Below are 57,671 nucleotides of genomic sequence, written 5' to 3'. Positions count from 1 at the left end.
TGCTAAGTGGTTATCCAATATAGTAGTGAGACGGCTTCCGAAACATTCCGAGCAAATATCTACAGAAAATCAAGGCGAGTGCCTCGGGACGTGACCCCGAGACGGTTCAAATGGAGCCAGCGGGTCTCATCTCTTGACCTACTAGCATAACTCACCAACTGCGTCGGCAGCTTCGTCTAGTGCACGGCGTTCGAACGTCGAAAGTTCCCACTCGATGATGTCCTCAACGCCGTCGGTCGAGAGGCGGACAGGGACAGAGAGTGACAGATTCTGATAGCCGTACTCGCCATCGAGGAGAACTGAACAACAGACAGGGTCTGATGGACCGTCTTCAAGGATGGACGCGACTAGCGAGGCGACACCGCGGCTAGTCACCCAGCGAGATGTTTCTTTGGGGCCTCGGAGGTGGATGACATCGTAGGGGACGTCTTTCACAGCTTCGGTGATCTGCTTACGTTCGTCGACAGAGAGCGAAATTTGTTCCCCGTCTACAGTCGCCCGGGAGAAGACTGGAACAAGGTGTTCGCCATGTTCGCCCATCGTCGGACAGGAAATCACGGCGGGTGGGACGTCGAGACACCGTGCGAGCTGGTCGGCAAGTCGCGCTGTTTCCGACAGCGAGTAACCGATGCAGTAGCGCCGATCCCAGTCTAACGCGCGAGCAAGCCGGTAGTTGATTGGGTCAAGTGGGTTCGTTACCGTCACGACCGGACGAGGTTCGACCTGTCCCAGCCACGAGGCAATCTGCTCTATCAGTTCACTGTTGCGCTTGAGGAAAGTACGTCGACCGCCACGTTTTGCACTATCGTCGGGGCGCGGGACACTTGCTGCCATGACGATGCAGCCGGCGTCTTCGAGGGCCCCAGCGCCTGGTTCGATAGTCCGCACTTGACCGCCGCCGCTTGGAAAGTCCTTCCCGGCGGGGTGTGCAGCATGTCCGAGTGCTGTGCGCATATCGATAGTGTGGCCCGCCGCAACGTCGCCGGCAACATCAACGAGTGTCACATCAACGTTTGGTTTGAGGAGCGAGAGCGTGTAGGCTGTCGTAGCACCGACGGTTCCAGCACCGCCAATGATGGCTACGTTCATGTGGCATGCTATCTCGCATCGATAGTAATATTGTCGACTAACCCCTGAATCATCGATAGTAATATTGTCGACTAACCCCTGAATCCGCCGGTGCATCAGATTTTATAATAAGCAAATTCGCCGATGACATCCTCCGTGCCCTGAAGGGCGAGGGTTTCTCCTCGAATCTCCGTAAATGTGGCCGTTCTCACTGTCGACATTGGCCGCTCGAATGCCGCCACCGAAACTGCTGCGTTACTAACCTTCTTGTCCTCGGTCTGCATGAGATGTAATGTGTCACCAACTATCACTCGCATCGAGAGCACAGAGTTCAGCTATCCAGTTGAGAATGTCGGTTACAGCGACGGTGGATTCAGCCTCGTTTACGAACCTGAGGGAGAAATCGAGCGGAAACTGTTCGGACTGCGGATTCGCACCGACGAGGGGATTACCGGCGAATACGTCGGCGGCAACTCGCCGGCGTTCGCCCAAATACACATGTTCGCGAACCATCTAATCGGAAAGAATCCACTCCACCGCGAACGCCACTGGAGCGAAGTGAAACGAGCGCTCCGGAAGTACGACCGAATGGGGATGGGTCCAATCGACATCGCGCTCTGGGACTTCGCCGGGAAGTACTATGACGCGCCCATCCACGAACTCCTCGGCACCTACCGCGAGCGGCTACCGACGTACGCCTCGACCTATCAGGGCGATGATAACGGCGGACTCGACTCCCCCGAGGCATACGCCGACTTTGCCGAGGAGTGTCTGGAAATGGGGTATCCGGGATTCAAGATCCACGACTGGGGCGGCGAGTGGCTGGACACGGAGAAGACGGTCGCAACCGTCCACGCGGTGGGCGAGCGCGTGGGCGACGAGATGGATCTCATGATAGACCCCGCCTGCGAGCTCGAGACATGGGGTGATGCACTGAAGGTGGGCAAGGCATGCGACGAACAGGAGTTCTTCTGGTACGAGGATCCGTTCCGCGACGCGGGTATCAGCCAGCACGCCCACCGAAAACTCGCCGAGAAACTCCACACGCCCATTCTGCAGACCGAACACATCCGGGGGTTAGAGTCACACACTGACTTCGTCGCGAACGACGCGACGGACTTCGTGCGGGCGGATCCAGAGTACGATGCCGGTATCACTGGCGCGATGAAGATAGCTCGGATTGCCGAGGGCTTCGGCCTTGACGTGGAGTTCCATGCGCCCGGACCAGCCCAGCGTCACTGTATGGCCGCCACCCGTAACGCCAACTACTACGAGATGGCACTCGTCGGGCCGAAGTGCAAGAATACGCAGCCCCCCGTCTATCTCGGCGATTACGTCGATCAGCTTGATGCTATCGATTCGGAGGGGACGATCCCCGTGCCGGACGGACCGGGTCTTGGTGTCGAGTATGACTGGGAGTACATCGAGGCGAACCGCCTCGGCGGCCGCGTCTATGAGTAGCTGACAATGCAGTAGAAGCACGGTACCCGTCACGTCGGTAGCGTTGGCGGGCTTATCCGGTCGAATACATCGATGCTCCGAATCGAACTGCTCAACGGGGATGCGGATTGGCTATCTGTCGTGTGATCAGTCGATGGCAAGCGCGTGGTCGACGCTCATCTCGATCTCCTCCTTTGTCTGCTCGTCGAGTTCGACAAGCGGCGGCCGAACCGCTGCGGTCTCCAGCCAGCCGCGTGATTCGAGTGCGGCCTTCGTCGCCGGCGCGAACCCGTGGGTCACACACTGCTGAAAGAGCGGTGCGATCCGCTTGGCACCGACCGCCCGAGCTCGCTCGACATCGCCCATGGCCACCGCATCGCGGGCTGCGACGAACACTTCCGGAATCACGTTCGAAAGCGCGTTGATACCTCCCTCAGCACCCATAAGCATTCCCGGGACGACGTGACTGTCAAAGCCTTGGTAGAGTTGGAAGTCATCGGGTGCACGGGTCGCCACATCGAGGAAATAGTTGAAGTCACCGCTCGAGTCCTTTAATCCGCGGACGTTATCGTGGCGACCGACGCTCTCGACGGTGGCGGGTGGTATCTCCTGACCGGTGCAGGCTGGAATGTTATAGAGGTAAACTGGGAGTGCCGCATCGTCAGCAACTGCTGAGAGGAACGCCTCGTTTCCCGCTGGATCATTCGCGCTGTGAAAGTACGGGAGAACGACAAGTGCGGCGTCGGCACCTATGTCCGCCGCAGTCTCGATGCGGCCGAGCGTCCCAGGTACGGTGGTAGCAGCGGTACCGGCCATCACTGGCATGCCGTCGGCGGCGGCGACGGTCGTTTCTAGCACGACCCGGTACTCCTCGCTAGTTAGGCTGGCGAACTCACCGGTGGTTCCCGCTGGAACAAAGCCATTCATGTCGGCATCGACCAGTCGCTCAACCAACTCCGTAAGCGCAGTCTCGTCGACACTATCGCCTGCAAAGGGAGTGACGAGGGGACATAGAACTCCCTCGAAGGACACCGTATTGGATGTTGACATGGATAGGTAAAGCCATGCCAGAGAGTTAATTCTTGCCAGTGGTTCGATTCTTGCCAGCATTCAGTCGAATCGACGTTGAGCGGGTTTTCTCCGTCGTCGGGAGATACAAGATGGATGCCCGAGAAGTGGGAGTATGGAAGTCGAGGTGAATCTCTTTGGACCATATCGCGAGGCTGTCGGCGAGAAAACCGTTCGCCGGAAGCTCCCGGAGGGGGCGACGATTGCGGATCTTTTTCGCGATCTCGGGACGGATTATCCGGATCTTTCAGGGCAGGTAATCGATGATGACTCGATCTCCGGATCCGTGACGGTGACGAAGAACGGGAAGCACGTCGCTCTATTCGACGGCGCCAGGACGGAACTGGCCGACGGCGATTTGATACGTGCGGCACCACCGGTTCACGGCGGCTGATGCAACGCGTGACGGGATAGCATCGCTACACAGCAGTTCAATCCGTTTGTGCGTATTCGTCGACGGTCTCGTCCGGGACGGTGCCGTCGGCGTTCCAATCCCGTAGCTCGTAATACTCGTCCAGTGCGTCCTCAATACCGGGCAGGTCGTAGGGAAGCGTATCGTCCTCGCGATTCTTCCCGCGTTTATTGTTGAAGTGGCGTTCTAGTTCCACCACGCGGCTGCCGACTGCGAGTAGGTCATCGTAGTCACAACCGAACAGTATCTCGTGTTGATCCTCATTGATCAGACCGGTACCACCGGCGAACGCACAAACGATGCCGCTGTCGCGGAAGGCGGCGTGATCCTCACGTCGTCGAACGATCTCGGGCTTGCCTTCCAGTCCCTCGGAATCGATCTTGCCCGAGTACTCGACGCGCAGCGTCGTCGAATACATATGATCACCGCCACGGTTGGCGACCGCATAGGAGAGGCCCTGTCCGTGTAGGACGCGGCCGTCATGGGCGGCGAACTCCATGTTTTTGACCGTGTAGTCGCGGACGCCCAACTCCTCAGCGAAGCGGGCAATTCCCTCGGCTAGGATGTCGCCAATTCCCTCGCGGTGTGCGATCTTCTCGACCGTCTCGTGGACTAACTCTGCGTTGCCGAACTCGTCCTCGGCGGCAAGGTAGGCGGCAACGGCGTTGCCCGCGCTGATGGTGTCGAGGCCGTAACGGTCACACAACTCGTTTGATTTCATCACGTCCACCACGTCGTCGATTAACATGTTCGAGCCGAACGAGAACACCGTCTCAAACTCCGGTCCCTCGGTCTCGATGCCGCGCTCTTCGTCGCGGGTTGGGAGTTTACACGCGAACGCACAGACCGAACAGGCTGCCTTTTTGTACTTCTTCTCCTCGACGGCGTCACCGCCAATTTGGTCGGCGTGTTCGAAGTGGTACTCTTCGAAGTACTTAGTGGGCAGTGAGAAGTTGTCATTGATGAACTCGGTGCCTTGCGTCGTCCCCTGTCGGCGCATCATATCGTCGGAAGTGGCGGCGTTGCGGTGAACCGTCGACTGGACGTCCTCGTCCATCTCGATTTCGGGCGGCGAGTCGCCCGCGAACGTGATGCACTTGACGTTCTTGGAGCCGAGCACCGCGCCCAGACCACCGCGGCCGAACGCGCGGCTATTGTAGGTCATCACGCAGGCGTAGCGGACGAGATTCTCGCCCGCAGGACCGATGGCGATGATGTTCTCCGCCTCCAGGTCGTGATGTTCACTCATATAGTCGGTGACGGCGGGAACCTCTGCACCCTCGAGTTCGGCTACCTCCTCGAACTCGATACCGTCGTCAGTAACGTGTATGGCGAGTAATTCGTCGCTTACGCCGGTTAACTCGACGACGCTGTAACCAGTATCGCAGAAGTTCCGCGAGAGGTAGCCGCCGGCGTTCGTCGAGACGAGGCCGTCGGTCAACGGTGAGAGGCCGGTCATGCTCATCCGTCCGGTAAAGCTCATACTCGACATCTGGAGCGGACCGGTCGCCAGATAAGCGCGATTCTCCGAACCGAACGGATCGGCATCGAACGGGATGCGGTCGTGAGCAAGCTTCGTTGCTACTCCACGCCCACCAATGAACGCCGCCAGTTCATCGTCGATGTTCGTTTCGGTCGTCTCCCTAGCGCCCACGTCGATCGTAAGGAGTGGGCCTTCAGCGTGTAACATACGATAGTCAATGCCTATCAATAACAATAAAGATACGGATTGGGTGCCGGTTCTACTCAAATGGCATCGAACGCGTTTTGGAGTGCAGCCGCAGCCTCTGTACGGGCCTCTTCCGCCCGGTGAAGTTCGGGGAATGAGACGAACCCGTGGAAGACGTCATCGTATTCTGAGTAGGAAATGGGAACGCCAGCATCAGCTAATCGATCAGCGTAGATATGCCCGTCGTCACGTAGTGGGTCGACGCCCGCGGTGATCACCGTCGCTGGAGACACCCCTGAAAGATCGCGTGCTGCCAGTGGGGAGGCGTAAGGATGTTGACCGTCTAGCGCTCGGTCGAGGTACTGATTCCAGTACCATCGCATTGCGGCACGCGAAAGCACAGGATCTTCGGCGTGTTCCCGGTAGGAATTAGTATCGAACGCGTGGTTGGTGACCGGGTAGAACAGCACCTGCTGGATAGGTGCTGGCCCATCACGATCGCGAGCCATCAGCGCGGTTACTGTGGCCAAATTGCCTCCTGCGCTATCGCCAGCCACAGCGATTCGATCAGGATCCCCGCCGAGGCTTTCTACGTGTTCAACCGCCCACTCGAATGCGCCGTGGGCGTCGACAGCCGCCGCTGGAAAGGAGTGTTCTGGCGCCCGCCGATAGTCGACGGAGAGTGTTAGACAACCGACCCGCCGTGTCAGATCTCGACAGAGTTCGTCGTGGGTATCGAGGTCGCCCCGAACCCAACCGCCACCATGGAAGTACACTACCACGGGATACGATCCGCCGCCACCTGGCTCGTAGACGCGAATCGGAAGATGACTCTCTGGACCGGCTATCTCCATCTCACGGACTCCGCCGGCGAGTTCCGGCGTTTCGGAGCGAATAAATCGGTCACGGATCATCGCCCGAACAGCCGTCGGCGAAAGTGCATCGACCGGTGGAGTACGATCAGCGGTGAGATCCCTTCGCAATGATTCGGCCTGCGGGTGTAGTGTCGGGGTCATCGGTACGTACGAACAGTCGAGGTCATATGAACACTTGGGAATCACACACGTCGTCCGCGAAAGAACTTTCCTCTCACACAAAAAACACAGTGGGTAATGGTACCTACTTTCGCAGGATACCGGCGAGAGAACGGACGCATCGGCGTCCGAAACCACGTTGCGGTGATCCCAACCTCAGTAGCGGCGAGTAGTATCGCCAGTCACATCGCTGAGCGAGCAGGCGCGTGGGCGCGTGCAACACCACATCAGATGGGGACGTCTCAACAGGGGCCAACCCAACGACAAACAGAGCGTGTCCTCGTCGGCATTGGACGCAACCCGAACGTCGGTACCGCTCTCGTCGTCGAACTCGGCATTGAGGACATCGACGCGGCTGACCTCGCCGATCGGATTGCTAGCACCGGCAAGGCCGTCGAGAAACTCACCATCCGCGAGACCGGTGGAACACAGCCGGCCCTAGAGGAGGGTGTGTCTCTCGTCCGTACTCTGAACGAAGAAGCAAAGACCGCACGGCAGGAAGAGGCAGACGCAAGTGAGCTTATCTTCGCCGCAGAGTGTGGCGGCAGTGACGCTACATCCGGCATCGCCGCCAACCCTGCCGTCGGCAATGCCTGCGACCGCCTCATCAAGGATGGAGGAACGGCCTCGTTCAGTGAGACACCTGAGTTCATCGGCGCAGAACATATCCTCGCGGAGCGCTGCACCGACGGTGAGGTACGTGAACGCCTACTCGAACGAGTCGATCAGCGTGAAGCCCAAGCTGGGATCATGGGCGTTGACCTCCGCGGTGCACAGCCCACACCTGGAAACCAGGAAGGCGGTCTAACGACTATCGAAGAAAAAAGCCTTGGCGCCATCGCAAAGGGTGGGACGACGCCCGTGTGTGGGTTGGTTGAGTTCGCCGACGAACTGCCCGTTGGCGTTGGTCTTGTCCTGATGGACACACCAGGGTACGACGTTGAGTCCGTCGTGGCTAAGGTGGCTGGCGGAGCCCAAGTCGTCGCTTTCACCACCGGTCGTGGCAGTACAACGGGGAACCCAATTGCTCCGATCATCAAGGTCACTGGGAATCCACAGACGTGGAAGAAGATGTCTAACAATATGGACGTGAACGCAAGCACCGTCATTAATGGTGAGCCCATAGAGAACGTTGGAAAGCGTATCTACGATGAACTGTTCGCCGTCGCTGACGGCAAGCGAACGGAGGCCGAAACACGTGGCCTTGAGGAGTTCGCCATCAACGAAATTCAACCGCAGGAACTCGCGGAGGTGAGAAAATGAAGGGCATCGTCCTCGATGATATCGCTCTGCTCATGACTGGATCCGACAACGTCGCAACGGTTCTCGACGACGTTAAGGCCGGTCGCACTATCGAGTACGAGGGTGATACCGTCACCCTGAACGAACATGTCACGTTTGGGCATAAGATTGCACTCACGGATATTGCCGAGGGTGAGACGGTTCAAAAGTACGGCGAGGTGATCGGTCGGACAACCCAAGACGTCATCGCCGGTGAACGAGTTCACACGCATAACTGCGAGAGTACACGCGGCCGCGGCGACCGTATAGCCAAGGAGAGGACGATATGACGACTGACGCCATCGCCGAAGAGACTGAACCGTGTGAGGAGACGTTCACTGGATACCGACGCTCGGATGGGCGACTCGGGGTGCGAAACCAGGTTCTCGTCCTTCCGTCGGTCATCTGCTCACACCTAATCGCCGAGGAGATCGCAGCTCGCGCCGACCGTGCAGTGGCCGCGCCACACGATCACGGTTGTGCGCAACTCGGTGCCGATAACGACCAGACTAAGGAGACGTTCCTTGGCGTCGGGTCAAATCCAAATATCGCCGGAACAGTCGTCGTCGGACTCGGCTGCGAACATGTTCAAAGCGACGCTGTCGCCGCCGCACTCTCCGACCGTGATCTCCCCGTTCGTGAAGTCGCCATTCAAGACGCCGGGGGGACTGAACCCTGCATCAAACAGGGCATCGAGGCCGTCTCAGATCTCGGTGAGCACATCGAGACTGCTACACGGAAACGATCCTCGCTTGGCGATTTGACGGTCGGCATCGTAAGCAGCGACCTCGGTGATTCCACCATGCGGGAGGCCGACCCACTTGTCGGTGAATTCGCTCGCACTGTCATCGAGGCGGGTGGTCGTGTTATCGTCGCTGGCAACGAGCGGTTTACTGCCCATCCCAAAGAGACGCGTGCAGCCGCCGACAGGGACACGACACTGGATGTCGAGGCATTCCTCAAACGGCATCAGAACCTTCCGGCGCGAGCCATGCGAGTCCATTCGAAGGCGAGAGAACGCGGTTTCAAAGACAGTACCCGCTTCTGTGGCGACCTTCCCATCCGCGAGGTCGTCTCGTACGGTGAGGTAGCCACCCACGACCAAGGTCTTGCCATCGTCGACGCACCCTCACGCTTCGAAGAAGCAGCGACTGGCCTCGCGGCAGCCGGCGCACAGATCGTCCTCCACATCACCGGTGAGGGCATTCCGACGGGTCACCCGATCGTACCGGTTCTAAAGGTGTCCGCCAACGAGGACACGCTCGCAGCACTTCCGGACGATATCGACATTGATGCATCGGCCGTCACCACCACGGACTTGACAGAACGTGTCCTCACCATTGCAAACGGTGAAAAGACCTGTACAGAGCGTCACGGCATCACCGAGTTTGCCATCACGCGGGTCGGCCCTTCAATGTAACTACTAGCCTGCCACTGTCGATATCTCCTTGCTCATCGAAAGGTTGAAATTCCCCTCCGAGCAGAATAATGGAAAACCTTTTGGTTATAACCGCGAACTGCCTTATTATATGGGTATAATACGATTTCTTGACCCCGCCGGGAGTGTCCGGCGCGGTAACTGGATGGACGACGCCGTCACGTTCGCTGACCGTACCTACGACTTAGAGGAGATCACCGTTCTCCCGCCGACTGATCCTTCAAAAATCGTCTGTGTCGGTCTCAATTATGAAGACCATGCCGAGGAATCGGGCATGGAAGTTCCTGAGCGTCCACTTCTCTTCTTGAAGCCGCCGAACACGCTCGCCGCCCACGGCGACACTATCTCCTTGCTTCCCGGCAAAGACGAAATCGAGTACGAGGCCGAGCTAGCTGTCGTCATCGGGGAGCAGTGTCGGAACGTCGACGCCGAGGACGCCTACGATGTCGTTGAGGGCTTCACTTGTGCGAACGATGTCTCGAATCGTGACGACCAGATGGTCGAGCAAAATTGGGTCCGCGGTAAGGCCTTCGATAATGCCTGTCCTCTCGGTCCGGTCATCGTTCCTGCGGAGGACGTCCCTGAGGATGCATCCATCCAGCTTCGGCATAACGGCGATGTCGTTCAAGATTCGTCCCGCGCAGAGTTCATTTTCTCGATCCCTGAGCTTATCGCTGAGATCACGACCTATATGACCCTTGAAGTTGGTGATGTGATTCTCACGGGCACTCCCGCTGGCGTGGGGCCACTCGCCAACGGGGATACTACCGAAGTCGAAATCGAAGGTGTCGGTACCCTCGTCAACGAGTTCAGGGCCGATTGAGATTCCGGGCGAATCTATTTGTAGGCGGTGGCGTTTGTTCAATGTGATGCGCTCCCAAACACTCGTCATGGACGAGTCGGGTGATATCGATGTCCGGACTGTCGACGTCCCCGATATCGGTAATGACGAACTACTTGTCCACATTGAACTTACCGGTATCTGTGGCTCAGACATCCACATGCGAGAGGGTGGACTAGACCTTGACTTCCCAGTCGTCCCTGGCCATGAACTTGCTGGAGTCGTCGAGGCGGTGGGTGAAAACGTCACGACCGACTCAGCTGGCAACCGCATCGAGCCGGGAGACGGTGTCACTGTCGTCCCCGGTATTAATGTCGTTGACGACTGGTATACAAACCACGTCCCTGCCCATCCGCTTGCATGCACTGAGCGAAAAGTGTACGGCTTTCGTGATGTCGAAGATGAACCGCACGTCCACGGCGGTATGAGCCAGTATTTCCTCATCGAGAAGGACGCGCACTTCTTCCGCCTGCCCGACCATCTCGACGTGGAACTTGGCGCACTTGTCGAACCACTTGCTGTTGCAACCCATGCCCTTGATCTCTCCTATCAGCCAGGTGTGCCCTGGATTCGTGAGGGGTTTGGCATCGGTCAGTCCGTCGTCGTGCAGGGTGCCGGGCCGATTGGGATGCTCACCGCTGCTGCGGCAAATCACGCAGGCGCCGGCCAAGTCATCTCTGTCGACTTGGTTGACGAGCGCCTCGACCTCGCCGCGCAGTTCGGTGCGACTCACACCGTCAATGTCAGTGACTATGAGGATGATACCTTCATCGACGCCATCAACGAGATGACGCCCAGCGGTGAAGGACCGGACATTGTCATCGAGGCAGTTGGCCACCCGAATGCGTTCGAGCAGGCAATCGATATTTCGCGAAAGGCTGGCACCGTCGTCGAGGTAGGCCACTACGCCTACAACGGTGAGGCTGAGGTCGACCCCTCTCAGCTTATTCACAAAGAACTGTCCATCCGCGGGAGTCTTGCCTACCCGCCTACCCAGTTCGAGACGGCCATCTCACTGCTTGATCAGACATCTGAAAACCTCCCTTTCCGTAAACTGTTTAATCACCGTGTCGGCCTTGACGAAGCTGAATCCGCCTACGAGGCCCAGGCTGCCGGCGAAGCTTACCGTGCAACCGTCCATCCGAATCTCTGATTCTCCCCCCTGTCTTTATTAACTAACCGTGTGACCGTACGGATATGCCGCCGGAGATTACATCAATAGAGAGTACCGAGTTTAGCTACGAACTGGAGGACGTTGGAACTGACCAACACGGCTTCAATCTCGTCTACGACCCGGGCGAAACGACTGAGCGTAAACTGTTCGGCATCAAGATCCATACGGATACGGGAATTACTGGCGAGTACGTCGGTGGTAACTCGCCCGCAGCCGCACAGTATAACATTATCGCGAACTACCTGATTGGGAAGAACCCACTTGAGCGCGAGAAACATTGGAGCGAAGTGAAACGAGCGCTCCGGAAGTACGACCGGATGGGGATGGGTCCAATCGACATCGCGCTCTGGGACTTCGCCGGGAAGTACTATGACGCGCCCATTCACGAACTCCTCGGTACCTACCGTGAACGATTCCCTGCGTACGCGTCCACGTATCACGGCGACGAGAACGATGGTCTCGACTCGCCGCAAGCGTTCGCCGACTTTGCCGAGGAGTGCCTAGAGATGGGGTACAACGGCTTCAAAATTCATGGTTGGGGTGGTGGTGACGAGCAACGCGAACTCCAGCGGGAAATCGACGCCGTCCATGCCGTCGGCGAACAAGTGGGCAATGAGATGGATCTAATGCACGACCCGGCCTGCGAACTTGAGACATTCGCCGACGCACTCCAACTCGGCAAAGCGCTCGACGAACAGGAGTTCTTCTGGTACGAGGATCCGTTCCGTGACGGCGGAATCTCGATGCACGCTCACCGAAAGCTCTCACAGAGACTTGACACGCCTATCCTCCAGACAGAACACGTCCGAGGTCTTGAACTTAAAACAGACTTCGCGGCGAGCGAGTCTACTGACTTCGTGCGGGCAGATCCTGAGTACGACGCCGGCATTACGGGCGCGATGAAGGTTGCACATATCGCTGAAGGCTTCGGAATCGACGTGGAATTCCACGCGCCCGGGCCGGCCCAGCGCCATTGTATTGCCGCGACACGCAACACCAATTACTACGAACTCGCACTCGTCCATCCGGACTGCCAAAATACGCAGCCCCCGGTTTACCGAGGCGATTACTCCGATATGCTCGATACCATTGATAATGACGGAATGGTCAAGGTACCTGACGGTTCCGGCTTAGGCGTTGAATACAATTGGGAGTACATCGAGTCGAATACGACCGGGAGCGTCCACGTCTACGAGTAGTGATCCCGGAGAAGGGTTTCAGTCGCTGACTGCGCGATCATGTTTGCCTTTCGCAGGGGTGGGCATCTCGTCCGACTCGTGGGTGACAGTCCCGTGGACAAGAGCCTCACGAGTATTGGCATCAAAGAGGTGAATCGCCTCCTCATCGAAGGTGATCGTGACCACTTCACCCTCCTCTGGTTCAATGTAGGAAGGGCTGCGGACGCGGAACTCCTTTCCGTCTAGGTCGAGGTAGATGAAGTTGTCCGACCCAATGACTTCGACGACTTCTACGGTCGTCTTCACGGCTTTGGAGTCGGCGATGTTCTCATCAATTCGGATGTTCTCCGGGCGGACGCCGAAGGTAAACTGCGTGCTATCCGAGACGCTTTTGAGCGTATCGACGAACTCATCGGAGACTTGGAAGTCAAAGCTCCCATCGTTAATGAGGCGATTACCTCCATCTAGCTCGACATCGAGGAAGTTCATCGAGGGACTCCCGATGAAGTCTGCGACGAATAGGTTCGTCGGCTGGTAGTACACCTCTTTAGGTTCGCCGACCTGCTGGAGTGCGCCGCCATTGAGGATGACGATGCGATCGGACATCGTCATCGCCTCCTCCTGGTCGTGAGTGACGTAAATGGTCGTGATTCCGAGTTCTGAGTGGATACGAGAGAGCTCCGTTCGCATGTGCTTGCGGAGTTTCGCGTCGAGATTTGACAACGGCTCGTCGAAGAGGAATACTTCTGGTTCGCGGACAATAGCGCGCCCCGTCGCGACGCGCTGTTGTTGACCGCCTGAGAGAGAACCCGGCTTCTTATCAAGGAGGTCTTCGATACCCATCATTTCGGCCGCTTCCTCGACACGACTGTTAATCTCCTCATTGGTCAGGTCGGTACTCAGTCCAAGGCCGTAGCCCATGTTACCCCGAACAGTTTTGTGGGGATAGAGTGCATACGACTGAAACACCATTGCGATGTCTCGATCCTTCGGGGATACATTGTTGACGCGCTGCCCGTCGATACGGAGTTCGCCATCAGTGATGGACTCCAAGCCTGCAGCCATGCGGAGAGTGGTCGATTTCCCACAGCCAGATGGGCCGACGAAGACGATGAACTCACCGTCTTTGATCTCTAGGTCAAGTTCCTCAACTGCGACGATAGTGTTTGAACCGGTATCGAACACTTTAGTGACGTTATCGAATTCGACGTTAGCCATGATATATGCTCTCCTTTGACGTACTGTTTACACTGTAGTTGTTAGTTCTTCCCGTTTCAGTTGCGTGGGATAGAGGTACCTGCATTGGTATCACCCGGCAAGGCCCTCCCCGACGAAGCGCTGCGAGAGCGCGTAGAAGATGACCGGTGGCAGCACTAAGAGCACTGCCGCGGCCATCAGCAAGTTCCACTGGCGGAATGCATCACTGCCGAGGATGTAGTGGATAGCGACGGTTGCCGTCCGCACGCTCTTGTCGCTGGTCAGTACGAACACCCACAGGAAGTTGTTCCACGCGGTGAGAAACGAGAAGAGGGCGGCCGCACCGACAGCGGGCAGTGAGAGTGGCAAGACGATACGTACGAATGCACCAATCTCTGAATGGCCGTCGATGAGTGCGGCCTCTTCGATGTTCGGTGGGATGCCCTGCCGAAAGAATCCCTGGAGAAGCCAGATTGTCTGGGGCAGAACGAAGATAGACAGCGCAATGATGATGCCCACTAACGAGTTGATGAGTCCTAGGGTGTAGAAGATGTTGTACACTGGAATCGTGATAACGATCCAAGGGAACATTATTGTGAACACCGCAGTGTAGAACAAGAATTTGCGTCCTGGGAAATCGAGTCGGGCAAATGCGTACGCACCTGGGATGGAGAAGAACAGCGAGATGAGCGTCGCTGAAAGCGCGACGATGATGCTGTTTTTGAAATATGTCGTCATTGCAAACGAATTCCAAATTTGAAAGTATGGTTCGAGCGTGAGGTCCGAGATGGGTAAGTATCCCGTCGACGGGTCGATAGAAGCAAAGTTGTTTAGGACGGAGGTTCGGATGATCCAGTAATAGGGTAAGAGCGCCCAGACTGCCATGACGAACAGCCCAGCGTACAACAGGAACCGTGAGCGTTTATTTGCGTTGATCATGGCTATAGATAGAGATCCTCCTCTTCGTTTATAACGGTCACGTAGAAGATTGCGGCACCCATGGCCAGCACGATCATTACCATACCGATGGTGTAAGCACGTGCGAAGTTGAGTCTTACGTAGGCTACTTCATACGTGAGGATGCTCAAAAGCATCGTGCGAGTGCCTGGTCCTCCACCGGTCAGTTCGAACGGCTGGGCGAACTCGGCGATATTCCATGCAGTACGGAGTGCGAGGACGATAATCGTCGGAGTGACGAGATGAGGAAGGGTGACATCACGGAACCGGCGCAGACGCCCAGCACCCGCGAGTGCGGCAGCTTCATACTGTGCACTTGGAATATTGATGACGGCCGCTGAGTAAATGATACCTGCATAGCCGAAGTCGTGCCAGGCCTGTGCGATGATCATAGAGACGTAGGGCCAGAGCCCTTGGGAGAGGAACGTCGGTGGGTTCTGTATCCCGATATCGGATAGAAACATGTTCATGAATCCGAAATCCGGGCTCAAGAACCACATCCACACGACACCACCTGCAAGTGGCGCCGAGAAGTACGGAGACATAATGATTGCACTTAGCCACTCCCGAGGGCCTTCTTTAATTTCGCTCAAGAGGACAGCCACGAGCATGCCGAGCACAAGTTGGAGAAGCGTTGTCGCGAAGACGAAGACGATAGACCAGCCGAGCGCGAATACGAATAGGTCGTTGGTGATCATCCACATGTAGTTATCGAGCCCAATGAAATTCGAAGTGCCTGCACCGCCAAGCTGGGCGTTCGTGAACGTCAGCCACACCCCTTGTATCATTGGAATGTAAAATAGTAACGTGAACATCACGAACGTCGGGAGGATGAAGAGGTATCCCGTCCAGTTCCGCTTCAGACGATTCCAGAGCGACTCCTCAGTCAGCCCATACTTACGTCGGATCTCTTCGGCACTTCGTGCTGCTTGCGCCATGTTATCCATACCCTGGATTCGACCCATCAAAAAGATTGGGATTATCCGATTGAAACAAGCAGAGAGATATCAATACAAGCGTTTACTTGTTCTGCTCCTTTAGCGTTTTCTTGATATTCTGATTAATCTTCTTGGGTACTTCTTGGGGAGAGAGCTGTCCAGCAATGCTCGACGAGATGGTCTTGTTAATGTTGTTCCAGCGAATATCGCTGGTTCCCTTCACGTCCCAAGATGCCCCGGTCGTGGCGTACTGGGAACCGTACTTGTTTACATTGTCAATCGCATTCGTCGTCCATGATGGGAGCTTGTCACCATAGTTTTTGAGGAGCTTCTTCCCCATCGACGTAGTGCCGGGGATCGCCTCGTAGTACTTACCCCATGCAGGAAGGGCGAAGTCCTTATCCGTGAGCATGTAGACGTTGAGATCCCAAGCGGCTTGCTGTTTCTTCTTGCTGACGTCGAAGATGGATGTCTGCTGTTCGAGTGACCAAACATGACCGCCATGTTCGCCAGAAACACCCTCAAGTTCTGGGATTCCGACCTTTGCTCCGTATTCTGGGTCGAGTTTTGGGTTGGGAAGCAGCATGATGTCCCCGTTACCACCCCTCCAACCGAACTTGACATCCGACTTGACTTGTCGCCAGCGGTTGGCCGTCGGTGTCGCGTACATGAAGGACGCGACGCGGTTCGTGAGCATGAGTGAAGGAATCTCCTCGTCACCCCGTGAGGCGGACTTGTTGCTCGAGAATTTTCGTGCGAGTTTGATGCAGTTTTTGATCATACCGTCCGTCTTCGGTGCGTCCTTGTGGTCACTTCCGACGACGATAGTCGGATCCTTCGGATTGCCACGAAGCCATGGGTCGGTTCCGCCGGTGTAGGCAGTACGCGCCTCACCCCAGTAGGATTCAAGGTCATTATAGACACCCGTCTCCTCCCAAGCGGTGATGTCCTGGTTTTTGTCGATTTTCTCGATATAGTCGTAAAACTGACTCCACGTCGCCAAATCCTTCTGGGGGTTGGTGACGCCCGCTTTCTTGAACGCCTGAACGTTGATACCCAGGTTGCTGCTTGTATGGCGTTGGGCACCGCCGGACCAGTACTTCCCGCGGAACTTTGCAGAGTTCTTGTTCGCTGAGGTAAGGTCGTCTGGGAGGCTATCTGTCTTGTCGAAGAACGGCTTGTGATTCGGCACCTTCCCCTGGTTGTAGAACTTTAGGCCGAGCGCGCCACCCTCGGCGATCGCCGGCGGGTTACCGGCGTTAACGGTCGATGACAATTTCGTTTTGATATCCCCGTAGGAGACGGCCTGCAGGTTGACGTTGACCTTACCGTTCTTTTTCGCGAAGTCCTTCATGGACTTCTGATAATGGCTCCGAATGTCAGAGTTCTCTGCGGCCATCCCAGAAACGAAGTTGACGGTCATTGACGCCTGACTTCCTCCATTATTGTTTCCGGAGGTATCGCCGCCACCATTATTGCTAGAACAACCAGCGAGGCCACCAAGAGCGCCTGCAGCCGCCGTCGCCCCCGCTCCTTTCACGAAAGTTCGTCTTGTAGTTGACGCATTTTCATTGTCATCGTCCAGCGTGGCACTTTCTGGCATACCCTTGTACAGTTGGAAATGATATGTTATTAAGCTTTGCCCCAGCCCATATTTATTGAGCCTTAATTATTATTCCTAATATATGGAAGAATGATGTACAGGTTCTCAAGAACGGACTCTACAACAAACATAAGAGCAGTGCCACACTCTATCAACCATGACCAACGTAAAAGAAATCCCGATCACGCGTGACATTCAGACGGTGTGTGATCTCGTCCAGTCGTCGCTCGGTCCCTTCGGGGCGAATAAATTGATCGTCGAGCCCAACGGAACAGTCACAACAACATCGTCGGGTTCCGAGATAATCGAACGTTTGGACGTGTCAGGTCCCGCGGTCTCGCTCCTCACAACAGCTGTGTCCGACTTCTCTAAGGAACACGGGGACGGAGCAGCGACCGCTATTACCATCCTAGGGGGGCTCCTAAAGGAGGCAAATCGGCTTCTTGATCAGGGATGTCACCCAACCGTCATCGAGCGCGGCTACCGTGAGGCGATGAACGTCGCGAGTGAGTACTTGGATCAGTATGCCAGACCCCTTGAGGAGTTCGGCACGGCTGCTGTCGCCCGGACTGCTCTTACGGGCACGCGTGACTTGAGTCAGCACACAATGATTGCTCAGTATATTACAGAGGTTCTCGATGAGGTCGCCGAATCTGACCAAAAATCGGTCGATCGATCGGTCAAGGTCACCTCTCGCATAGGCGGAGCACAGGCCGAGACGCAACTCGTCGCTGGAGTCATTCTTAACCTCGACCCTGCTGGGGAAACAATGCCGCGATCGGTCAACCACGCAGGCGTGGCCGTCCTCACGACCACAATTGACGTCCCCAACGTCGGCGGAACCGGTTCCTCAAATAAGACTCAATTTCACGTAGACTCCTTTGAGACTCGGAACGCTCTTGGCGAGCACGAACGGGCGCAGTTCCGTGAGACGCTCACCGCAGCCGTTGAAGCAGGTTGTAAAGTTATTTTCACCTCGATGGCGGTCAACGAACGAGTCGTAAATTTGCTTGCGAACCAGGGCGTCCTTGCCGTGCCACAGGTTGATGATGATGACCTTGGCCGAATCGCTCGTGCAACCGGAGCGACGGTCGTTCCGTCGCTCCAGGACGTCTCTGCTGAGTCCCTTGGACAAGGGGATGTCAATGTGCGACGGCACGCAGGAACTGATATGGTTCACATCGAGGGTCGAACGAAATCAGTCTACACTCTCTTCTGTCGAGCTCCCGACCCACGTGCAACTGCCGAGTTCAAAGCGTCCGTGGAACGCGCGCTACACGCAGCAGCAAGCGCGCGTGATAGTAAAACCGTTGTACCCGGCGGCGGTGCAGCCGTAATTGGGGCCTCCCAAGCTGTCAAAAAGCATGCTCGATCGATCTCGGGACGGGAACAACTGGCTGTAGAGGCCTTCGCTACAGCCCTTTCCACCGTTCCGCGCGCGCTCGCCCGAAACGGTGGCATGGATGGTTGGGAGGCAATCATCCAACTTATCGTCGCACATACTGAAGGACGGAACACCTATGGCGTCGACTCTATCCTTGGTGAGACCCGGGACGTACTCGCCGACGATTCACTCATCGATCCGCCGGAACAAGTTCGCGCAACGTTTACCGTCGCTACGGATATCGCCGTTCAACTTATACGAATCGACGAGCAACTAGCAGCGTCCGACCTAGGGGGAAAGGGTGAAGCGACCGGCGTTGACGTACCTGATCCAGGATCTGGCGGTATGCATTAATCGTGCTCTATCTCGGGTGAAAACGACTCTAGGTCGACATTTGGATATAAGACTGTGTCGACGGTCAATAGCTGCTCGGTGGTCGAACAGGCGGTCTCGATCGCTTGCGAGAACACTCGCCGAGGCTCAACAACGCCAGCCTCCCAGGCATCCATGATTTCTCCGGATGTGAAGTTTATGCCGAGTGGGACGACTGAATCGTCGGCGTGCGCATTCCGGAGAGTCGTCATGACGTCGATCGGGTCGAGTCCCGCGTTATCGCTGAGCAACCCCAGGAAGTCCTCGAGGGCGTCGGCGAACGCCTCTATGGCCAGTTGTTCTCGCTCGGCAACCGTTCGAGAGTACTGGCGCAGATCACTTGCGATAGCGGCGGCCGGAGCACCTGCACCTGGAATTACCTGCTGATCTATTGCTGCCATCGCGGTGACCTCAAGAGCATTCGAGACGATACGCTCGCGCTCGGTCGCCGCAAACGCTGTGTCGGCCGACACAACGAGAGAAAAGACACTGCCTGCACATTCGTCGAAGATGGTCCACTTTTCGTCCGAGAGGATCAACTCACGTACGCGGCCGGCGGTTCCGAGCACGTCCGATGTAAAATCATCGATGTGCGAAACGACCGAGGCACCTGTCGCCCGTGCCAAACGGGTGATGTCAGATTTTGGATATTGAACGCGGTCGATGACCGTGATTCCTTCACGCTCAAGGGCACTTCGAACGTCATCTTCGACTATTTCTTGTGAGATAAATACGTCCACCTTAAGCGTGGCGAGACGGTCGGCAAATGCTGCCCGGCCATTGATGAGGGCCCTCTGTTGCTGTTCGAGGGCGTTCAGCGAGGAGAGTCGTGTCTCCTCAAGCGATGTCGCAGTCTTCCCGAAGGACACCTCACTATCCATAATCGCCACCGTCGCATCTTCGAGAGTATCCTTAACGACGGATGTCCAATCGAACGCAGCAAGTGAGTCTTCGTCCTCTTGGATAGGAGAAGGGTGGCGTTGGACAATAACACCACGGTAGAGATGTCCTTCGACACCGGTGTCAGCGATGACATCCACGTCATCAGTGTTCAGCCACTGGCCGTCCGTTGCCTCGGCGAGTCCGACGATGGCGTCAGCCACCTGTTCTGCATACTGGAACCGCGTTGCATCATCGAGGTCGACGGTCATTGCCGTGCTTGCGACTTGGCGGAGCAAGTCGTGGTCGTCAAGGGGGCACTCCCGAGCGAAGTCGTCGAGCACCTTGCCAGCTCGATTTGCGGCCATCGAATAGCCAACGATAACTGCACTTGGATGGATACCGTCTTTTATGAGATCGAATCCCCTCTTGATAAGTGCATCCGTGAGAACGAGCGCCGTTGCGGTTCCATCACCGAGTCCCCGCTGCATCGAGTCGACTGCATCGACGAACAGCGCAGCGACCGGTTCGTTGAAGCCGTCTCCGCGTTCGACTGCAGCAAGAATTTGGTCTGCGTCCGCCGCAAGGACGACTTCCGGTTGGTTCTGGTAGTCGTAAGTCTCGATAAGTTTCTCTAACCCGTAAGGACCAATCGTAGAGCGGACAAGCGAGGCGATTTCATCCGTGGACCGGCGGATGTGCTCACGTGCTTCCTCGTCTTGTATCGTCCACTCGTTCTTATCAACATCTTTTACATCGAGATCCGTGTTACCAACGTCCATTGTCGAGTCCTTGGCGATTAGGTGGTATAAAAGTGACCCAACGTCGCTGTCAACCCACGAGGAACGATCAAGGAGTGCGTGGCGTGTCGTCCGATAATCCACGCTGGGTACGCCAACACTCCTGTTCGTCGTATGGATTCACAGTGGCCAGGAACTGGAACGCGATGTATCACATCATGGTTCGTGGGTTGAAGAACACAGATCTCGGAGCGGAACGCTCCGAATCAACGCCTGTGGAGACTGTACTCCCCACTGGAACCGCTTCGGTTCATGCAATGCGCATCCTCGAAGCAGGAAGCCCCACCCTTAGCGTGTGAGGCACGTAGGGTGGGGCAGTTCACAGTGATGCATTGGAAATGGCCTCGTAGTACTCTTCTGCGCGCTTTTGGTCATCTTCTGAGAGTGCGACCAGGGGTTCGCGGACGGAACCGCCGTACTGATCCGCAAGTTCGAGACCGTACTTGACGGCCGGAACGTTGTTTGCTGAGCTAAAGCGGTTGTTCGAACCGGTTTCTTCGCGAAGATCCTCGTAGGGCCGGAGCAGGTCGCGGATTTTCTTCGCACGCCTCAGATCACCATCATCGAGTGCGTCCTGAAGGGCAAGAACCTTCTGAGGGATGAAGTTTCCAATACCCGTCGTAAAGCCCTCAGCACCTTCCACGTAGAACGAGGGGGCGAATCGTTCGGCAATGCCATTGATCCAGACAATATTTCCGGGAGTTGTTCGGACGCCCTCCGAGAACGCCGAGATATCATTAACTGCATATTTGACCGCAACCACGTTCTCACGTTCTGAGAGTACGCGAATATGTTCGTGGGTGAGTTCTGCTCCACGCTTATAGAGGACGACACCAAGATCCGTGTGGTCGACGAGCGATTGGTAGTAATCAAGAATGCCATCTTCGTGCACGTAGGTGTGAACCGGGTGCATTACCATGATGGCGTCAGCCCCCACATCTGCGTAGCGGTCGGCGAGCATCTTTGCGTTCTTCGTGCTCCCCCCGACGCCACCGACGACGGATCCGGCACCTTCGAAGGCCTCTGTCGTTGTCTCGACGATGGCAACTCGCTCGTCGTTCGAGAGGGAGTAGTACTCGCCGGTGTTGCCACAGGGAACGATTAGACGAGCGCCGGCATTCCGGACGTATTCGATGTTCGACGCCAGTTCGTCATGGAGAATCATCTCACCATCCTCGCCGAACGGCGTCGGATTCGTGAAGGCAACGTCTCGGAGGTCGTCCTTCAAAGACTCATAGGCCATTGCTATCAATGATCATACTTTTAGAACTCACTAAAAGACTTGCCTTTAGGCAAGACGAAACAGAAGATCGATTTCGAGGGGGAGGATTAATAATAGATACGACAACAGACACCATATGCGTGTTACTAACTTCGAAGTTATCCCGGTTGCCCATCGGGAACCTCGTCTCCGAAACTCGTGGGGTGGACATAGCGACATTGCGGCACGAACGCTGGTTCGACTCACGACGGCTGACAGCGAGGTTGGCCTCGGTGAAACATACGGGGATCAACGTGAAGCTATGAACAGGGTTCGTAATCTCGTCGAAGGGATGAACCCCTTCGAGCGCAAACCTTTAGACCGCCAAAAGTACGAAGAGTCCGACCCGCTAGCGTACTCCTCAGTCGAGTCAATGGCGACGGAGTACGCAGAAGCAATGGACGACATCGGTCGATCGAATTGGTTGCCGAACAAACCCAGGTGGTAACACAGTGAAGTTCGGTTCGGCAGGACAGACTAGCGGACAGAACATAGCTATTGCGGTGGCAGCTGCTGCCAATAAGGGTGCTACCATCCTGATGGGCACCGTCATGGCCATCTACGTCGGCCGCGTCGGTACGCCCCTCGCCGTCAGCCTCGTGACGGCGACGTTCTTCTTCGGCCTGATGGTGTTCTCCCCGGTTTGGGGCGCGATCGCGGACGTGACAGGCCGCCGCCGGGCAGTTCTTGTCCTCTCGGCGGCACTCGCAGCCGCCGCCGTCTTCCCGCTAACGTTCGTCGATGGTGTGTTGGGATCGCTCGGCTTCCGCACCCTCTTCGCTATCTTCGCGGCTGGATTCCTACCGGTGATGCTGACGGTCGTCAGTGAGCGGGGTGGCGACGCAGGGCGTGGTCGAGCCGTCGGATTGTTCTCGAGCGCCGCCGCGGTCGGCTTCATGCTCGGCCAATTCGCCTCCGGAGCGCTCATCGAGCTGTTCGCTCGCTCAACCGTCTACCTCCTACTTGTTGTATTCTCGACCATTGTTGCCGTCGCTTGTCTCGTTATCGAGGATCCGACACCCGACCATAATCGCAAGATCACCATAAACCATATCGCACAGTCCATTGTTCGCCGGCTTCTTCCGACCACAGGCATCGATCACCTGCGGACGAACGGTCTCCAGTGGCTGTACGTCGCCTCTTTCCTTCGGAGCTTGACTGTCCTCGGGATGACGAGCCTGCTCCCCGTCTACCTCGTTTCGAACGTCGGCGTCTCCCCATTTATGATGGGCATCCTTCTCGCAATAAATCCTGCCGTCCAGATCGGCGGAATGTATCTGATGGGACGGCTTGCCGACGACATCGGTCGGAAGCAGCTCATCGTCGTCGGCCTTGCGGGAAGCGGATTCTACTCATTCTTCCTCGGACTTGCGACGCTCCCGGACTTGCTTCTCTTTCGCGTGCTCATCGCCGGAGTAGGGTTGTTCGCTCTGGGCGCAGCGTTTTCTGCTCTCCAGACTGGTATCATTGCCTTCATCGGCGATGTCGCGCCGGTCGAACGTGAGTCCGAACTCATCGGCCTCCGGTCGACTGCCCGTGGGCTTGGTGGGATGGTTGGGCCGCCGCTGTTCGGCATCACTGCGATGTTTGTCGGCTTCGAGACGACGTTCATCGCCGCGAGCTCCCTCGCATGGACAGGCGCAGCCCTCGTAGGATTTCGCGTCGCTGAGAGCCACGGCCCACATGCCGTACCCGCAGACGATTAGAAGTCAAGTGGATCCTCATCCGCAGTCACGTCAAAGTCAAATTTTCGCTGAATACAGACGCTAATCCCCATCCTCAAGGAGCGAGCGAAGCGAGTAGGGAGGGGAGACAGCGCCATCATCGAATTGTTGTACAGAGCTCCAGTTGCCCCTACTGAGTCGGGGCGATCAGCTCGATCGGGTGAGTGATCTCCCGGCCGAACAACGACTCCATCTGTTCCGTGCACGAGGTTCCGCTCGCCACGAGTGTCTTGTCGGTCTTGTTGGTGAACTGCGCCTCGAGATCCGACCCGACTTCCATGCTCAACTCGTAGTACTCGCTCTTGTAGCCGAAACTCCCGGCCATGCCGCAGCACTCAATGTCGGAGGTCACGACATCGAACCCGAGATCAGAGAGAACGGCCTCGGTGTACACTTCGAGACCGAGGGTTCGTTGTTGGCAGTGACTGTGATATGCGATAGAACCATCGGGGTCGGCAAGCACATCCAGGTCGGCACCGTTGTGGAACAGGCCGTAGACGTACTCCATGATCTCGTAGCTGTTTTCGCTGATACTATCGTGGACGTCATCGTCGAGCAGTTTGTCGTATTCACGCTGGAACATGGCAATATCGCTCGGCTCGATGACGACGATGTCAAAACCCGCTTCGATATATGGATCAAGATCGTCGGCGATCTCGGTCGCACACTCGGTTGCCGTTGATATCATCCCCTGTGAAAGTGGGGCCCGTCCGCTCTCTGCGGGTGCCGCGAGTTCGACGTGTACGTCGAGCGCCTCAAGCGTCCGGACTGCGGCCTTCCCTCGGTCGACCATCACGTAGTTAGTGTAGGCGTCTGGGTAGAGGACGACCTTGCGATCGGCGATGGCGTTGGGCGCCCGCGGACGGCGGCTCTCGAACCAGTCTACAAGCGTTTCGCGCTCAAACGTCGGGAGGTCTCGACGTGGGTCGATACCCAGATACCTGTCCATCGCGATCCGCACTGGGCCAATGTCGGTAATCCAGTTTGAGAGGGGTGCAGTTGCGCTCCCTAGTTTCGCGAGTGTTTCGAAGTTCCCGAACACCCGCTTCTGGATGTCGAGACCGCTCGGCTCGGTATCTGGCGTTAGTCCTTCGACGAGGAAGTCAAACGTCTTAGAGTCATCTGCCCGGTTGAGCCGGTCACGGACGGCCGTGTTAATCCACGGGATATCTATCTTCACCGGGCAGGCATTGACACAGCGTGAACAGCCAGTACAGAGGTCGTTGAAGTCAGACGCGGCGTCCTGACCGTGGACGCCGCTCTCCCAGCCGGTAGCAATACCACCTGTGTAGGTCTCACCGCCGAACGCATGGCCGCCGACTTGCTGGAAGTTACCACAGGAGTTCGCACAGGCGCCACACCGGATGCAATATAGCGTCTCTCGGAGCTGGTCGTCCTCGCGCATCGCCAACCGACCGTTGTCGACGAGGACAAGGTGGAACTCCCGATTGCGCTTGCCGGATCCGATCGGCTCGTCGGGACGGTCGAAGTCAATGGTTGGTGAGTCGACAGGTGGTGTAAGCATAGTTACATACTGCGAGATATCCTGACCGGTTGCGGTCTTGGAGATCAGCTCTACGAACGGCTGAAGACATTCGGCGTCGGGAATGATTTTCTCAATACCTGCGACAGCGATGTGCGTGTCAGGAGTCACGGCGCACTTTCGGGCGTTACCTTCATTCGTGATGAGGGTGATGGTGCCCGACTCGGCGAGGACGAAGTTCGCTCCGGTCATTCCAAGATCGGCTGTACAGATCTTTTCCCCGAGATAATCCCGGGCAAACGCGGTGAGTTCCTCGGCCGTCTCAAAGGGTTCCTTCGGGGCAAAATACTCGTTAAACAGAGCAGCGACGTCGTCCTTGGACTTGTGAAGCGACGGGCCGACGAGGTGTGACGGTTCCTCGTCTGCAACCTGTAAGACGAACTCGCCGAGATCCGTCTCAAAGACGTCAATGCCCAGTTCTTCCAGGTGTTCATTGACTTCGAGTTCTTCGGTGGTCATCGACTTACTCTTCACGAGTGTCTCCGCGTCTTCAGACTTGGCGATCTCCTCGATGTAGCGGTTGGCATCTGCCGCATTGTCAGCGAGATAGAGATTGCCACCATTCGCCTCAACGCTTTCGCGAAGTTGATCGATGAGGGTAGGGAGATTTTCGATAGCCTCCTCCTTGATAGCGCGGGCTTCGGTTCGGAGATTCTCGAACTCGTCAAAACCCTCAATTGCGTCGTACCGATCCTCGTTGAACACCGACGTATTCTCGTGAATGGCGTCCCCCTCTGTTTTCAGAAGGTGGCGGATTTTCTCTGCTTTCCGACGACGTGCTCTACTTGCACTCATTGATCAGTAAGGAGGATGACGTGGACGGTCTTCGGTCCATGGACGCCCTCGACGAGGGCACCCATGTCACCTGTCGAACTAACACCGGTTGCGAAGACAGCGGACTTCCCGGCAGTGAATCGGTTTGAGAGGTAGGTAGTCGCCGACTCGACGTCCGGGATGATGTCGCTCTCCCTTACGACGCCGACGTGTGTTGGCGGATAGAGGCTAACCGGTTCATTGCCGGCGGTGTTCGACTCGACGACGAGCGACCCGTATTCAGCGATCGCTCGTTCGATGGGGGTGACCCCTACTGCAGCATTCCGTAGTTGACGCGGTGTGGGGTCGAGATCGACTCGTGTATTTTCGAGTGAGACGTCGTATCCCTCAAGCGGTGTGCCAACTGCAGGTTCTTCGATAACGTCGTGCAGTATGTCGACAAACCCGGGAGTATCTGTACGCCTATAGTCGATATCGAGTTCGGAGAGCGATGATTCAAATACCGGTATGGTATAGGTAGACATAGCCGTCTATTTATCGAGGAATCGGATAAGTGTTGTCCATATCGTCATTCCCACGCCTTGGCCGCCTTTTCTACGATAATAAGTTCCCTGGCGCGTACAAGAATGTGGCTGCTTTCGAAGCATCAGATACCTCCAGTCCACGTCCGCTCGGAGGACAGCCCATTCGTGAGACCAACCGAGACAGTCAATTCGCCCGATGCAATTAGACGGTATCGAGAGTTCCAATAGTATCATCGACGGTATCCTCATCTATTGACCGCTTTGGAATACCACCGGAAAACAGGTGAGGGACTCTCGAATCTACCGTACTATCGCTGTTCCTCTTATGAACGTCGCGCCAGACCTCACGCTGATCGTCCCCAATTGAGATCGATCTCATAGATATCACAGGAGGATACCCGCGTCTTCAGGCGCGGGAGGAATACGTTCGGCATCTGTACAACTGCCGTCGGTGGCGTGCGACGGTTTCGCCACATAATCGCAAGCCTCAGTAGTGTTGGTAACGTTTGTCATGGTAGTGCATTGAGTCCAAGCTGGACTCTTTGTACGGGCCTCCGTAGGCAGGCCCCGAACCACGGAACAATGACGGGAAGGATGGGGACACAAACCCCCACGCGATTCAACCCCGGAGGGTTGAATCGACAGACCCTGAGGACATGTGGAATTAAATCCGAGTGACCGCCGCCGATGGACCGGGATAAGCGGCCGACACAGAACAAGCTGACCCAGGTTAGGGGCGTAGCAGATCCTGCGTCCGTGTCGGAAGATTCTCGCCGGTGGTTCGCCCATCGTGGGCGACAGGAACGCGGAAGGACTGCGTTCCGAGGGCGTTGATCGGAGCCATGTCGTTGCCGAGGGTGTGTCTGAAACCTCATTGTGGGGGAATGCCACCCCCTTGAGGGCGTGGTAGCTTACTCGACAACTACTACCTACGGCGGGGAGCATGTCACTTTGGCGTTACGCGTAGGACGGAGAGTGAAAAATAGGTTGAGTTTTGCGGCTATCGATGCTTGGTGACGTTGTCACCTGTCCGCTCATCGAAAATATGAACCTTGTCCATGTCCACCGCCAGGGTGACGATGTCACCGACCGAGGCACCACTGTCGGGCGAGACACGTGCACTGATTTCGGATTCGTCCTCAAACGGTTCGACGGTGAGGAATTTATCCGAACCCATCGGCTCAACGACCTTAACGTTGGCCTCGAAGGTGTTCTCCTCGGTAACGGGTACCGTCTGAACCTCAGAGGCGTCATGGAGATCCTCGGGACGAACCCCGAAGGTCACGTCATCGAGTTCACTCGTGTATCCATCGAGTTCGCTATTGACGTCATCTGGGAGTCCAAGCTCCACGGTTTCACGTTGAATATGGTAAGCGTCGCTAGAACTGACGAGGTCGATATCCATGAAATTCATCGGCGGTTCGCCGATGAACCCAGCCACGAAGCGGTTCGTCGGTCGGTCATAGAGCTTCTGGGGCTTGCCGATCTGCTGGAGTTCACCATTATTCAGAACGGCGACGCGGTCACCGAGAGTCATCGCCTCGGCCTGGTCGTGGGTCACGTATATGGTTGTCTTCCCGACACGCTGGTGGATCTCGTTGAGCTCCGTCCGCATCTGCACTCGGAGCTTTGCGTCAAGATTCGATAGTGGCTCGTCCATCAGAAACACCGACGGTTCACGGACGATGGCGCGACCGAGAGCCACGCGCTGTTGCTGGCCGCCCGAGAGTTGCGAAGGTTTCCGATCAAGCAGGTCAGCTATTTCGAGTAGTTGTGCTGCCTCTTGGACTCGCTCGTCAATCTCGGTCTCCGGATAATTCCGAATTCGGAGTGGAAATGACATATTCTTGCGGACCGTCATATGCGGATAGAGCGCATAGTTTTGGAACACCATCGCGATACCACGTTCCCGTGGATCGAGTCCCGTGACGTCCTCGTCTTCGATGATGATGCGCCCCTCCGTAGGGGTCTCCAGGCCGGCAACGGTTCGAAGCGTCGTCGTCTTTCCGCATCCTGACGGTCCGACGAAGACGAGGAACTCGCCCCGCCGGATGCCGATGTTCACGTCCTCGACTGCGACGACATCGTCGCCGTTCTGATTCTGAAAGACCTTTGTGAAGCCGTCGATCTGGACGTTAATGTCTTCGTCGTCTGTACGATCGGTCGAAGCCGAAATGTCGGTCGTTGTGGAATCTGATTCACTCATGGGTTCTCCTTGTCAATATTCATTCTTTCAGTGCGCCTGCAGTCAGTCCGCTCACGATGTACCGCTGGAAGAACATCACGATGATAATCGTCGGTACTATGGCGACCATGCTCGCGGCGGCCAGACCCGCCCACTGGACGGAGACGTCACCGACGAACTTGTACACAGCCACCGAGATGGGCATCGACGCTAGGTCGGTCGTGACGATGAGCGAGAAGAGGAACTCACGCCATGAGTACAGGAACGTCAGGATGGAGCACGCTGCTATACCTGGTGCTGCCAACGGTAACGCGATTTTTCGGAATGCTTGGAACTTTGTACAGCCGTCCACGCGGGCGGATTCGTCGAGATCTGATGGAATGGACATGAAGAAATTCCGCATGATGTAGATCATCAGCGGAAGCCAGAGATACACCTGTGCGATGATAATGCCCGGAAGGCTGTTAAGAAGTCCTAACCAGGCCATAATCTGGTAGTAGGGGACGATGAGCCCGATTGGCGGGAACAACCGTGAGAACAGCACGCCGATGAAGATGATATTGTCCCCGGGGAATCGGAATCGACTGAACGCATAGCCCGCCGGTGTTGCGAGTACCATCACGATTGCCGTGGTAGTGCTTGAGATGATGATGCTGTTCAGCAGTGCCTTCCAGTAATTCTGCTGGACGAGGACGTTGTAATAGGTCGAGAGTGTCGGATTTTGTGGTATATATGACATATTATAGACCGCATCATTCGTCTTCAGTGATGTCAAGAATTCCCAGAAGAGCGGCACGATGACGGTGAGAACCGCAAGTCCAAGTACAAGGTGGACAACGTACTTGCTCTCGATGATGTCCCAGAACCGCTGTCTGGTTTCGTAATTTATGCGTTCGTGGCCCTCATCAGTCAAACTCATTCTTCTTGCACACCTCCCATCACTTTCGTCACGTAAAAGGTGGCCACGGCCAGCGATATTAGGATAATGAACACCGCGATTGCGGAAGCGTGGCCGTAGTTGAAGTTGACCATGCCAGTTCGGTAGATATAGATGCTGAATATGGTTGTTTGCGTTCCGGGTCCGCCACGAGTCATCGGGAAGACAATGGCAAACGCACGGAAGGCGAACATCCAGTTAATCAGCGCAACGATTGCGATGTATGGCCGGAGGTACGGAAGGGTGATGGCACGGAACGTCTGGAATGTTGTCGCACCATCGACCTTCGCAGCGTCATACATATGCTGGGGAATCGACTGTAAGCCCGCTAACAACACGATCATCGCAAACGGCATCCGCGCCCACGCATCGGTCAGCGTCACTATCACCATCGCTAATTGCTGATTGGCAAGCCACGCATAGGGTTGGCTGATGAGACCGAGATCCATTAAGACCATGTTGATAAATCCAAGTTGATTGCCGGTGAAGAGCCACTTCCAGATGAGGGCGACGACAGCCAGCGGAATCGCCCACGAGAACATTAAGACTGTGGAGTAAGCGTTGCGCAGTCGCTGGTTTGTGATGTGGTTTATCGCAAGTGCGACGGCGAGACCACTACCCAAACTGACTAGGAGCGACCCGAACGAGTAAATCAGTGTCTGTTGGAAGTAAGTCCAGAACGCTTGTTCATTGAACATATTGGCAAAGTTCTCAAGTCCAATGAACCGGTTCGGGACACCTGGGATGGTCAGATAGAACGATTGTTTGACCAGCTGGATAACGGGATAGATGAAAATGGCTGTAATAACCAACAATGCTGGCCCTAGCAGCACGAGGAGGATATGATCGTTTACAATCCCTGAAACCTGAGAGCGAATTTCCTCATATCTCGTCTCGGGTTCCGTGAAGGAGGTCTCTGTTTGATGTGACATAGTGTATGAGGGAATAGTCACTGACCAGTGACCGTGTTGATGAAGTCTTGTGCACTGTCGAGCGCCTTCTTAGCAGAGATATTGCCTGCGATGGCTTTCTGACACTCTTGGCTGACTCGTTGTTTGATCGGACGCTCCTGTGGGAAGACTTCAGCTTTGTTAAGCTTCACTTGCTCCCCACGAACCTTTGCGAACTTGGCAGCATCTGTTTTTGCTGCTTCTTCGTAGACGCGCTTGCTGTAGGACTGATTTCCCTCTGTGACGAACTGCCACCACTGACTAGGCTGGCTGAGGCATGCATCGAGGTAGAGAAGCGATGCGAGCTTCGCACCCTTGCTTGCATTCGTGTTGACAGCGACGCTGGTGGGAGAGGCGACGCCTGCGCGAGTTGGGGTTGGCGCATCTTTTCCGCCCTTTGGGCAGAGAGTGGGTTGGTACTGCTCGCCTTTCTTGTACTTCTCTAGTGATTTCGGCACTAGGTCACCGAAGACTGGAACCATCGCGAATTGGCCGGACAGGAAGCCATCGGCGAGATCACCCTGGCCATAGTTGACGACCGAATCGGGCACCCATCCCTTCTCACGCCACTCAACCATCTTGCTCAGGGCGGTGTAGCCGGCTTTACTGTTTATCTTCACTGAACCATCGTCTTGGACGAACGAGCCACCAGCCTGGTAGAACATCTTCAAGAAGTCACGCATCGTATAGACACGTGAGGAACCGCGATATGCCCACGCGTATGAACCAGTACCCTCGAACGCCTTCATGGCGGTCTCAAGGTCGTCCCAGGTCCAGGTTCCGTTTAAGATGGCCTTCACCGAATCTTTGGGGACGCCCTGTTCTTTGAGAAGATCCGGACGTACGTGCACTAAGCTACCTTCAAGGTAAGTAGGGCCCGCGTAGGTATGCTTTTGGTACTTCATCGTCTGCTTAGTCACTGACTGGTATGGATCCCACATCTTACTCTTCGGCATCAATGGATCGAGATTTGTTAGATGCCCTCCTTGCACAAAGGAGGAAAGAGAGTCAGCATTAACGATATTGAACATTTGCGGTTTTGACTGGTTAGCCTTCAAGAATGATGTCTCTTTCTGAATTGCTTGGTCGACAACAATTTCGAGAGGTTCAAGTTTAATACCAGTACGATCCTCGAACATCGCGTTCGTTGCTACTGTCGCAGGATCGTATTTTAGATCGCCGAAATTCAGTATTTGGATGCTATCGACATCCGAGGCGGCTGTATCTTTCCAACCTTTTGGAGGCTTCCAGGGTGCCGACTTGACTGACTGTGAACCTTTCCAAGCTTTTTTATTCGTAAGCTTGTTCTTGCTCGGTACGGCCTTCCGGTTCTTTATCTTCCACTCGTCGAGCGTGGTCAGACGGCGTTTTTCCCAATTTTTCCCGAGGTCAAGTGAATTGGCGGCTTTGAGATAATCACTTTTACCGCCACCTCCAGAGCCACCATTACCGAGACAACCGGCAAGACCAGCCATTCCTGCTACTCCCGCAGCTTTTAATAGCTTCCTACGGACTACCGCTTTGCTATTATCTACCATACGAGCTAATTATCCAATTGCACGTATTTAAATGTAACTCCGTGTTTTAAATGAACATCTAGTATAAATGCGTTAACTTAGATACTTTACTTTCTATTTTCGCCATTATTACTATATGTTTACCACTTACTATTTACCCTGCGCTCGGTAGTCAGAATTGTGAAAAGGGATAGAAGCCAAGTTAAAGCAGGTGGTGAGTGAGAAATAACGGACCAGGCTGCAAGAGAGAAACCTATCCAGATTGAGGAGTGGGTTAATTCTGGGTTTAACGGTTCTGAACAGCCATAGCTGCTACATTGATCGCATCAACCATACTCCGAGGTGAGGCGATTCCTTCACCCGCGATGTCGAATGCCGTTCCGTGATCAACACTCGTCCGCACGATAGGCAGACCAACGGTCATGTTGACACCACTGACCTCACCTCCTTTGCCGAATCCAAGGAGCTTGATTGGGATGTGTCCTTCATCATGATACATCGAGACGACACAGTCGTAGTTTCCCCGAGCTGCCTGAACGTAGACAGTATCTGGAGACTTGGGACCTTCAACATCGATGCCCTCTTTTTGGGCACGCACGACGGCGGGCGCAATCTCCTCAAGATCTTCATCGCCAAGGAGTCCGCCATCACTCGCGTGGGGATTCAACCCGGCGACAGCGATAGTGGGATCTTCGAGTCCGAGATCGCAGAGACCGTCCTGCGTGACACGAATGGTGTCGAGGACATTCTCCGTGGTGACGAGATCGCAGGCCTCACGAAGAGGGACGTGAGTACTAACATGAGTGACCCGGAGGTTTTCCTCGATGAGCATCATCGAGTAGGTCATTACACCCGTGCGCGCAGCGAGTAATCCGGTGTGTCCAGCGTGGTCACTCCCGGCCATCTGTGTTGATTGCTTATTAATGGGCGCGGTGACGATGCCATCGATGTCACCGTCAGATGCGAGATCGATGGCACGTTCTATGTACTCAAGACTTGCCTTCCCATACTCCTCTCGAAGGTCACCCCAGTCATGATTTGTCGAATCGACGTTATCAACGTCAAGGACATCGAGTACGCCCGCCTCAAACTGTGCTTCAGAGACGGTGTCGATGGCGTTGACCGCGAAACCGACGTCACAGATCTGCATCGACCTGCGCATCACATCAGCATCCCCGACGACAATGATGTCGGCCACTTCGCGTGCATCTTCGTACGCCTTGACGGAAATCTCGCCACCGATCCCCGAAGGATCTCCCATCGTGATCCCGAGACGAGGGCGGTGATCGCTCACGTCTCTCCTCCCTCGACCCAGGGAGGGATCTCGCGAGGCGGTACAAACACTTCGATTCCATTTGCAACGTCGTCACTACGATTTTCGGCAGCGTGAGGTTCATCCGCTGGAATCACATAGGAGTCGTTGGGGCCGACGATTTGTTCCTCTCCGTCGATGGTGAAGACCAGTTCGCCTCTGTTCATGAAGCCGAGTTGCTCGTGTTCATGGCTATGCGTATCAACGATAGCACGTGGTTCGATACGGAAATGTTGGACACTTGCCCGGTCACCTGCAACGAGTTGGGCCAAGTGGATACCCTCGAGAACCTCGACGGCATCGCCTGCATCATAGGAATCAATGTCCATATCGCCATGTTTGCAGATAACCCCTTATCACTTGCTCCTCTCTGGGGTTCGTCGAAGATAGTTTATTGCGTCGATAATAGTGGAGTCATCTCCAAATGCGCCTGCCTTCGTCACGATGGGCGTACCGTTCGCTGGGCCACCGCGAACCTCGCCTGCGGGGACGCCTACGGAAATCCCCTCGCCGCGGAGGGCAATCCCGCCTGCATCGAGTCGACCGAGTACAGCTTTCGCTACCGAACCGCCGGTGAGAAACAGCCCATCTGGTTCGGATGCCTCCCAGACTTGTGCGGCGGCCGTTCCGAGTGCCGAGGTCACATGCTCACGGGCTTTTCGCTCTGGGATACTCGCCCGGTTTGCTGCATCGAGCGTTGCCTCTATGTCACTGTGGTCGCGCGCCGACGCGAGGACGACGGCCGATTCCGTATTAAACCGTTCGAGACATTTATCGGCGGCAGCCGCCGCAGCGGCAGCAGGGTCGTGCACTGCGACTGTAGTGTCAAGGTTGATGACTCGGTTCTGAGAGAGCACGTCCAACTGTGTCAATGTCTGGGGGTTCACGCTTCCTACAATGCCGAAGGCGGTGGCTGTCGGACTATCAGTGAGGGTGAGTCGTTCGGCCGTCGGTTCGCAGGGGAGACGGACGGCCTCTGCGAGGCCTGCACTGCCAACTAATAATACGTCACCGTCGTATTCATGGGCGGCCTCGGCGATGATATCGAGGTGCGAGTCGTGAACGACATCAAATACGACGATACGGCGCTCATCCCCCATACTTTCGTTCGAGCGATGAAGTTTCTTGGCCGCTGATCGGGAAGCGACGCATTCGACGTCTGCGTGGGCGATAGGGTCGTCAATCTGTGTACGCAGGAGATGTGGGATATGTGATGTTTCAATGGGACTGTCCGGGTCTTTGCCCGCCTCGGTGTTCGTGACGAGTTCACCGTCAACGAGGTGGTACCCGCCCGCGGTGAGACGGTCATTCGAGGGGAACGCTGGCGCGACGGTGGCTGCATCCGCGTCCATAGCATCGTAGACGGCGACGATCTCGGCACCTAGGTTTCCACGGAGCGTCGAGTCGACCTTCTTATAGACGACGGCTGCCTCAGTCGACGCAGCGACGTCTTGGACTCTCGTGACCGCCTCATCACGATCGACGTAGCGTGAATCAGTATCGACGACGAGAACCACTGCTTCGGGTGCGTCGAAATCGGGGTCGATGCGGACGACCGTCTCGTATCCTCGTGCGGCGAAAGAGTGACCAGTGTCGGTCGCGCCGGTTAAATCGTCGGCGACAACGAGGGCGTGATCAGTGGTCATCGAAATGGAATTCGAAGTCGCCCGTTTCGTCGAAGGACAGTTGTTCACGCTCGCTAACAGTGACATCCTCTCGCAACTCAAGTTCATCTGCGACAGGTTCGGAGACGTAGAGATCATCGGGCCTCAGAGTGTTTGCAATATAGCCGACGCGAAGGTTGGCCGGGTTACGGACGCCGGTCACGGAGGCAGCGAGGATGAGCAGAGTCCGGTCGCAGGGGGCGACGATCGGAATGCGTGCTCGGGCGGGCTCTCCGCTCGTGACAATGTTCATGTAGACATCCGCTAGGTTCAGATCGGCGACGAGATCCTCGTGGACGAACTCTGCAAGGCCCATGCCGATACCGTTGCCGTGAGAAGCTTCTGTGAGGCCGCGGACGGCAATGCGCTTAATATCCGGGTTCTCTGGTTCTGGCTCGTCATCGAACATGTACCGACCGACGACGTTCGTGTCCATGCCAGTGCCAGAGACATCTTTACCGATTTCGTCGATGATGAGGAGATCAAGATGGTCGACCGGAAGTCCTGGGAAAAGTTCGCGAGATCGATCGAGGAGTTCCGGCTCGCGCTCAGGAATGTCCTCAACTGGCACCCCTTTGATGATGGCTGCACGATCATTAGCGTTCTCGACGAGAGCGATACCACCCACGACGGGGGCATTCTCAAAGATGAGCGTTGCCCGTTCGGGGATAACCGTACTTAATCCGCGGTTCAGCGCCGCATTATGCATAACTTCGGCTCCACGTTGTTTCCCAAGGCCGACGACCGCCATCTTCGTGAGGCCGCTCTCGATATCACCGCAGAAGTCGGTGTGAAGTTTCACCCGGTTTGCAAGGAGAACTGCATCAGCGTTTAGTGCGACTGACGAGACCGGCACAGGCCACCCTTCGTCGTCTTCTGCAACTATCTCGGTGTCCATGGAAGTGCGAATCTCACAGCCGAGTCGCTCCTCGGTGATGTCGTAGGAGGCGAGCACCTCGCGCTGGCCTTGGGCGGTGGCGCCGCCGTGACTGCCCATCGCAGGAACCACAAACGGGACAAATCCCCGATCTTGCAGTTCTGTGACAGTAGCCTCTAACACTTCGGGCATGTCGTGAATTCCACGGCTCCCGGCGGTGATGGCGATTTCGGCACCCTCCTTGAGGTCGTCGAACGCCGGGATGTCGTCGATAACCGCCCGCGTTGTTGCTGATACGTTGGCGATCCGTGGTGGATCCCAATGGCGTTGGGCGCGGGCGAATCGCGGAAATTGCCCAATAGACAAGTCATTGACTCCTTCAAGTCGTTCCGGACTGGGGATGTCGAGTGATACCATGATTTTCCTCACTCCCCAGACGTCTTAGTTCTGTCTTCAGTGGACGTGGTCTGACCGGTGAATTAACAGAAAGACAGAGATCGGGCGGCCTCGTTTTCCACGCCAGAGATCACCTTCCAAGATACGTTGGTGCAGAAGAGCTTTATAATCCGTCAACAGTGGATTGTTACATGCGTTACTACCAGGTAAGCCGCGGTGCTGAGGAGCACCTCGTGGCGGAGACGAACGGACAGTACTACGACCTGAGTTCTGTGAAGGTAGAACTGTCCGGTTTCGACGATTTATTGCGAACTGCAGCCGTGGTTGAGAAAACGTCCGACGAGGTGGCCTCTAAGCTCGTCGATTCTGCACCGACAGTGGCTTCTGACGAGATCGCCAGAAACTGTGGTCTCCCACTAATCCCAGACGAGGTATGGGCTGCCGGCGTCACTTACGAGATTAGCGAGCAGGCGCGCAAAGAGGAGAGTGGGATGCCCGAGATGTACCTCGACGTCTATCAAGCCGAGCGCCCAGAGATTTTCTTCAAAGCAACGCCGTCACGGACGGTCGGTCCGGACGAGGCCATTGGGGTTCGCGAGGACTCCCAGTGGAACGTTCCCGAACCGGAATTAGGTATCGTGCTCTACCAGGGTGACATCGTCGGTTACACCATCGGAAATGACGTGAGCAGTCGTGAAATCGAGGGTGCAAATCCACTCTACCTCCCACAGGCGAAGGTCTACAACCGATGTGTAGCCGTCGGGCCATCAGTAGCGAGCCCGGACACGGTTGGCGACCCCCAGGATCTCTCGATGTCGATGACGATCGAACGCGACGGTGAGACGTGCTTCTCGGGAGAGACATCCACCGACGAAATGATCCGAACCTGCGAGGAACTCACCCGCTGTTACACGCAGCACAACGCAGTCCCTGAACTCTCTGTTCTTATGACTGGGACGTCTATCGTTCCGGCGGCCGACTTTAATTTGCAGGAGGGCGATACGGTCACAATAGATATCGAGTCGATCGGAACGCTGTCGAACCCCGTCATACAGGTGTAAAATGGTGAAATCAAGGGTGTACGTAGACCGCTTTCAGTAGTTGTCGTAAACGGTCTTTTCGATGGTGTAGAAATCTACACCGGCATCTCCCTGTTCGCGCCACGTCTCGCTGGAGGAATGTTTGAATCCGCCGAACGGAACGTGGAGCTCGAGCCCCGTCGTCTTCTGGTTGACCTTCACGACGCCCGCTTCAGCTTCTTCAATGAAGCGGTTGGCCTCCGAGTGGTTCTCGGTCACGATACTCGCAGAGAGTCCATATTTGACGTCATTACAGACTTCCACCGCCTCCTCGAAGTCAGAGACCGCTATGACAGCGAGTACTGGACCGAAGACCTCCTCTTGGGCAATGCGATAGTCGGATTCAACGTCGGTGAAGACCGTTGGCTCGACGAAGTAACCGTCACCGAATCGATCACCTTCAGGCGTCCCTCCCCCGGTCACGAGGGTTGCACCTTCCTTGTCAGCTATCTTAACATAATCGAGCGTGCTCTCGAACTCATCGGCGCTGACCTGCGGGCCCATTTCGTACTCATCTCCGGGACCGATATCGATAGACTCGGCCCGTTCGACGACGGCTTTGACAAAATCGTCGTGAACTTCCTCGTGGACGATGGCTCGGGAACACGCTGTACAGGCCTGACCGGTCACGCCGAAGGCTCCCGCGGCGACTATGTCAGCGGCTTCCTTGACGTTTGCGGACGCTGAAACCACGGTCGGATTCTTCCCTCCCATCTCGGTTTGGACGCGCTTCTGGCTGTCGGTGGCAGCGTCGTAGACGTAGTTGCCGACCTCGCCGCTCCCAGTGAAGGAAACGGCGTCGACCCCCTCGTGGGATGCGATCTCGTCGCCGACTTCTCCACCAGGACCAGTTACGAGATTCGCGACGCCGTCCGGGATGCCGGACTCGTCAAGCGCCTTGAAGATGCCAACTGCGACGCCGGGAGCCAGGGATGCAGGGTTGATGACCACCGTGTTGCCGGTCGCGAGTGCAGGAGCGAGTTTCCAGGCGGGAATTGCAATGGGGTAATTCCATGGAGTGATGAGTGCGGCCACGCCGACCGGCTCTGTGCGCGTATAGAGGGTAGTATGCTGCCCGCCGGCTGATTTAACCGTTCCACCCAAGTCGCTCGCCTTCCCAGCGAAGTAATAGAAGATGTCGATGGCGCGTTGAACCTCACCACCAGCCTCGCCGTGGGTTTTTCCCTCTTCTGTGGTGAGAAGATCCGTCAGTTCCTCCTTACGAGTTTCGAGGATTTTGGCCGTTTTACGGAGAATGGTACCGCGCTTGGGAGCTGGTGTATTTGCCCACTCGTCCTTGGCCGCGACAGCCGCCTCCACGGCCTCTGTAGCATCTTCGCGACTTGACCGCTGATATTCGTTGATGACGGTGTTCGGATCCGCGGGATTTACGACCTCGAATGTTTCTCCGGTTTCGGACTCAGTCCACTCGCCTGAGATGTAGTTCTGAATTTCATCCGGCATAGTGGGGTAATTCAAGGTCGTCGGTAACGAGGCTTTTGGTTCCGGTAATCAATTGACATCCTCCCCGCCCCGAAGGGCGAGACTTTGCGCCAGTCTCACGGTGATACGGTTTTAGCTCAGGTGATTAAGACGAACAGTTCGAGGTGTTCAGTAGGTGATTCCACTCAAGAGATGAAGGTGAATCCATTTGACAACGTTCCTGTTGCGGATTGATCGAAGTGCGACCACGACTAGTGGGAGGGAGTTATTCATCTTCACGATGAAGCCAAAAGTCGAACGAGCGCCCTGGCGCGAACACGTCGATTCCGACGGCGGGGTCGTGGCCGGTGTTCTCAACGCGGTGGGCCTCCCATGAGTCAAGCCACACTGAATCGTATTCATTGAGAGTGACTTTATCGTCTTCGGTGGAGATGGTGAGTTCACCTTGAAGTACAAGACATACTTGCTCGTTCTCATGGTCGTGCATCGGGGAACTATGTCCCGGAGGCTTTTCGAACCATTCGAAGCTAAATTTCTCGCTCCCAGCCATCGAGACGCGCCACCAATCTTTCTCTGGTTCGTAGGTCTCTGCTCTGTCGAAGAAGTTAGGCTCCATTGTCATTTGTCATTGCTCACCCAACGGTAAAAATCTATATGGAAAGGGTCGCAGAGGCGATGTAAGATTTATACTCGTTCAGTGGTCTATCACAGGACATGACTTACGGATCAAAGAAGGTAGCCGAACTGGTTGAGAAGAGCGGGTGGTCCTACCCCGTCTCCGTGTCGCGGCTTGAACGTGAATATGCGCTCACCAATATTTCGATCGATAAAAAGGGAGAATCAATGATGCTCGGTGAGCTCCTCGCACAAGGAGACATCGATCGATTCGAGGACGAAGACGATCTCTACGAGAAACTGGAGCCGTTGTTTGAACAGGAGCGACAACAGAGGAGTGTTGGTCTCATAGGTAAAATCAAACAGTTAGTCCTTGGTACCTATACTCGGTAGATCAATGAATAAACTGCGCATAACCGCTATCACAGGTGGTGTAATTCTGTTCGTCGCCGCGACATGGGGTGCCCTTGAGTACGGTAACAAGGATGGTCTCCAACAGTTCGTGTGGGTAGCCGCTCTCGGCGTCCTCGTGTCCGCCACACCAGACGCTATTGCCGTTGTGAAACATACCGTCCACCAACACCACCGTGAATTCAAGGCTGAAGATACACGTGCCGGAACGAAAGACCGGTTCTTTACGTCGACAGAGAAATTCAACAATCGTGAAGAGATCCTAGACACCATCTGTGACGTCGTCAAGGACACTGACGATTATGAGCGTGTCGTCCTCAACGACTTCCCCGAAGGAACGGGCCTCTCGATCAGACATGCGGGATTTCATAATTCCTTCGTGCGCGTGAGTGCTTCAGGTCGGCTTATCCTCGCAGGCGCATCAAAGCGGACAGCAGATCTCGCTGGAGACCTTACGGAAGCACTCGGAACTTCTTTTGATCAGTTATGGGCGAATCCAATGAGCCAGCGCAAGCCCATCAAAGGTGGGTTTCGGATTGTCCTCACCGTCGCTCTTGTGACAGCGACAGGCCTTGGCGTTGGCTCCGTCGCCACCGCCGGCTACCCCTCGAACGCGTATAACCCTCTTGAGAAGGTCGCTCTAGCATCCTATGACGTTTACGCCACGGTCGACCCCGATATGAGCGAGAACGATGCCGCTATTGCGAAAGCACGATTCCGGGTCACCATCCTCCGAGAATCAACGGTCGAAATCCGGTGGACTGACAACGAGTCCGCCCGTCTCGTGAGTACAGGACAGAATGCCCTCAGGATTGCCGACGATACCCGCTCAGCGCTCGTCGACCTCCGAGATCGAGACTTAACCGCCAGACAGAGGAGTCGTGTCAACCGGATCGCCACCGATCTGCGTGAGGCTGAAGACCGTGTCGCCACCAGCCTGCAGAAACGAGCTGACGACCAGGGGACCGGCACCGGTGCGGATGATATTCGCGAGATTACACGCACGTTGCGCAGTCACCGGTTAGGTAGTTAAGTACCGGTAAGCTCTCACTCTCCATCAACTTGCCGAAATCAGTACCGACGACGTGACTAACCGGCGGATTGGGACTAGTTCCACCTCGTCGCCGCACCGGGTGCATATCCGACGAAACCATCAACTGTTTCGACACGGATGAGAACGAAATCACGCTTATGCAGCCGACGAACGACATCGTGGAACTGACGTTCCTATCAAGCCTTAATAGGCGAAGAGAGTGTGTGTACAGTTACCCCAGAGAGTCGCATGCTTGTTCCACAGACAGAACTCAACTCTTGTCCCGTGTTCTTTTCTTAGTGAAGAAACTTTCCAGGATCGTCTTTTTAAGGAGTATCTCTTTGTAGAAGAATGCGCAATACACTCTCATGGCAGATAGAACCGGTGGTGAACTTGTCTATGAGGCATTGATCGATTCGGACGTGAAATTACTCGTCGGGCTACCCGGAACCCAGACACTCCCCTTAGACCGGATCGTGGTTCAGCGCGACGAGATGGAGTACCTAATGGCCCGCCACGAGACGGCCGTCCCTCATATAGCCTGGGGGTACTACGAGGCAACCGGTCGACCTGCGGCGACTCTCACTGTGCCCGGCCCTGGCGATACAAACGCGATGCACGGCCTAAAGAACGCCTACGAGGACTGCGTACCTATCCTCCATATATCCGCCGATACGGATCCTGCCGAGCGCGGAAAGAGTCCTATTCACGAAATTGAACCAGACACCTTTGACAATGCGGTCAAGCGAAACGTGACTGTCGAAGACGATCTCGATCTCCTCGGACAGATTGAGGGAGGAATCGAGACTGCACTCACCCCACCATACGGCCCAGTTCGACTGGGCATCCCCTCTGGAATTCTTGCAAGGGAGGTCGAGGCGCCGACCTCAAGCGTGGAACCTGAACGGGTTTCGTACGAGAACAACACTTATACCGAAGTCGCGGATCTTCTCGCCGCTTCTGAACGTCCGGTAATTTACGCGGGTGGAGGATCTCGGCGGTCATCAGAAGGTTCCCGCGTCGTCCAGGAACTCGCAACGGCCCTCGATGCACCCGTCATTACCTCCTATAAGGGAAAAGGCGTCTTTCCAGAAGACGATGACCGGTGGCTAGGCGTTACTGGAAGTCCTTCACCCGCCGGAATGCGTGAGACACTCGCAGCTGCCGACGTTGTTCTCGCGCTTGGCACTGACTTCGACGGCGTCACCACAGCTCACTGGGATATCCCCTTGGGGGAGACGCTCATCCACGTCAATATGGACTCTAGCGACGTGAACACAGGCTATGAGGCCGATATTGCAATTATCGATGACGTCACTCGTGCGGGTGACCGCCTCCTTGAGGAACTCGATGGGCGAGGAGGGGACGGCTGGAATAGTGCAGTTATCGCCCAACGGGTTTGGTCAGAGTACGAAGCGCATCTCCACGACCTCGGGCTCTTCAATGGCGATAATCCCGCCAATACGCCGGAGCTCCTTACAGCAGTCCGTGCTGTTACACCCCGTGAATCCCCAGTCACAACTGACGTTGGCGGGTTCCGGCTCTGGGCAATGCAACTTTTCGAGACGTACAATCCGAATCGGATAGTCACTGCCGGGTCATGGGCTGGGATGGGCGTTGGTCTCCCGGCAGCAATCGGTGTAGCTGCCGGTCGCAACGACGACCAACCTGTAATTTGCCTTACCGGTGACGGTGGATTGATGATGTGCATCCATGAACTCCATACCGCCGCCGAGTACGGCCTCAACGTCGTAGTTGTTGTTTCGGATAACGCAGACTACGGTATCATCTCGAAATCGCCGAAGATCATGCAATACACCGACCAGCACGAATTCACATGGAACCGCCCGAACCTCGCTGAAATCGCTAACGGGTTCGGAGTGAGAGCCACTAGTGTTGACACAGCAGCGGCCGCCGGTGATGCGGTTGAAGCTGCCATCGAGCGCCGATCTGGGCCAGAACTTATCGATGTGACGGTGCAAACGGAAGAGCCATCCGCAATAGAAGCTGCGGATTACGAAACCGACCTCTCGTTCAGGTGAATTTGTAGGCGTAGTACATCCGTTATTCGCGCTCCTCAATGAGTTCGTCTATTTTCTCGCGAATGAACGGCGAGAGGTTGTGGTGTTGCTCCTCTATCCACTCATCTTGGTCTTCACGGATAGTGATCGTCTTCCGCTTCACTGTATGCGCCGTGAACTATCCCGCCCTGAAGGGCAGAGCTTCCTGCTTCCACGACACGCTTTTGTACGACGGTGTGTCGCCCAGGGAGTGCAGTCTCCACAGGGGTTTGGTTTGGACCGTCCCTTTCCTACCTGGTTGACGGTCCCGCTGGCGAACGTAGCAGACTGCGCATCCGTGTTCTTGGATGTGAACGCAGAACCACGCGCCGACCGTCTTACTACCCCGTTCAAATACAGCAGTAGGAAGGCTTTGTCGCGCAGTGAAAGCACCTTAAAGACGGTGCTGTATCTCCGCCCTAACGGGAGAGGTTTTAGCGCCTGCATTAAACATTAACGTACCGTTTGCGTGAGCCTATGGGCCTGCCGTAGTACAGTGTATAAAAGACAATGACGACGCTGTATCCTCTCCCTACTGCGCTACTCGGCCTTCAGCCTGCGTTACTCCTTGAGGAAGGTGGCTGAGCGCCTGCATTCAGCTAAAGCCTGATTCGCCCTCGAGGAGGTGTTCCTCGACGATATCCTCGTCAAGGTCGATGCCGAGTCCCGGTTTTTCGGGGACTTCAATATATCCGTCCTCGATCAGTGAGTTACTCGTGTGGAGGTCGTCCCACCAGTCGACTTCAAGAGCATGGTACTCCAGCATGTCGAAGTTCGGGATGCAGGCACCAAGATGGACGCAAGCCATCGTCCCAATAGGGCTGCAGATGTTGTGTGGTGAGAAGGCGATGTAGTTCTCCTCGGCGCGGTTGGCGATAGCCTTTGACTCGGCGAGGCCGCCGCAGGTCGACGGGTCAGGCGTTATGACATCGACGCCGAAATTGTAGAGGAGATCTTTGAATTCGTGGACGCGGAATCGGTTCTCACCGGTGGCGAGTGGCACGTCTGTTGCCCGGGCCACTTCCCGTTGAGCATCCATGTTTTCTGGGGGGACGACGTCCTCAAGCCACATCAGATCGTAGGGCTCCATCTTCCGCGCAATCCGTTTGGCACTGTCCAGTGAGTAGTCCCAATGGACGTCAAACGCGAGATCGATATCGTAGCCGATGGTTTCGCGAACCGTCTCTACGATCTCGACCTTGCGTTGCACGGCACGGTTTGATACCCGCCCGTTGTACGGATCTGGGTGATTATCCATGTCCATGTCGAGATCGAATTTCAATGCGGTAAATCCCATATCGGCCACGCGCGCAGCTTCTTCTGCGTACGCCTCGGGCTGGTAGACATCCTCATCGTGGTGGGCGACGTACCCGGCCTCGGTTTCGAAGGCTTCGCCCGCGTGACAGTCACAGTAAATGCGAACCTCGTCGCGGTACTTCCCGCCGAGTAATTGATAGACAGGGACGTCGAGGATTTTCCCCATAATATCCCAACAGGCGATTTCGATGCCAGAAGCTGCGGTCACCACTTTGCCAGTAGTGCCACCGTGCCCCGACATATCTTGGACGATGCGGCGGAAGATGCGCTCCGGATCGAGTGGGTTCTCTCCGACGAGGAAGCGCTTTGTGTATTTCATGATGTCGGTGACGGTTCCGCCGCGGTACGACTCGCCGATGCCCGTGACTCCGGCGTTAGTATGAACTTTCACCAGATTCCACTCGAAGTTCCCTTCGACGACTGCAGTCTCTATGTCCGTGATCTCCACGTCCCGTTCTGGAGGACGATTGGTTGCGTGATTCGAGAAGTCCCGCATCAGATTACCCTCCTGTGGCCGTTCGTCTTACTATCTGCTACCGTAATATCTGGTTTCATAGACTGACGTTCGGAGGGCCGGGGCGAACCCTAATAACCATTGTCACTGATTAGCTAGTCGCACAATTGTTTAAGTGACTACCTATCCGAGGCAAGGTATGGAGTTTCCGGAAGCGCACGAGATTAACTCCGTCGTCACCGACGTGCCGCCACCCCGGTTCGCTCGGGTGCACTACGATCCGACTTCGCCAGAGCTCGACCATCCGGAAGCAGTCGCCTGTGACGAAATCCAAACCCTCCCTCTAGACCAGTTCAAAGAAGGAGCGTCCATTGCAGTCGGCGTTGGAAGCCGCGGCATCGACCGGATCGACAGCGTGGCCACTGCCGTCGTAACCGAACTGCAGGATCGGGGATTTACCCCGTTCGTGGTTCCTGCGATGGGCAGTCACGGTGGCGCCACCGCCCAGGGCCAGCGCGAGGTGCTCGCCTCCTACGACATCACCGAGGAGCGACTCGGCTGTCCCATCGACCCGCGTACAGGAACCACGGTACTCGATGAGGCGAATCACGGCTTCCCCGTCAACTGGTCAACGGCCGCCCTCGAAGCGGACGCGACAATAGTGATAAACCGAGTCAAGGCGCACACAAACTTTCAGGGCACCTTTGAGAGTGGCCTCACGAAGATGGCGGTCGTCGGCCTTGGGAAGCAGGAGGGTGCCCAGAAGGCTCACGAACACGCCGTCGTCAAGGGGTATGAGACCATCTTGCGCGATGCCTTCGACGTTATACGCTCCCAATCGAATCTCATCGGAGGTATCGCCCTCGTTGAGAACTTTCACGACAGACTCGCCGAGGTGGCGGGCATCCCGATCGGCGAACTGCCGGACGGTGAGGCACCACTCCTTGAGCGTGCCTACGAGTACATGCCGACGCTACCGTATGATGAACTTGACGTCCTTGTCGTCGACCGAATAGGAAAAGACGTCTCCGGAGCGGGCATGGATACGAACGTCATTGGCCGCTATAACGTGTTGAACACGGACGACCCCGAATTCCCCGACGTCAAGCGCATCTATGTCCGCGGCCTGACGGAAGCGACTCACGGGAACGGCGCCGGTATCGGCCTCGCGGACGTGACTCGCCGGTCACTGGTCGAAGAGCTCGACCTGAAGCAGGTCTACACGAACATCATTACGAGCAATTCCCTCTCGAAAGCGGCCATCCCGCTCGTTCTCCCCACAGACGAGCACGCACTGAACACCGCGCTTGCCTCGGTTGGTCCTTACGATCCCGAGCAAATCCGCGTCGTCTGGATCCGTGACACTGGTCATCTCTTCGAATTCCGCATTTCGGAGGCCCTCGTCGGTAAGGCCGGGGATGTCTCGGTGAATGCATGGGAACGCCTTACCTTCGAGGATGGGGAGGCCCTGTTTGAGGAAACGTAGTGAGAAACTTGTCAACGCCAAGTTTTTGTCGGTGAGGGTAAACTACGGCCACATGAAGCAGAGTACCCCTGCCGGCCCTCGGCCGGTCTCCGAAGAGACGATCATCGAGGCCTGTGGCGATCATCCACTCCCCGAACTTGGCGTCATCGAACAGGTGTGGGAAACCAATCCGATTTCGGCGGACGCACTCGCGGGCCATGCCGCGGTCGCCGTGGACGCATTTGACCTCGCAGACGTCCCCGAGGGTGGCGAGGTAGCCATCGGTGCGGGCAGTCGTGGCATCGCAAACATCCCCACCATTGTGCGTAGCGTCGGCTCGGAACTCCGTGAACGGGGGTACGAACCGTTCGTGTTTCCCGCGATGGGTAGTCACGGCGGCGCCACCGCCCAAGGCCAACGTGAAATGCTCGAATCGATCGGCATCACTGAGGACACCATTGGCTGTGAGATCCATGCGACGATGGAGACAACCGTCGTGGGTGTGACTCCCGGTCGCGGCGTCGAAGTCCACGCCGACACGAACGCCGCCGCCGCAGACGCCATCGTTCCCATCAACCGGGTGAAACCCCACACTGACTTCCAGGGGAACGTCGAGAGCGGTCTCTCGAAGATGCTCGTTATCGGCATGGGCAAACAATGGGGTGCAAAGACCGCTCACGAGTGGGCCATGGACTGGAGCTTCCGTAACATGCTCCCTGAAATCGCGTCCCTGCTCATCGAGGAACTTCCGGTCGTGGGCGGAGTGGCCATCGTTGAAGATGAGCACGACGATACTACCATCATCGAAGGTGTTCCACCTGAAGGCTTCCTCAACCGTGAAGCTGAACTCTTGGCGAAGGCTTACGATCATCTCCCGACAATCCCATTCGACGAGGTCGATATTCTCGTCATCGATCGTATGGGCAAGGACATTTCCGGTGCAGGAATGGACACGAACGTCATCGGCAGGCTCGTGTTCGGGCCCGAGCCAGCGCCTGAAAAACCCGATATCGGCCGTATTTTTGTCCGCGACCTCACCGAGGCTTCACATGGGAACGCCGTGGGGATCGGATCAGCCGATTTTATTCACGCTAACCTCTTCGAGGCGACGGATCTCTCCGATACGCTTGTAAACGCCCTCACCGCCTCTACGCCCCGCGGGGCCCGCATCCCACCAGCCGTCGAGACAGATCGGGCGGGTCTCCTCGCATGTCTCTCGACCATCGGTGTCAGCGCACGCAAGGCGGTACGCATCGTCCGCATCCGCGACACAATGCGGCTCGGGCGAGTGGCTGTCTCGCCCGCATTGATAGCGGAAGCACGCGAGCGCGACGACCTTCGGGTTGTTTCGGAGCCCAAACCCATCGACCTAGACGACGGCCAGTTCGTGGAGGATGTCCTCGCCACCGACGGGTAAGCCCAGAGCACGGGGTCGGTCGCCGAGGAAATGGCCGTGAATTAAGAGAAAACCTCAATACCACCCCGTCCACAGATATCTGACACTGCATGGAACCAGCACTCATCCTCCCACCGGTACGTGACGAACGATGGGATCTCGCGAAGCAGATGGGCGTCGATAAGGCGGTCGTCCACACACTCGAAATCGGCGATAACTCCCGTCCCTGGCGGTATGAAGAGCTCCTTGACTTGACACAGCGATTCAGCGACTACGGACTCGACGTCGAAGTTATCGAGGGCTGTGTCCCTATCTCTGACGACACCCGTCTCGGCCGCGCGGGTCGCGACGAGGAGATCGAGCGCTTCAAACGGTACCTCCTTCATCTTGGCAAACTCGACGTCCCAGTCGTCGCCTACGACTGGATGGCGGGCAAGCGCTGGGCGCGGACCTCGACCGCCATCCCTGCCCGTGGGGGGTCGCTCACGACGGGTTACGACCACGACTTGATGCGGGACGCCCCCGACCAAAACCTCGCGCCCGTTGAGGCCGATGAACTCTGGGCGGGTCTGGAGCACTTCCTGAACGAGGTTGTGCCCATCGCCGAGGAGGCGGGCGTGAAGCTTGCGCTCCATCCCGACGACCCCCCGCTCGGCAACATTCGGGGCGTCGACCGCATCGTCACGAGCATCGAGAACTACGAACGCATCATGAATCTCTACGACAGCGAGTACAACGGCATCACCTTCTGTCAGGGGAATTTCGCCGCCATGGGAGCGGACGTTCCACGGACCATCCGCCAGCTCGGCGACCACATTAACTTCGTTCACTTCCGCGACGTGGAGGGCGACGCGGAACGCTTCGTCGAGACGTGGCACGACAGCGGCCCGACGGACATGCTCGCCTGCATCGAGGCCTATCGCGATGTCGGTTTCGAGGGTCCCGCCCGCCCCGACCACGTTCCGACGATGACCGGTGAGGACAACGACAACCCGGGCTATATGACGCTTGGACGCCTCTACGCGACGGGTTACATGAAGGGGTTGCTCGAACAGACGGCGGAGTGAAGAAATCGCTCGACAAATTCTGGTCAGCGGTCGACGCTCTCGACGAGATCCTGGAAAGCGTGGGTCAAGATGGCGCCGTCGACGTGGACGGCGACGTACTGGGCGCCCGCGTCGACCCACTGGTTGGCCATTTCGGGGTCGTCGGCGTACGTCCCGACGACCTTGTTCTCCTCGGTCGCGCGGTCACAGACCTCCTGCATGAGATCCTCGACGCACTGATCGCGCACTTGCCCCGAGATGCCGAGCGACTGGGACATATCGTACGGACCGAGGAACAGGACGTCAATACCCTCGACAGCGAGGATGTCGTCGAGGTTTTCGACGCCGCGTTCGCCTTCGATGTGGACGATGACGGTCGTCTCCGCGTTTTGACGTTCGGTGTAGTCGTCCACGCCGGTGGCTGGAATATAAAGGCGAACTGTACGGAACCCACGTCGTTCGAGTAGACGCCCGAGGAACCACGAAAGAGTGCAACCAGTGCGGTGTGGAAACGTCGAAACCGCTGTGGGTACGCGAACACTCGTGTCCGTCTTGTGGATACACCGAAGACCGGGACTTAAACGCGGCAAAGAACATCCTCGACAGAGGACTCAACTCTCTTCATGTAGGGCCGGGACGGTCCGAATCACCGCCTGTGGAGACTGTGCTCCCTGCGTTCGCTCGTCACTCGGGACGGGTGGATGCAAAGCACGTCGTCGAAGCAGGAAGCCCCGCGGCTTGACCGCGGGGTTCGTTCACCAGGAAGAGATCGTTACGTCGCGTAACGGTCGGTCAAGGGGTACGTTGACGTGCGCACCCGTATAGTGGGAGATGTAGAATGCGATGATGATTTCAAGTGACCAAGCGGCCTCATCGCCAGGTGAGTAATTCTGCTCAGCCTCACCCTCAAGTAAGTCGACGATGTGGCGGGCGGCGTTGGGGAAGGCATTGCGGTAATCTTCTTCCCAAGACCAGGCACCTTCGATACCGGGAAGTTCTTCCTCAATATGTTCACCTTCTTCAAAGCGCCAGTAGCGCCATTCACCATCATCATTGTTGAGGTAGAGTTTCCCTCCAGTACCAATGAACGTGAGCGCCATCGAGGAGATATCCCGAGCAACTGTGCAATCGACAGTGGCGAATGTGCCATCGTCCATAACTATGTGGCCGCCACCACCTGAGTCGTCGACAGATGTACCATCGAGCGCCTCTACGGCATCATTTTCACCATTGATATATCCACTCACTTGCTCAGCGCGTGCGTCGAGTAGATAAGCTAACATATCTAGTATATGTGTGGAGTTCCGCATGAGTTCACGACGGAACTGTGCGCTGACTGAACGGACATTCCCCAAGATGCCCTCCTTCTGGATGAGGTCGCGTAGCGTCTGAATCTTATCGGTGAAACGGAACGAGTGATTGACAATGAGTTCAGCGTCTTCCTCATCACAGACGTCAATCATCTCCTCAGTCTCGGCGACGCTCGCCGCAATGGGCTTTTCACACCAGATAACGCCCGGAGATGCTGCAGACTGTGCGGCGTCGATAACGGGTTTGTGGTGGAGGTACGAAGGCGTACAGACAGAAACTGCATCAAGATCCTCCTCTGAAAGCATAGCTTCATGTCCAATGTAGCGGCGCTCGCGAGGGATGTCCCACGCTTTGCCGAAGCGTTCGAGTTTCTCCTTGTCTACATCAGCAATGGCCACCAGTTCAATACCGTCTGCTTCGTGGTAGCCCCCAGCGTGGCTGGCTCGGAACTTTTCTTTGCCAATCTTCTCCTGGTCATGCATACCCAAGCTTCCCATACCGGCAATGCCACCAGTACCGATGATACCGGCTTTATACGTTACCATGTATTTCCAGTGATCTGACTTCTACTTGTAGTTTGTCACTGCTTAGTAGACATTTTTCAGTAACGAGGAGTCAACTCACCCCCTCTAACTACCGCAGACGTTCGACGTGAACTGGCATCCACTGCCAAAATTTTACTCAAAGTTAGAAGGATGAGCTAGTTCGCCTTATTGCGATCGTGACTATCGCTCGACCTCCACCTGAAGACGGAGGTAAGCGCTATCGATCTATACCAAGATCGCTAATAGGCCCGAAGCTCGCCAGAGAGACTGAAGCTTCATAGACGGTAAAACCCTTTTATCCTCTTCTAAGATATGACTCTAAAATTATTTTCCTCTCAGTACATACTACGATAGTGTCAACCTCGGTATTTTCAGCTATACAGAACACTTTATCGGTTGCCCATAAGGGAACGTAGTACTCTCCTACGCCCCCTCAATTAGTATATTTCATCTTATTTAGCCACCATTTTCTGTACTTTGCTAACGGTGATGTTCCACATATCAGAACAATAGTTAAGTAGTGGGGCAGAAAGAGGTATGCATGAACAAAACAACCGGTGGAAATCGAGTAAGAACCACAGAAAAGACGTTTCGAATCATTCATGCACTGAAGGAGCAAGATGGAGCTCGAATTACTGAGTTAGCGAACTCATTGGACATGGGAAAAAGCACAGTCCACAACCATCTTAGCACCCTTGTACATGAGGGATACGTGATAAAGCAAGACAAGGAATACCAGCTCAGCCTGCAGTTCCTCGAACTCGGAGGGTACGTCCGTAATCAACTAGATCTTTACAAGATTGCTAAACCGGAAATTAAACGATTGGCGGAAGAGACCAGCGAGTTGGCTAATCTTGCGGTCAGCGAACAAGGGGTGCTAATCTATATTGATCGCTCAAAAGGTGACCAAGCAGTCGATCTAGATACTTACACCGGCCTCCAAGCACCCCTTCACTGCACTGCACTCGGTAAGGCCATTCTAGCGTACTTGCCACAGGAACAAGTCGAGTCGGTGCTCGACAGACATGGGATGCCGAAGCTCACTTCGAATACAATCTCTAACCGTCAGAATCTTTATCAAGAATTGGAACAGATTCGAGAGGATGGATTTGCCCAAGATCAGGGGGAGCGCCTCGAAGGACTACGCTGTGTTGCAGCTCCCATCAAATCCTCTGAGGAGACAGTTAAGGGTGCTATAAGCGTTTCTGCACCCTCAAGCAGAATGAAATCTGACCGCTACAACCGAGAGATTCCCGAAAAGGTTCGCAGCGCAGCAAACGTTATCGAACTCAACCTCAAGTACTCGTAGCTGTTCCCCATGATTGAATCCCTCACTATCGGATCAATCACCGCCTTAACCTGCTATTTTCAGGCAATTAGGTAGCTATTTCTGGGTTGGGAGTTCTAATATGTGGAAAATTTACGAATAGATAGGGAAAGTGCTGTCTAACGCAAAAGTGGACTACAGGAATCGGATTCACCTACTATTACAGTATGGAACATATGCGGTTCTGTTTTTATGGCATTATATATCAATACAATAGATGCGTTATTTTAAATTAATACAGTAAATCTGAAATCGGCGCACATCCATTACAAATATAGTATTGTAATAGAAAGCGAGAGGAGATATGAGTGCAGAAATAACGTGGCGTTTAGCAGAGTAAAACACGAGGAGCTCAGCTATAAGAGAGGTTGATACCGATGACATCCGCGGCACGCATCACCATGTCAGAAACCTTCGATTCCAAGTAATCACCACGCATCCTGCTCGCAGGCCCCGCAACACTAACCGCACCGCGAACAGTACCGTCGTTCGTGATCACTGGTGCTGCGACACATTGGATTCCTTCGGCCCGTTCTTCCATATCAAGTGCGTACCCACGCTCACGAATTTGTTCCAAATCTTCGAAGAGGGACTCGCGAGTCGAATGGGTGTGTTTGGTGCTTGGTTTGAGACTGTGTTCGTCGATGATTTCATCAACGCGTTTTTCCGGAGTGTGTGCGAGGATAGCCTTTCCAAGCCCTGTCTGGTGGAGGTAGACCCGGGAACCGATGCCCGTATCGAGCGAGAGGGCGTTTTCTCCCTTGGCGCGATAGAGGTAGATGCCTCGTCCGTGCTCTTCGACAAGGATGTTGCCGAGTTCACCCGTTTTCTCGGCGAGTTTCTCTACTTCTGGCGTTCCCACTTCGCAAATTTTGTGCTTGTTTTTTATTTGTTCACCGAACTCGAAAAATCGGAGTCCTAAATGAAATTTGTCTCCGTCTTTCACGACCAATTCGTTCTCTTCCAGCGTCGTGAGATGGTTATGAACAGTTCCCTTCGTGACGTTGAGGTGGTTCGAGAGTTCGGTCACCCCCGCTCCATTGAGTTCCGCTAACTTTTTGATGATGGTGGCGGTGGTTCCCACGGCCTGTACCGGGTTTTTTGCGCGTCCCATATCCCTTGAGGGGTATCCAACTACAAAAAAGTTGTTTAGCTGCTCTAAAAATGTAAATACACATATAGTATTTTATTTCTGTCTATATAATAGTATATAAACGCTCGTGCGTCTCATCCGCGTGTTGTTGGCGGAATCTCTTTTTGAACGGGTCGAAACACCGTAAGCCCACCTCCTAAAATCTGTTTAGCAATACTAAACGGGATTTTGAATGTAGTTCGGCGAAAGCTTTTACATGCGGTGCCTCAGATACTCTCTTGTCGAATATGGACTATGAACTAGATGGAAATGTAGCTCTTGTCACAGCATCGAGCAGTGGTCTCGGAAAGGCGTCGGCAAAAGCACTCGCGAGTGAGGGTGCAAATGTCGTCATCAACGGTCGAAGCGAGGAGAACCTCGCGGAGGCTAAAGACGATATCCTGGCGGTCGCCGAGGGTGACGTTCTCGCCGTGCGTGGCGACTTGACGACCTCTGACGATATTGAGCGACTCGTTGACCGGACAGTCGAGGAGTTCGGCGGAATCGACCACCTCGTGACCAACGCAGGCGGCCCACCAAGCGGTTCATTCATGGAGATGGACGACGAGGACTGGTACAGTGCGTTCGACCTCCTCGTGATGAGCGTCGTCCGCCTCGTCCGCAACGCAGCCCCATACCTCCGCGAAGACGGCGGCGGAACCATCGTCACGATCACGTCTCGAAGCGTCAAGGAGGCAATTCCGTCGCTCGTCCTTTCGAACGCCGTTCGTATGAGCGTTATCGGTCTCGAAAAAACGCTTTCGAAGGAGCTAGCACCGGACGTGCGAGCAAACGCGGTTCTCCCAGCGCCGCACGAGACGGCCCGCCAGCGGGAACTCATCCAGGCCGCCGTCGATCGAGGAGAGTACGACAGTTACGAGGATGGCCTCGACGCAAAGGGCGACATTAATCCACTTGGTCGGATCGGCGACCCGATGGAACTCGGCGACGCCGTTGCCTACCTCTCCTCGGAGCGGTCGAGCTTCATCAACGGGGTTGCCATCCCGATTGACGGAGGACAAGGTGCATCCAACCTGTAGCCATGACACGACTTGCACGAACGACAGACGGTAAACCTATGCTCGGCGATGACAACGGATTCGTTCCGCTCTCATCCGCCGATCCATCACTTACGAAGATTCAAGACGCCCTTCCGCTTGCGGCTGCGGGCGACCTACCGACACCGGATGAGGCGTCTGCGCGCCGCATCCCCGAGGAAAAGCTTTCGTTCAGCGCACCGTTGGAACGCCCAGGAAAACTTTGGGGAATTGGATTGAACTATGCCGACCATGCGTCAGACTTGAACGAAGACAGCCCGCCTGAACCGGCGAGTTTCATGAAACCCGCCACGGCGGTCATCGGCCCTGAGGGTTCAATTCGACTCCCGCCGCGTGATATCACGAACCGCGTAACTGCGGAGGCCGAACTCGCTCTGATTATCGGTCGGACGTGCTCTGACGTGGACGAAGCCAGAGTCGATGATGTCATCGCAGGATATATGCCCATCATCGACATGACGGCGGAGGATATCCTAGAGCGGAATCCGCGCTTTTTAACTCGGTCAAAGAGCTTCAACACCTTCCTCATGTTCGGTTCTTCGTTGGTTACCACCGACCAAGTTGGATCGCTCGATGAACTGTCGGTGAGAACCATCGTCAACGAGGAGGTTGCCGCGGAAAACCAGGTTCGAAATATGATGACGTCGCCGCACGAACTCGTAACTTTCCACTCGAGGATCATGACGCTCGAACCGGGCGACGTCATCTCGACGGGGACGCCCGGGGCGAAACACATCATTCCCGGCGACAGCGTCAGAGCCGAGGTAGAGCGCGTCGGTACCGTCAGTTCGGACGTGGTCGGATGATGCTCAAGCGTCATTCCGGTGTTAGAAAGATTTTAGACATCCGATGCAACAGTAAAAGATACATATGAAAATCACAGAAGTCGAGAGCTTTGCCGTATCGATTCCATTGAAAGAACCCGTTGCCTTCGCGACTCGCGTCGTCGAGGAACGCGATCACGCAATCGTCTACGTCCGAACAGAGGACGGCACTGAGGGAGTTGGATACACCCTCGGCTACGGCGGTGCTGACGTTGTCGCGCAGGCCGTCGAAAGTGTCCTCGCGCCGATCGTCGAAGGTGAAGATCCCCGCGATACGTCGCGTCTATGGCGTGAGATGTTCGACGGTACGGTGCAGATCGGTCGGAAGGGTGTGATGGTCAGGGCCATCTCTTGTATCGACACTGCACTCTGGGACATCAAGGCAAAAGCAGCCGGAATGCCCCTCTACAAACTGCTCGGCGGACACGTCGATGAGGTACCGGCGTACGCCAGTGGCGGCTACTACCGCGAAGGGAAGGGTCTTGACGGTCTCCGTGAGGAGATGGAGACTTACGTCGACCGCGGCCACGATGTGGTCAAGATGAAGGTTGGTAGAAAGTCCTTGGAAGAGGAAGTCGAGCGAGTTCGCGTCGCCCGTGAGGCCATTGGCCCAAACCGAACGCTCCTCATGGATGCGAACGGAAAGTGGAAGAACAAGCAGGAGGCCGTCAGAGCCTGCCGCAAGTTTGCCGAGTATGACCCCTACTTCATTGAAGAACCGGTGATGCCCGACAGCCTCGACCTTTACCGGGAGATTAACGAATCACTCGACTACGCTGTCGCCGGCGGTGAACTGGAGTTCAGCCGCTATGGCTTCGCCGATCTGCTCCGTGAGAACGCCGTCGAAATCATTCAACCGGACGTGACGGTCGTTGGCGGTGTTACTGAGTGGATGCGCGTCGCCGACATGGCTGCATGCCACGACATTCCAGTCGCACCGCATTACAACTGGGATCTACACATTCAACTACTCGCGGCTATCGAAAACAGTCTCTGGATCGAATACTTCTACCGCGATTCAGACGTGAAGGCGTTCGATGACGTGCTAACGTACCCGATCGAGCCGGAGAACGGCATGATACAACTTCCCCAGCGTCCCGGTCACGGCGTCGAACTCGAACGGGATGCCCTCGAAGAATTCCGTATCTGACCGCTTGCAAAGGAGGGTCGAAGTATATGCGAAGGACGAACGGTCATTCAGATTTGGTTACAGCTTGAATTGTTCTCCTGTTGATAGTTCGACGACGGCCGGCGCATCTTCGCCCGCTCGGTTAGCTAGTTCAGCGGTAAATTCATCGACCTCGTCGCTTCCCGGGACATAATGGACTGGAATCACGGTTTTTACGTCTAGCCATCCGGCCACAATGGCGGCGTCGCGAGGCGGAAGAGGTGCGAAGTCGCCCGGTGCGCTCCCTACAGGTAACATCACAACATCTGGGTTGTTCAATTTGACGAATAGTTCAAGATCGCTAAACAACGATGTATCTCCGACATAGTAGAGGCTCACGTCGGAGAACTCAAACTGAAACCCGAGGGGCATCCCCGACAGTCGGTGACTGTCCGATTCGAAGTAAGAGATGTGACGAGTTTCGAGAACGCGTATTTCAACCCCAAACACTTCAAATGTGTTGCCCCAGATGACTCGCTTCACACTTGTTTCCGGTACACCCTTGGTCACGAGGTGATCGGCGACGGCTGGTTCGGTAAATACCGTCGCACCGGCCGCCTCTGCTATTTGGACGGTGTCCCCGAGATGATCGTAGGCTCCGTGTGTGACGAAGATTGCGTCAACATCCTCGAACTCCGATACCGTAACGTCAATCCACTCAGGTTCGATGACCCATGGATCGACGAGTATTCGCACATCTCCGTCGGTTAAATCAAACGACGATAGTCCGTAGTACCTGAGGCAGGGTGATTCAACTGACGACATAGCTTCCCTTCTTTTCCCTAATCATAATACTGTTCCGACGTAGTTTGACCTGAACACTTTTATGAGGTGCCGATAAACGGTCTGCTACAGCACATGACCAAGAACGTCCTACTGACGGGTGCGTTCGGCCGCGTCGGAACGGCCATCATCGACCATCTCGCGAACCGCGATAAATACGAGTTTACCTACCTCGATCGGTCGGAACACGAGGAGTACGACACGTTCATCGCGGATGTTTCGAACTACGAAGAGATGCGTCCGGCTTTCGACGATCAAGACGTGGTTATCCACCTCGCGGGCTACCCGGAAACCGACGGTACGTGGGAACAGATACTGCAAAATAACATCATCGGAATGTACAACACGCTCGAAGCTGCCAGAGATGCGGGCGTGCCGAAGTTCATTATCGGCTCCACTAATCACGTCGTGGGCATGTACGAAGTGGAATTTGCCCCTGAGCTGTACGACCCGGACTTCGAATTGCTAGTCGATCAAGATTCACCACGACGCCCCGACTCCTACTATGGGACATCGAAGTCATTCGACGAGGATCTGGGCCGGTACTACGTCGAGAACTATGACTACCCGGAGCAGTTTTACGCACTTCGTATCTGTATAGTTCGTCACGAGGAGTACGACCACCCTTATGGAGATGCCGAACACGGTGTCGACGAAGGGAAGTGGGAGCGCGATAGCCCGGAGTACGATCGGAATGTTGCCCGAATGAAGGCAATGTGGCAGTCTCGTCGTGACCTCGCTCATCAGGTAGAGTGTTGCCTGCGAGACGAGGACGTGGAGTTTGACGTGTTCTACGGCGTCAGCGAT

51 protein-coding genes and 1 pseudogene (1 of these 52 only partly in view) are annotated in these 57,671 nt (G+C 55.8%); 24 read left to right on the top strand and 28 right to left on the bottom strand.

Annotated features, from left to right (window positions below; genetic code table 11):
• Positions 1-141: 141 nt before the first annotated feature.
• A complete protein-coding gene (locus tag LIW51_RS28270) occupies positions 142-1,089 on the bottom strand; it encodes a malate dehydrogenase (RefSeq protein ID WP_227379352.1) in 948 nt (315 codons plus the stop codon).
• A gap of 95 nt (positions 1,090-1,184) precedes the next feature.
• Entirely contained in the window at positions 1,185-1,352 is a 168-nt protein-coding gene (locus tag LIW51_RS28265; protein WP_227379351.1) for a hypothetical protein, read from the bottom strand.
• 10 nt (positions 1,353-1,362) lie between these two features.
• Here LIW51_RS28265 and LIW51_RS28260 point away from each other — a divergent pair, with 10 nt between their 5' ends.
• A complete protein-coding gene (locus tag LIW51_RS28260; RefSeq protein ID WP_227379350.1) occupies positions 1,363-2,529 on the top strand; it encodes an enolase C-terminal domain-like protein in 1,167 nt (388 codons plus the stop codon).
• A 126-nt stretch (positions 2,530-2,655) separates the two neighbouring features.
• Here the strand turns inward: LIW51_RS28260 and LIW51_RS28255 are convergent, their stop codons facing one another.
• Positions 2,656-3,558 carry a dihydrodipicolinate synthase family protein gene (locus LIW51_RS28255; protein WP_227379349.1) on the bottom strand — a complete coding sequence of 301 codons (903 nt, stop codon included), beginning with the start codon at positions 3,556-3,558 and terminating at the stop codon, positions 2,656-2,658.
• A gap of 133 nt (positions 3,559-3,691) precedes the next feature.
• On the opposite strand from LIW51_RS28255, the gene LIW51_RS28250 reads away from it, so the two are divergent.
• Positions 3,692-3,970 (top strand): ubiquitin-like small modifier protein 1, encoded by a 279-nt coding sequence (locus LIW51_RS28250; protein WP_227379348.1) that lies wholly within the window; start codon positions 3,692-3,694, stop codon positions 3,968-3,970.
• A 37-nt stretch (positions 3,971-4,007) separates the two neighbouring features.
• Here LIW51_RS28250 and LIW51_RS28245 read toward each other — a convergent pair whose 3' ends face one another.
• Both LIW51_RS28245 and lipP1 read right to left on the bottom strand, forming a co-directional pair.
• Positions 4,008-5,678 carry an aldehyde ferredoxin oxidoreductase family protein gene (locus tag LIW51_RS28245; RefSeq protein ID WP_227379347.1) on the bottom strand — a complete coding sequence of 557 codons (1,671 nt, stop codon included), beginning with the start codon at positions 5,676-5,678 and terminating at the stop codon, positions 4,008-4,010.
• Positions 5,679-5,734: 56 nt separating this feature from the next.
• Positions 5,735-6,673, bottom strand: a complete 939-nt coding sequence (gene lipP1, locus LIW51_RS28240) for a LipP1 family hormone-sensitive lipase (RefSeq protein ID WP_227379346.1) — start codon at positions 6,671-6,673, stop codon at positions 5,735-5,737.
• A 96-nt stretch (positions 6,674-6,769) separates the two neighbouring features.
• Here lipP1 and LIW51_RS28235 point away from each other — a divergent pair, with 96 nt between their 5' ends.
• The 6 genes from LIW51_RS28235 to LIW51_RS28210 all read left to right on the top strand — a co-directional run bounded on the left by LIW51_RS28235 (position 6,770) and on the right by LIW51_RS28210 (position 12,624).
• The gene (locus LIW51_RS28235) at positions 6,770-7,954 is read left to right on the top strand and encodes a UxaA family hydrolase (RefSeq protein WP_227379345.1); all 1,185 of its coding nucleotides are present in this window, start codon (positions 6,770-6,772) and stop codon (positions 7,952-7,954) included.
• Positions 7,951-8,262, top strand: a complete 312-nt coding sequence (locus LIW51_RS28230) for a UxaA family hydrolase (RefSeq protein WP_227379344.1) — start codon at positions 7,951-7,953, stop codon at positions 8,260-8,262. The genes LIW51_RS28235 and LIW51_RS28230 overlap by 4 nt, the downstream gene beginning before the upstream one ends.
• Complete coding sequence (locus LIW51_RS28225) at positions 8,259-9,392, top strand: UxaA family hydrolase (protein ID WP_227379343.1); 1,134 nt, start codon at positions 8,259-8,261, stop codon at positions 9,390-9,392. Before LIW51_RS28230 ends, LIW51_RS28225 begins: the two co-directional genes overlap by 4 nt.
• A 109-nt stretch (positions 9,393-9,501) precedes the next feature.
• Positions 9,502-10,233, top strand: a complete 732-nt coding sequence (locus LIW51_RS28220) for a fumarylacetoacetate hydrolase family protein (protein ID WP_227379342.1) — start codon at positions 9,502-9,504, stop codon at positions 10,231-10,233.
• 46 nt (positions 10,234-10,279) lie between these two features.
• Positions 10,280-11,404 (top strand): zinc-dependent alcohol dehydrogenase, encoded by a 1,125-nt coding sequence (locus LIW51_RS28215; RefSeq protein ID WP_227379341.1) that lies wholly within the window; start codon positions 10,280-10,282, stop codon positions 11,402-11,404.
• 44 nt (positions 11,405-11,448) lie between these two features.
• A complete protein-coding gene (locus LIW51_RS28210; RefSeq protein WP_227379340.1) occupies positions 11,449-12,624 on the top strand; it encodes a mandelate racemase family protein in 1,176 nt (391 codons plus the stop codon).
• 18 nt (positions 12,625-12,642) lie between these two features.
• On the opposite strand, the gene LIW51_RS28205 is transcribed toward LIW51_RS28210, so the two are convergent.
• The 4 genes from LIW51_RS28205 to LIW51_RS28190 all read right to left on the bottom strand — a co-directional run bounded on the left by LIW51_RS28205 (position 12,643) and on the right by LIW51_RS28190 (position 17,118).
• Positions 12,643-13,821 carry an ABC transporter ATP-binding protein gene (locus tag LIW51_RS28205; protein WP_227379339.1) on the bottom strand — a complete coding sequence of 393 codons (1,179 nt, stop codon included), beginning with the start codon at positions 13,819-13,821 and terminating at the stop codon, positions 12,643-12,645.
• A 90-nt stretch (positions 13,822-13,911) separates the two neighbouring features.
• Positions 13,912-14,739, bottom strand: coding sequence for a carbohydrate ABC transporter permease (locus LIW51_RS28200; RefSeq protein ID WP_227379338.1), 828 nt, complete (start codon positions 14,737-14,739; stop codon positions 13,912-13,914).
• Between the two features lie 2 nt (positions 14,740-14,741).
• Positions 14,742-15,695, bottom strand: a complete 954-nt coding sequence (locus tag LIW51_RS28195; RefSeq protein WP_227379337.1) for a carbohydrate ABC transporter permease — start codon at positions 15,693-15,695, stop codon at positions 14,742-14,744.
• A gap of 82 nt (positions 15,696-15,777) precedes the next feature.
• Positions 15,778-17,118 carry an extracellular solute-binding protein gene (locus LIW51_RS28190; RefSeq protein WP_368411877.1) on the bottom strand — a complete coding sequence of 447 codons (1,341 nt, stop codon included), beginning with the start codon at positions 17,116-17,118 and terminating at the stop codon, positions 15,778-15,780.
• Between the two features lie 337 nt (positions 17,119-17,455).
• Here LIW51_RS28190 and LIW51_RS28185 point away from each other — a divergent pair, with 337 nt between their 5' ends.
• The gene (locus LIW51_RS28185; RefSeq protein ID WP_227379335.1) at positions 17,456-19,036 is read left to right on the top strand and encodes a TCP-1/cpn60 chaperonin family protein; all 1,581 of its coding nucleotides are present in this window, start codon (positions 17,456-17,458) and stop codon (positions 19,034-19,036) included.
• On the opposite strand, the gene LIW51_RS28180 is transcribed toward LIW51_RS28185, so the two are convergent.
• The gene (locus tag LIW51_RS28180) at positions 19,033-20,715 is read right to left on the bottom strand and encodes a TCP-1/cpn60 chaperonin family protein (protein ID WP_227379334.1); all 1,683 of its coding nucleotides are present in this window, start codon (positions 20,713-20,715) and stop codon (positions 19,033-19,035) included. The two genes, LIW51_RS28185 and LIW51_RS28180, sit on opposite strands and share 4 nt — an antisense overlap.
• 337 nt (positions 20,716-21,052) lie before the next feature.
• Complete coding sequence (locus tag LIW51_RS28170; RefSeq protein ID WP_227379333.1) at positions 21,053-21,976, bottom strand: dihydrodipicolinate synthase family protein; 924 nt, start codon at positions 21,974-21,976, stop codon at positions 21,053-21,055.
• A gap of 115 nt (positions 21,977-22,091) precedes the next feature.
• Between LIW51_RS28170 and LIW51_RS28165 the strand changes: the two genes are divergently transcribed.
• Complete coding sequence (locus tag LIW51_RS28165; RefSeq protein WP_227379332.1) at positions 22,092-22,442, top strand: hypothetical protein; 351 nt, start codon at positions 22,092-22,094, stop codon at positions 22,440-22,442.
• 4 nt (positions 22,443-22,446) lie between these two features.
• Entirely contained in the window at positions 22,447-23,700 is a 1,254-nt protein-coding gene (locus tag LIW51_RS28160) for an MFS transporter (protein WP_227379331.1), read from the top strand.
• Between the two features lie 148 nt (positions 23,701-23,848).
• On the opposite strand, the gene LIW51_RS28155 is transcribed toward LIW51_RS28160, so the two are convergent.
• The 10 genes from LIW51_RS28155 to LIW51_RS28110 form a co-directional block, all read right to left on the bottom strand.
• A complete protein-coding gene (locus LIW51_RS28155) occupies positions 23,849-26,056 on the bottom strand; it encodes an LUD domain-containing protein (protein WP_227379330.1) in 2,208 nt (735 codons plus the stop codon).
• The gene (locus LIW51_RS28150) at positions 26,053-26,559 is read right to left on the bottom strand and encodes an LUD domain-containing protein (protein WP_227379329.1); all 507 of its coding nucleotides are present in this window, start codon (positions 26,557-26,559) and stop codon (positions 26,053-26,055) included. Before LIW51_RS28150 ends, LIW51_RS28155 begins: the two co-directional genes overlap by 4 nt.
• A 1,000-nt stretch (positions 26,560-27,559) precedes the next feature.
• Positions 27,560-28,765: an ABC transporter ATP-binding protein gene (locus LIW51_RS28145; protein ID WP_227379328.1), complete on the bottom strand. Its 1,206-nt coding sequence runs from the start codon at positions 28,763-28,765 to the stop codon at positions 27,560-27,562.
• Between the two features lie 19 nt (positions 28,766-28,784).
• A complete protein-coding gene (locus LIW51_RS28140; RefSeq protein WP_227355972.1) occupies positions 28,785-29,663 on the bottom strand; it encodes a carbohydrate ABC transporter permease in 879 nt (292 codons plus the stop codon).
• Complete coding sequence (locus LIW51_RS28135; RefSeq protein WP_227379327.1) at positions 29,660-30,613, bottom strand: carbohydrate ABC transporter permease; 954 nt, start codon at positions 30,611-30,613, stop codon at positions 29,660-29,662. The genes LIW51_RS28140 and LIW51_RS28135 overlap by 4 nt, the downstream gene beginning before the upstream one ends.
• 17 nt (positions 30,614-30,630) lie before the next feature.
• Positions 30,631-32,169: an ABC transporter substrate-binding protein gene (locus LIW51_RS28130; protein WP_227379326.1), complete on the bottom strand. Its 1,539-nt coding sequence runs from the start codon at positions 32,167-32,169 to the stop codon at positions 30,631-30,633.
• A 265-nt stretch (positions 32,170-32,434) separates the two neighbouring features.
• Entirely contained in the window at positions 32,435-33,409 is a 975-nt protein-coding gene (gene pdxA / locus LIW51_RS28125; RefSeq protein ID WP_227379488.1) for a 4-hydroxythreonine-4-phosphate dehydrogenase PdxA, read from the bottom strand.
• A 29-nt stretch (positions 33,410-33,438) separates the two neighbouring features.
• Positions 33,439-33,789 carry a cupin domain-containing protein gene (locus LIW51_RS28120; protein ID WP_227379325.1) on the bottom strand — a complete coding sequence of 117 codons (351 nt, stop codon included), beginning with the start codon at positions 33,787-33,789 and terminating at the stop codon, positions 33,439-33,441.
• 27 nt (positions 33,790-33,816) lie between these two features.
• Positions 33,817-35,106: a four-carbon acid sugar kinase family protein gene (locus LIW51_RS28115; RefSeq protein ID WP_227379324.1), complete on the bottom strand. Its 1,290-nt coding sequence runs from the start codon at positions 35,104-35,106 to the stop codon at positions 33,817-33,819.
• Complete coding sequence (locus LIW51_RS28110) at positions 35,096-36,418, bottom strand: nickel pincer cofactor-dependent isomerase, group 22 (RefSeq protein ID WP_227379323.1); 1,323 nt, start codon at positions 36,416-36,418, stop codon at positions 35,096-35,098. Before LIW51_RS28110 ends, LIW51_RS28115 begins: the two co-directional genes overlap by 11 nt.
• 170 nt (positions 36,419-36,588) lie before the next feature.
• On the opposite strand from LIW51_RS28110, the gene LIW51_RS28105 reads away from it, so the two are divergent.
• Positions 36,589-37,458 (top strand): fumarylacetoacetate hydrolase family protein, encoded by an 870-nt coding sequence (locus LIW51_RS28105; RefSeq protein WP_227379322.1) that lies wholly within the window; start codon positions 36,589-36,591, stop codon positions 37,456-37,458.
• Positions 37,459-37,491: 33 nt separating this feature from the next.
• Here the strand turns inward: LIW51_RS28105 and xacF are convergent, their stop codons facing one another.
• Positions 37,492-38,940 carry a 2,5-dioxovalerate dehydrogenase gene (gene xacF / locus LIW51_RS28100; RefSeq protein WP_227379321.1) on the bottom strand — a complete coding sequence of 483 codons (1,449 nt, stop codon included), beginning with the start codon at positions 38,938-38,940 and terminating at the stop codon, positions 37,492-37,494.
• A 244-nt stretch (positions 38,941-39,184) separates the two neighbouring features.
• A complete protein-coding gene (locus LIW51_RS28095; RefSeq protein WP_227379320.1) occupies positions 39,185-39,535 on the bottom strand; it encodes a cupin domain-containing protein in 351 nt (116 codons plus the stop codon).
• A 98-nt stretch (positions 39,536-39,633) separates the two neighbouring features.
• On the opposite strand from LIW51_RS28095, the gene LIW51_RS28090 reads away from it, so the two are divergent.
• From LIW51_RS28090 to LIW51_RS28080, 3 genes are all read left to right on the top strand, one after another.
• Positions 39,634-39,927, top strand: coding sequence for a hypothetical protein (locus LIW51_RS28090; protein WP_227355964.1), 294 nt, complete (start codon positions 39,634-39,636; stop codon positions 39,925-39,927).
• A gap of 4 nt (positions 39,928-39,931) precedes the next feature.
• Positions 39,932-40,978, top strand: a complete 1,047-nt coding sequence (locus LIW51_RS28085) for a hypothetical protein (protein ID WP_227379319.1) — start codon at positions 39,932-39,934, stop codon at positions 40,976-40,978.
• Between the two features lie 368 nt (positions 40,979-41,346).
• The gene (locus LIW51_RS28080; RefSeq protein WP_227379318.1) at positions 41,347-43,020 is read left to right on the top strand and encodes a thiamine pyrophosphate-binding protein; all 1,674 of its coding nucleotides are present in this window, start codon (positions 41,347-41,349) and stop codon (positions 43,018-43,020) included.
• Positions 43,021-43,633: 613 nt separating this feature from the next.
• Here the strand turns inward: LIW51_RS28080 and LIW51_RS28075 are convergent.
• Entirely contained in the window at positions 43,634-44,851 is a 1,218-nt protein-coding gene (locus LIW51_RS28075) for a mandelate racemase/muconate lactonizing enzyme family protein (protein ID WP_227379317.1), read from the bottom strand.
• Positions 44,852-45,008: 157 nt separating this feature from the next.
• On the opposite strand from LIW51_RS28075, the gene LIW51_RS28070 reads away from it, so the two are divergent.
• The 3 genes from LIW51_RS28070 (at position 45,009) to LIW51_RS28060 (ending at position 48,737) form a co-directional block, all read left to right on the top strand.
• Entirely contained in the window at positions 45,009-46,295 is a 1,287-nt protein-coding gene (locus LIW51_RS28070) for a nickel pincer cofactor-dependent isomerase, group 22 (protein ID WP_227379316.1), read from the top strand.
• 52 nt (positions 46,296-46,347) lie between these two features.
• Positions 46,348-47,691 carry a nickel pincer cofactor-dependent isomerase, group 22 gene (locus tag LIW51_RS28065; RefSeq protein ID WP_227379315.1) on the top strand — a complete coding sequence of 448 codons (1,344 nt, stop codon included), beginning with the start codon at positions 46,348-46,350 and terminating at the stop codon, positions 47,689-47,691.
• Between the two features lie 89 nt (positions 47,692-47,780).
• Entirely contained in the window at positions 47,781-48,737 is a 957-nt protein-coding gene (locus tag LIW51_RS28060; protein ID WP_227379314.1) for a mannonate dehydratase, read from the top strand.
• Positions 48,738-48,760: 23 nt separating this feature from the next.
• On the opposite strand, the gene LIW51_RS28055 is transcribed toward LIW51_RS28060, so the two are convergent.
• A complete protein-coding gene (locus tag LIW51_RS28055) occupies positions 48,761-49,129 on the bottom strand; it encodes an aldolase/citrate lyase family protein (RefSeq protein ID WP_255767621.1) in 369 nt (122 codons plus the stop codon).
• Between the two features lie 8 nt (positions 49,130-49,137).
• Here LIW51_RS28055 and LIW51_RS28050 point away from each other — a divergent pair.
• Positions 49,138-49,458, top strand: a pseudogene (locus LIW51_RS28050) (zinc ribbon domain-containing protein); the annotation flags it as partial.
• 13 nt (positions 49,459-49,471) lie between these two features.
• Here LIW51_RS28050 and LIW51_RS28045 read toward each other — a convergent pair.
• Positions 49,472-50,572, bottom strand: coding sequence for a Gfo/Idh/MocA family protein (locus LIW51_RS28045; RefSeq protein ID WP_227379313.1), 1,101 nt, complete (start codon positions 50,570-50,572; stop codon positions 49,472-49,474).
• Between the two features lie 541 nt (positions 50,573-51,113).
• On the opposite strand from LIW51_RS28045, the gene LIW51_RS28040 reads away from it, so the two are divergent.
• Positions 51,114-51,881 carry an IclR family transcriptional regulator gene (locus tag LIW51_RS28040; RefSeq protein WP_227379312.1) on the top strand — a complete coding sequence of 256 codons (768 nt, stop codon included), beginning with the start codon at positions 51,114-51,116 and terminating at the stop codon, positions 51,879-51,881.
• Between the two features lie 370 nt (positions 51,882-52,251).
• Here LIW51_RS28040 and LIW51_RS28035 read toward each other — a convergent pair whose 3' ends face one another.
• Complete coding sequence (locus LIW51_RS28035) at positions 52,252-53,013, bottom strand: IclR family transcriptional regulator (protein ID WP_227379311.1); 762 nt, start codon at positions 53,011-53,013, stop codon at positions 52,252-52,254.
• Between the two features lie 266 nt (positions 53,014-53,279).
• Between LIW51_RS28035 and LIW51_RS28030 the strand changes: the two genes are divergently transcribed.
• From LIW51_RS28030 to LIW51_RS28020, 3 genes are all read left to right on the top strand, one after another.
• Positions 53,280-54,071 (top strand): SDR family oxidoreductase, encoded by a 792-nt coding sequence (locus LIW51_RS28030; RefSeq protein WP_227379310.1) that lies wholly within the window; start codon positions 53,280-53,282, stop codon positions 54,069-54,071.
• Between the two features lie 2 nt (positions 54,072-54,073).
• Positions 54,074-54,895, top strand: a complete 822-nt coding sequence (locus LIW51_RS28025; protein ID WP_227379309.1) for a fumarylacetoacetate hydrolase family protein — start codon at positions 54,074-54,076, stop codon at positions 54,893-54,895.
• Positions 54,896-54,959: 64 nt separating this feature from the next.
• A complete protein-coding gene (locus LIW51_RS28020) occupies positions 54,960-56,063 on the top strand; it encodes a mandelate racemase/muconate lactonizing enzyme family protein (RefSeq protein ID WP_227379308.1) in 1,104 nt (367 codons plus the stop codon).
• A gap of 57 nt (positions 56,064-56,120) precedes the next feature.
• Here the strand turns inward: LIW51_RS28020 and LIW51_RS28015 are convergent, their stop codons facing one another.
• Positions 56,121-56,777 carry an MBL fold metallo-hydrolase gene (locus LIW51_RS28015; RefSeq protein ID WP_255767617.1) on the bottom strand — a complete coding sequence of 219 codons (657 nt, stop codon included), beginning with the start codon at positions 56,775-56,777 and terminating at the stop codon, positions 56,121-56,123.
• A 162-nt stretch (positions 56,778-56,939) separates the two neighbouring features.
• On the opposite strand from LIW51_RS28015, the gene LIW51_RS28010 reads away from it, so the two are divergent.
• On the top strand, positions 56,940-57,671 hold the 5' portion of the coding sequence (locus tag LIW51_RS28010) for an NAD-dependent epimerase/dehydratase family protein (protein ID WP_227379306.1). Its footprint extends 102 nt past the window's final position; 732 of the gene's 834 nt are visible here — the first part of the coding sequence; the start codon lies at positions 56,940-56,942; its stop codon lies beyond the right edge, outside the window.

The sequence above is a fragment of the Haladaptatus halobius genome, from assembly GCF_020618475.1.
GTDB lineage: Archaea > Halobacteriota > Halobacteria > Halobacteriales > Haladaptataceae > Haladaptatus > Haladaptatus halobius.
Note: the sequence above shows the minus strand (reverse complement) of the source record. Positions and strands in the feature narration are given on the sequence as shown.

Bases quoted from the DNA above. Each gene is read 5' to 3' on its own strand.
- LIW51_RS28270 (WP_227379352.1), bottom strand. From the start codon at position 1,089: ATGAACGTAGCCATCATTGGCGGTGCTGGAACCGTCGGTGCTACGACA.
- LIW51_RS28265 (WP_227379351.1), bottom strand. From the start codon at position 1,352: ATGCAGACCGAGGACAAGAAGGTTAGTAACGCAGCAGTTTCGGTGGCG.
- LIW51_RS28255 (WP_227379349.1), bottom strand. From the start codon at position 3,558: ATGTCAACATCCAATACGGTGTCCTTCGAGGGAGTTCTATGTCCCCTC.
- LIW51_RS28250 (WP_227379348.1), top strand. From the start codon at position 3,692: ATGGAAGTCGAGGTGAATCTCTTTGGACCATATCGCGAGGCTGTCGGC.
- LIW51_RS28245 (WP_227379347.1), bottom strand. From the start codon at position 5,678: ATGTTACACGCTGAAGGCCCACTCCTTACGATCGACGTGGGCGCTAGG.
- lipP1 (WP_227379346.1), bottom strand. From the start codon at position 6,673: ATGACCCCGACACTACACCCGCAGGCCGAATCATTGCGAAGGGATCTC.
- LIW51_RS28235 (WP_227379345.1), top strand. From the start codon at position 6,770: ATGGTACCTACTTTCGCAGGATACCGGCGAGAGAACGGACGCATCGGC.
- LIW51_RS28230 (WP_227379344.1), top strand. From the start codon at position 7,951: ATGAAGGGCATCGTCCTCGATGATATCGCTCTGCTCATGACTGGATCC.
- LIW51_RS28225 (WP_227379343.1), top strand. From the start codon at position 8,259: ATGACGACTGACGCCATCGCCGAAGAGACTGAACCGTGTGAGGAGACG.
- LIW51_RS28220 (WP_227379342.1), top strand. From the start codon at position 9,502: ATGGGTATAATACGATTTCTTGACCCCGCCGGGAGTGTCCGGCGCGGT.
- LIW51_RS28215 (WP_227379341.1), top strand. From the start codon at position 10,280: ATGCGCTCCCAAACACTCGTCATGGACGAGTCGGGTGATATCGATGTC.
- LIW51_RS28210 (WP_227379340.1), top strand. From the start codon at position 11,449: ATGCCGCCGGAGATTACATCAATAGAGAGTACCGAGTTTAGCTACGAA.
- LIW51_RS28205 (WP_227379339.1), bottom strand. From the start codon at position 13,821: ATGGCTAACGTCGAATTCGATAACGTCACTAAAGTGTTCGATACCGGT.
- LIW51_RS28200 (WP_227379338.1), bottom strand. From the start codon at position 14,739: ATGATCAACGCAAATAAACGCTCACGGTTCCTGTTGTACGCTGGGCTG.
- LIW51_RS28195 (WP_227379337.1), bottom strand. From the start codon at position 15,695: ATGGCGCAAGCAGCACGAAGTGCCGAAGAGATCCGACGTAAGTATGGG.
- LIW51_RS28190 (WP_368411877.1), bottom strand. From the start codon at position 17,118: ATGACCGTCAACTTCGTTTCTGGGATGGCCGCAGAGAACTCTGACATT.
- LIW51_RS28185 (WP_227379335.1), top strand. From the start codon at position 17,456: ATGACCAACGTAAAAGAAATCCCGATCACGCGTGACATTCAGACGGTG.
- LIW51_RS28180 (WP_227379334.1), bottom strand. From the start codon at position 20,715: ATGGACGTTGGTAACACGGATCTCGATGTAAAAGATGTTGATAAGAAC.
- LIW51_RS28170 (WP_227379333.1), bottom strand. From the start codon at position 21,976: ATGGCCTATGAGTCTTTGAAGGACGACCTCCGAGACGTTGCCTTCACG.
- LIW51_RS28165 (WP_227379332.1), top strand. From the start codon at position 22,092: ATGCGTGTTACTAACTTCGAAGTTATCCCGGTTGCCCATCGGGAACCT.
- LIW51_RS28155 (WP_227379330.1), bottom strand. From the start codon at position 26,056: ATGAGTGCAAGTAGAGCACGTCGTCGGAAAGCAGAGAAAATCCGCCAC.
- LIW51_RS28150 (WP_227379329.1), bottom strand. From the start codon at position 26,559: ATGTCTACCTATACCATACCGGTATTTGAATCATCGCTCTCCGAACTC.
- LIW51_RS28145 (WP_227379328.1), bottom strand. From the start codon at position 28,765: ATGAGTGAATCAGATTCCACAACGACCGACATTTCGGCTTCGACCGAT.
- LIW51_RS28140 (WP_227355972.1), bottom strand. From the start codon at position 29,663: ATGAGTTTGACTGATGAGGGCCACGAACGCATAAATTACGAAACCAGA.
- LIW51_RS28135 (WP_227379327.1), bottom strand. From the start codon at position 30,613: ATGTCACATCAAACAGAGACCTCCTTCACGGAACCCGAGACGAGATAT.
- LIW51_RS28130 (WP_227379326.1), bottom strand. From the start codon at position 32,169: ATGGTAGATAATAGCAAAGCGGTAGTCCGTAGGAAGCTATTAAAAGCT.
- pdxA (WP_227379488.1), bottom strand. From the start codon at position 33,409: ATGGGAGATCCTTCGGGGATCGGTGGCGAGATTTCCGTCAAGGCGTAC.
- LIW51_RS28120 (WP_227379325.1), bottom strand. From the start codon at position 33,789: ATGGACATTGATTCCTATGATGCAGGCGATGCCGTCGAGGTTCTCGAG.
- LIW51_RS28115 (WP_227379324.1), bottom strand. From the start codon at position 35,106: ATGACCACTGATCACGCCCTCGTTGTCGCCGACGATTTAACCGGCGCG.
- LIW51_RS28110 (WP_227379323.1), bottom strand. From the start codon at position 36,418: ATGGTATCACTCGACATCCCCAGTCCGGAACGACTTGAAGGAGTCAAT.
- LIW51_RS28105 (WP_227379322.1), top strand. From the start codon at position 36,589: ATGCGTTACTACCAGGTAAGCCGCGGTGCTGAGGAGCACCTCGTGGCG.
- xacF (WP_227379321.1), bottom strand. From the start codon at position 38,940: ATGCCGGATGAAATTCAGAACTACATCTCAGGCGAGTGGACTGAGTCC.
- LIW51_RS28095 (WP_227379320.1), bottom strand. From the start codon at position 39,535: ATGGAGCCTAACTTCTTCGACAGAGCAGAGACCTACGAACCAGAGAAA.
- LIW51_RS28090 (WP_227355964.1), top strand. From the start codon at position 39,634: ATGACTTACGGATCAAAGAAGGTAGCCGAACTGGTTGAGAAGAGCGGG.
- LIW51_RS28085 (WP_227379319.1), top strand. From the start codon at position 39,932: ATGAATAAACTGCGCATAACCGCTATCACAGGTGGTGTAATTCTGTTC.
- LIW51_RS28080 (WP_227379318.1), top strand. From the start codon at position 41,347: ATGGCAGATAGAACCGGTGGTGAACTTGTCTATGAGGCATTGATCGAT.
- LIW51_RS28075 (WP_227379317.1), bottom strand. From the start codon at position 44,851: ATGCGGGACTTCTCGAATCACGCAACCAATCGTCCTCCAGAACGGGAC.
- LIW51_RS28070 (WP_227379316.1), top strand. From the start codon at position 45,009: ATGGAGTTTCCGGAAGCGCACGAGATTAACTCCGTCGTCACCGACGTG.
- LIW51_RS28065 (WP_227379315.1), top strand. From the start codon at position 46,348: ATGAAGCAGAGTACCCCTGCCGGCCCTCGGCCGGTCTCCGAAGAGACG.
- LIW51_RS28060 (WP_227379314.1), top strand. From the start codon at position 47,781: ATGGAACCAGCACTCATCCTCCCACCGGTACGTGACGAACGATGGGAT.
- LIW51_RS28045 (WP_227379313.1), bottom strand. From the start codon at position 50,572: ATGGTAACGTATAAAGCCGGTATCATCGGTACTGGTGGCATTGCCGGT.
- LIW51_RS28040 (WP_227379312.1), top strand. From the start codon at position 51,114: ATGAACAAAACAACCGGTGGAAATCGAGTAAGAACCACAGAAAAGACG.
- LIW51_RS28035 (WP_227379311.1), bottom strand. From the start codon at position 53,013: ATGGGACGCGCAAAAAACCCGGTACAGGCCGTGGGAACCACCGCCACC.
- LIW51_RS28030 (WP_227379310.1), top strand. From the start codon at position 53,280: ATGGACTATGAACTAGATGGAAATGTAGCTCTTGTCACAGCATCGAGC.
- LIW51_RS28025 (WP_227379309.1), top strand. From the start codon at position 54,074: ATGACACGACTTGCACGAACGACAGACGGTAAACCTATGCTCGGCGAT.
- LIW51_RS28020 (WP_227379308.1), top strand. From the start codon at position 54,960: ATGAAAATCACAGAAGTCGAGAGCTTTGCCGTATCGATTCCATTGAAA.